The organism is Bacteroides sp. Phil13 (assembly GCF_001940965.1).
Taxonomy (GTDB): domain Bacteria; phylum Bacteroidota; class Bacteroidia; order Bacteroidales; family Bacteroidaceae; genus Bacteroides; species Bacteroides intestinalis.
Genome location: NZ_MSHA01000103.1, coordinates 202,035 through 259,705 on the forward strand (window position 1 = coordinate 202,035; position 57,671 = coordinate 259,705).

The 57,671-nt window shown below is 44.7% G+C and carries 43 protein-coding genes (2 of these 43 cut by a window edge); 35 read left to right on the forward strand and 8 right to left on the reverse strand.

Annotation, left to right across the window (positions count from 1 at the left end; genetic code table 11):
- On the forward strand, positions 1 to 887 hold the 3' portion of the coding sequence (gene galK, locus BWI44_RS20965; protein ID WP_195209144.1) for a galactokinase. 268 nt of this gene lie to the left of the window's left edge; the window shows 887 of its 1,155 coding nt (coding positions 269-1,155); the start codon falls outside the window, past its left edge; it ends in the stop codon at positions 885 to 887.
- 115 nt (positions 888 to 1,002) lie between these two features.
- Here the strand turns inward: galK and BWI44_RS20970 are convergent, their stop codons facing one another.
- Both BWI44_RS20970 and BWI44_RS20975 read right to left on the reverse strand, forming a co-directional pair.
- The gene (locus tag BWI44_RS20970; protein WP_286816328.1) at positions 1,003 to 2,985 is read right to left on the reverse strand and encodes an alpha-L-arabinofuranosidase family protein; all 1,983 of its coding nucleotides are present in this window, start codon (positions 2,983 to 2,985) and stop codon (positions 1,003 to 1,005) included.
- A gap of 25 nt (positions 2,986 to 3,010) precedes the next feature.
- On the reverse strand, positions 3,011 to 4,498 hold the full coding sequence (locus BWI44_RS20975; protein WP_195209142.1) for an arabinan endo-1,5-alpha-L-arabinosidase: 1,488 nt from the start codon (positions 4,496 to 4,498) through the stop codon (positions 3,011 to 3,013).
- A 177-nt stretch (positions 4,499 to 4,675) separates the two neighbouring features.
- Here BWI44_RS20975 and BWI44_RS20980 point away from each other — a divergent pair, with 177 nt between their 5' ends.
- From BWI44_RS20980 to BWI44_RS21100, 25 genes are all read left to right on the forward strand, one after another.
- Positions 4,676 to 8,947, forward strand: a complete 4,272-nt coding sequence (locus BWI44_RS20980; RefSeq protein WP_195209141.1) for a hybrid sensor histidine kinase/response regulator transcription factor — start codon at positions 4,676 to 4,678, stop codon at positions 8,945 to 8,947.
- Positions 8,948 to 9,430: 483 nt separating this feature from the next.
- Positions 9,431 to 12,625 (forward strand): SusC/RagA family TonB-linked outer membrane protein, encoded by a 3,195-nt coding sequence (locus BWI44_RS20985; protein ID WP_195209140.1) that lies wholly within the window; start codon positions 9,431 to 9,433, stop codon positions 12,623 to 12,625.
- 37 nt (positions 12,626 to 12,662) lie between these two features.
- Positions 12,663 to 14,414, forward strand: a complete 1,752-nt coding sequence (locus BWI44_RS20990; RefSeq protein WP_195209139.1) for a RagB/SusD family nutrient uptake outer membrane protein — start codon at positions 12,663 to 12,665, stop codon at positions 14,412 to 14,414.
- 29 nt (positions 14,415 to 14,443) lie between these two features.
- On the forward strand, positions 14,444 to 16,234 hold the full coding sequence (locus tag BWI44_RS20995) for a bacterial Ig-like domain-containing protein (RefSeq protein WP_195209138.1): 1,791 nt from the start codon (positions 14,444 to 14,446) through the stop codon (positions 16,232 to 16,234).
- An 80-nt stretch (positions 16,235 to 16,314) separates the two neighbouring features.
- The gene (locus BWI44_RS21000) at positions 16,315 to 18,216 is read left to right on the forward strand and encodes an arabinan endo-1,5-alpha-L-arabinosidase (protein ID WP_195209137.1); all 1,902 of its coding nucleotides are present in this window, start codon (positions 16,315 to 16,317) and stop codon (positions 18,214 to 18,216) included.
- A gap of 165 nt (positions 18,217 to 18,381) precedes the next feature.
- Positions 18,382 to 19,521 carry an aldose epimerase family protein gene (locus tag BWI44_RS21005; RefSeq protein WP_195209136.1) on the forward strand — a complete coding sequence of 380 codons (1,140 nt, stop codon included), beginning with the start codon at positions 18,382 to 18,384 and terminating at the stop codon, positions 19,519 to 19,521.
- Positions 19,522 to 19,546: 25 nt separating this feature from the next.
- Complete coding sequence (locus BWI44_RS21010) at positions 19,547 to 21,241, forward strand: sodium:solute symporter (RefSeq protein WP_195209135.1); 1,695 nt, start codon at positions 19,547 to 19,549, stop codon at positions 21,239 to 21,241.
- Between the two features lie 85 nt (positions 21,242 to 21,326).
- The gene (locus BWI44_RS21015; RefSeq protein WP_007663861.1) at positions 21,327 to 22,007 is read left to right on the forward strand and encodes an NUDIX hydrolase; all 681 of its coding nucleotides are present in this window, start codon (positions 21,327 to 21,329) and stop codon (positions 22,005 to 22,007) included.
- Positions 22,008 to 22,010: 3 nt separating this feature from the next.
- Positions 22,011 to 22,694 carry an L-ribulose-5-phosphate 4-epimerase gene (locus BWI44_RS21020; RefSeq protein WP_007663863.1) on the forward strand — a complete coding sequence of 228 codons (684 nt, stop codon included), beginning with the start codon at positions 22,011 to 22,013 and terminating at the stop codon, positions 22,692 to 22,694.
- A 42-nt stretch (positions 22,695 to 22,736) separates the two neighbouring features.
- Positions 22,737 to 24,245: an L-arabinose isomerase gene (araA, locus tag BWI44_RS21025; protein WP_007663865.1), complete on the forward strand. Its 1,509-nt coding sequence runs from the start codon at positions 22,737 to 22,739 to the stop codon at positions 24,243 to 24,245.
- Between the two features lie 2 nt (positions 24,246 to 24,247).
- Positions 24,248 to 25,846 carry a xylulokinase gene (locus tag BWI44_RS21030; protein WP_138291105.1) on the forward strand — a complete coding sequence of 533 codons (1,599 nt, stop codon included), beginning with the start codon at positions 24,248 to 24,250 and terminating at the stop codon, positions 25,844 to 25,846.
- 252 nt (positions 25,847 to 26,098) lie between these two features.
- Positions 26,099 to 28,468 carry a beta-L-arabinofuranosidase gene (locus tag BWI44_RS21035; RefSeq protein ID WP_138291106.1) on the forward strand — a complete coding sequence of 790 codons (2,370 nt, stop codon included), beginning with the start codon at positions 26,099 to 26,101 and terminating at the stop codon, positions 28,466 to 28,468.
- Between the two features lie 39 nt (positions 28,469 to 28,507).
- On the forward strand, positions 28,508 to 30,442 hold the full coding sequence (locus BWI44_RS21040; protein ID WP_138291107.1) for a glycoside hydrolase family 97 protein: 1,935 nt from the start codon (positions 28,508 to 28,510) through the stop codon (positions 30,440 to 30,442).
- Positions 30,443 to 30,473: 31 nt separating this feature from the next.
- Positions 30,474 to 32,018, forward strand: a complete 1,545-nt coding sequence (locus BWI44_RS21045) for an alpha-N-arabinofuranosidase (RefSeq protein WP_138291108.1) — start codon at positions 30,474 to 30,476, stop codon at positions 32,016 to 32,018.
- A gap of 175 nt (positions 32,019 to 32,193) precedes the next feature.
- The gene (locus BWI44_RS21050) at positions 32,194 to 34,203 is read left to right on the forward strand and encodes a transketolase family protein (protein WP_007663875.1); all 2,010 of its coding nucleotides are present in this window, start codon (positions 32,194 to 32,196) and stop codon (positions 34,201 to 34,203) included.
- 129 nt (positions 34,204 to 34,332) lie between these two features.
- A complete protein-coding gene (gene rpiB, locus BWI44_RS21055) occupies positions 34,333 to 34,767 on the forward strand; it encodes a ribose 5-phosphate isomerase B (protein ID WP_007663877.1) in 435 nt (144 codons plus the stop codon).
- A gap of 203 nt (positions 34,768 to 34,970) precedes the next feature.
- The gene (locus BWI44_RS21060) at positions 34,971 to 36,374 is read left to right on the forward strand and encodes a glycoside hydrolase family 28 protein (protein ID WP_195209133.1); all 1,404 of its coding nucleotides are present in this window, start codon (positions 34,971 to 34,973) and stop codon (positions 36,372 to 36,374) included.
- A 170-nt stretch (positions 36,375 to 36,544) separates the two neighbouring features.
- Positions 36,545 to 36,820, forward strand: coding sequence for a tetratricopeptide repeat protein (locus BWI44_RS21065; RefSeq protein ID WP_007214998.1), 276 nt, complete (start codon positions 36,545 to 36,547; stop codon positions 36,818 to 36,820).
- A gap of 21 nt (positions 36,821 to 36,841) precedes the next feature.
- Complete coding sequence (locus BWI44_RS21070; protein WP_007663880.1) at positions 36,842 to 37,069, forward strand: ferredoxin family protein; 228 nt, start codon at positions 36,842 to 36,844, stop codon at positions 37,067 to 37,069.
- Positions 37,070 to 37,088: 19 nt separating this feature from the next.
- Positions 37,089 to 38,174 carry a 3-methyl-2-oxobutanoate dehydrogenase subunit VorB gene (locus tag BWI44_RS21075; RefSeq protein WP_022392544.1) on the forward strand — a complete coding sequence of 362 codons (1,086 nt, stop codon included), beginning with the start codon at positions 37,089 to 37,091 and terminating at the stop codon, positions 38,172 to 38,174.
- Complete coding sequence (locus BWI44_RS21080) at positions 38,171 to 38,344, forward strand: hypothetical protein (RefSeq protein WP_007215001.1); 174 nt, start codon at positions 38,171 to 38,173, stop codon at positions 38,342 to 38,344. The genes BWI44_RS21075 and BWI44_RS21080 overlap by 4 nt, the downstream gene beginning before the upstream one ends.
- Positions 38,345 to 38,356: 12 nt before the next feature.
- Entirely contained in the window at positions 38,357 to 39,118 is a 762-nt protein-coding gene (locus BWI44_RS21085) for a thiamine pyrophosphate-dependent enzyme (RefSeq protein ID WP_007663882.1), read from the forward strand.
- Between the two features lie 24 nt (positions 39,119 to 39,142).
- A complete protein-coding gene (locus BWI44_RS21090) occupies positions 39,143 to 39,685 on the forward strand; it encodes a 2-oxoacid:ferredoxin oxidoreductase subunit gamma family protein (RefSeq protein WP_007663883.1) in 543 nt (180 codons plus the stop codon).
- Positions 39,686 to 39,872: 187 nt separating this feature from the next.
- Entirely contained in the window at positions 39,873 to 42,059 is a 2,187-nt protein-coding gene (locus BWI44_RS21095; protein ID WP_195209132.1) for a putative porin, read from the forward strand.
- Between the two features lie 12 nt (positions 42,060 to 42,071).
- Complete coding sequence (locus BWI44_RS21100; RefSeq protein WP_229036161.1) at positions 42,072 to 42,905, forward strand: transporter substrate-binding domain-containing protein; 834 nt, start codon at positions 42,072 to 42,074, stop codon at positions 42,903 to 42,905.
- Between the two features lie 209 nt (positions 42,906 to 43,114).
- Here the strand turns inward: BWI44_RS21100 and BWI44_RS21105 are convergent, their stop codons facing one another.
- The gene (locus BWI44_RS21105) at positions 43,115 to 45,040 is read right to left on the reverse strand and encodes an NAD(+) synthase (protein WP_007663886.1); all 1,926 of its coding nucleotides are present in this window, start codon (positions 45,038 to 45,040) and stop codon (positions 43,115 to 43,117) included.
- Positions 45,041 to 45,177: 137 nt separating this feature from the next.
- Between BWI44_RS21105 and BWI44_RS21110 the strand changes: the two genes are divergently transcribed.
- The 8 genes from BWI44_RS21110 (at position 45,178) to BWI44_RS21145 (ending at position 51,285) form a co-directional block, all read left to right on the forward strand.
- Entirely contained in the window at positions 45,178 to 47,064 is a 1,887-nt protein-coding gene (locus BWI44_RS21110) for a sensor histidine kinase (protein WP_195209131.1), read from the forward strand.
- Between the two features lie 125 nt (positions 47,065 to 47,189).
- Positions 47,190 to 47,600, forward strand: coding sequence for a Fur family transcriptional regulator (locus BWI44_RS21115; protein ID WP_007663890.1), 411 nt, complete (start codon positions 47,190 to 47,192; stop codon positions 47,598 to 47,600).
- Positions 47,601 to 47,652: 52 nt separating this feature from the next.
- Entirely contained in the window at positions 47,653 to 48,210 is a 558-nt protein-coding gene (locus BWI44_RS21120; protein ID WP_007215010.1) for an NADH peroxidase, read from the forward strand.
- Positions 48,211 to 48,309: 99 nt separating this feature from the next.
- Positions 48,310 to 48,831: a GFO_1088 family ECF-type sigma factor gene (locus tag BWI44_RS21125; RefSeq protein WP_007663901.1), complete on the forward strand. Its 522-nt coding sequence runs from the start codon at positions 48,310 to 48,312 to the stop codon at positions 48,829 to 48,831.
- Positions 48,828 to 49,244 (forward strand): PG0215 family putative anti-sigma factor, encoded by a 417-nt coding sequence (locus BWI44_RS21130; protein WP_007663902.1) that lies wholly within the window; start codon positions 48,828 to 48,830, stop codon positions 49,242 to 49,244. The genes BWI44_RS21125 and BWI44_RS21130 overlap by 4 nt, the downstream gene beginning before the upstream one ends.
- Positions 49,245 to 49,265: 21 nt before the next feature.
- Positions 49,266 to 49,709: a DUF6108 family protein gene (locus tag BWI44_RS21135; RefSeq protein ID WP_044155243.1), complete on the forward strand. Its 444-nt coding sequence runs from the start codon at positions 49,266 to 49,268 to the stop codon at positions 49,707 to 49,709.
- A gap of 34 nt (positions 49,710 to 49,743) precedes the next feature.
- Positions 49,744 to 50,619 (forward strand): hypothetical protein, encoded by an 876-nt coding sequence (locus tag BWI44_RS21140; protein WP_195209130.1) that lies wholly within the window; start codon positions 49,744 to 49,746, stop codon positions 50,617 to 50,619.
- A 198-nt stretch (positions 50,620 to 50,817) separates the two neighbouring features.
- Positions 50,818 to 51,285, forward strand: a complete 468-nt coding sequence (locus BWI44_RS21145; RefSeq protein ID WP_021967750.1) for a nucleoside deaminase — start codon at positions 50,818 to 50,820, stop codon at positions 51,283 to 51,285.
- Positions 51,286 to 51,418: 133 nt separating this feature from the next.
- Here BWI44_RS21145 and BWI44_RS21150 read toward each other — a convergent pair whose 3' ends face one another.
- Together BWI44_RS21150 and BWI44_RS21155 are read right to left on the reverse strand one after the other, a co-directional pair.
- Positions 51,419 to 53,008 carry an OmpP1/FadL family transporter gene (locus tag BWI44_RS21150; RefSeq protein WP_286816337.1) on the reverse strand — a complete coding sequence of 530 codons (1,590 nt, stop codon included), beginning with the start codon at positions 53,006 to 53,008 and terminating at the stop codon, positions 51,419 to 51,421.
- Positions 53,009 to 53,043: 35 nt separating this feature from the next.
- Complete coding sequence (locus BWI44_RS21155) at positions 53,044 to 54,444, reverse strand: hypothetical protein (RefSeq protein ID WP_286816339.1); 1,401 nt, start codon at positions 54,442 to 54,444, stop codon at positions 53,044 to 53,046.
- Positions 54,445 to 54,725: 281 nt separating this feature from the next.
- Between BWI44_RS21155 and prmA the strand changes: the two genes are divergently transcribed.
- A complete protein-coding gene (prmA, locus tag BWI44_RS21160) occupies positions 54,726 to 55,568 on the forward strand; it encodes a 50S ribosomal protein L11 methyltransferase (RefSeq protein ID WP_021967747.1) in 843 nt (280 codons plus the stop codon).
- A gap of 643 nt (positions 55,569 to 56,211) precedes the next feature.
- Here the strand turns inward: prmA and BWI44_RS21165 are convergent.
- The 3 genes from BWI44_RS21165 to BWI44_RS21175 form a co-directional block, all read right to left on the reverse strand.
- Positions 56,212 to 56,613, reverse strand: a complete 402-nt coding sequence (locus BWI44_RS21165; protein ID WP_286816341.1) for a HEPN domain-containing protein — start codon at positions 56,611 to 56,613, stop codon at positions 56,212 to 56,214.
- Positions 56,610 to 56,924: a nucleotidyltransferase domain-containing protein gene (locus tag BWI44_RS21170; protein ID WP_021966995.1), complete on the reverse strand. Its 315-nt coding sequence runs from the start codon at positions 56,922 to 56,924 to the stop codon at positions 56,610 to 56,612. Before BWI44_RS21170 ends, BWI44_RS21165 begins: the two co-directional genes overlap by 4 nt.
- A 111-nt stretch (positions 56,925 to 57,035) precedes the next feature.
- Positions 57,036 to 57,671, reverse strand: partial view of a glycoside hydrolase family 25 protein gene (locus tag BWI44_RS21175; RefSeq protein ID WP_229036166.1) — the 3' portion only. The gene runs 123 nt beyond the window's last position; the window shows 636 of its 759 coding nt (coding positions 124-759); the start codon falls outside the window, past its right edge; the stop codon is at positions 57,036 to 57,038.

Here is a 57,671-nt window from a genome sequence, read left to right on the forward strand (position 1 = left end):
GATATATCTTCGGCGTATGTCGTGAGATGATTAAGCGTGGCGTTGATGTAAAGGGCTTCAATACAGCTTTCTCCGGTGATGTGCCTTTGGGTGCAGGTATGTCTTCCTCTGCCGCTTTGGAAAGTACATATGCGTATGCATTAAATGATCTGTTCGGTGACAACAAGATAGACAAGTTTGAACTAGCTAAAGTAGGTCAGGCAACTGAGCATAACTATTGCGGTGTAAACTGTGGTATTATGGACCAGTTCGCTTCCGTATTTGGCAAGCAAGGCAGCCTTATCCGTCTGGACTGCCGTTCACTGGAGTATCAATACTTCCCATTCGATCCGAAAGGCTATCGTCTGGTATTGGTAGACTCTGTAGTTAAACACGAATTGGCTTCTTCTGCATACAACAAGCGTCGTCAAAGCTGCGAAGCTGCTGTTGCCGCTATCCAGAAGAAACATCCGCACGTAGAATTCCTGCGCGACTGTACAATGGAGATGTTGCAAGAGTCAAAAGCTGAAATCAGCGAAGAAGACTTCATGCGTGCAGAGTATGTAATCGAAGAAATCCAACGCGTACTCGATGTTTGTGATGCATTGGAAAGAGGTGATTACGAAACTGTAGGCCAGAAAATGTATGAGACACATCATGGTATGAGCAAACTTTACGAAGTAAGCTGCGAAGAGCTCGACTTCCTGAATGATCTTGCATTTGACTGCGGAGTAACAGGTTCACGTGTGATGGGCGGTGGCTTCGGTGGTTGCACAATCAACCTGGTGAAAGAGGAGTTGTATGATACATTCATCCAGAATGCCAAGGATAAGTTTAAAGAAAAATTCGGCAGAAGCCCTAAAGTTTATGATGTAGTCATCAGCGATGGTGCTCGCAGATTAGTTTAAAAACATCCAACTCAATTTAAAAGGGCGTCTTCCCATCACGGGGAGACGCCCTTCTCTTTTCAGCCTTTTTCAAATAAGCTAATTAACTAGCCTAACCTAACTTTATTCATTAATTTCATCCTTTCTTAAAAATGTAGACAGCAAATGTATTGGGTTCAAGCTCTACCTCCAGTACCTGTCCGTCAATAGAAACCGGAATTTCCTGGGGCTGAATAGCAGATGGCTGTTCAATCGTATTATCTTTATTGGGATTAGCTGAACGCAGCTTTATACAACGACCGTCAGACAATACATCTTGCTTCTTCAATCCTTCAAACTTCAATGATAAGGGCCGAGCTTTATCGGAAGTATTGGCCACTTTCACTATAATCTCTTTTTTATCCTTATCATAAACAGCACTTGCAAACAAGCCATTCTGTCCCTCAGTACCTGCTACAGGCTTTTTATCCATAGTAAGGGAAAGTACATTGGTGCCTTTATGGTGCCCGTAGAGTTGCTGGACATAGTAACTTACAGTACGTACCGAGTTCAGATTATCAAACCAGATCATATCTGGACGCCACTGCCATCCTTCCACATGAGCAAACAGAGGAGCATAAGTAGCCATGTGTACAATATCGGCATTACGTTCCAACCCCGTCATAAAAGCAGCTTCAAGCAAGGCAGCGTTGAAATGGTTCCACTTCTTACCTTTACCATGACAAGCATATTCACCGGCGAATACTTTCGGACCTTTACGGTCATAGTTATCATAACGTGTTCCCTGATTCAGGAACCAGTTCTCAGGACGATAGAAATGTTCATCCACCAGATCCACTTTCAAACGCTTCATTTCCGGCCACAAATATTCAAACTGCTTTCCTTCAGAATCAGGCCCCGAACTTCCGATAATCTTGATATCGGGATAAACTTTACGGATAGCTTTAATAAATGGTTCGAGATGTTCAGGATATTCCGGTCCCCATTGTTCGTTACCAATACCAATGAACTTCAGGTTGAACGGTGCAGGGTGTCCCATATCTGCACGAAGTTTTCCCCACTTTGTTGTCACATCACCATTGGCAAATTCAATCAGATCAAGAGCATCCTGCACATAGCTATCCAAATCGCAAACAGCCACATGTGCCTCTGCATCAGAATTCTGGAACTGGCAAGACAGACCACAACTCAACACAGGAAGCGGCTCTGCTCCTATTTCCTCCGAAAGCTGGAAGAATTCAAAGAATCCCAATCCGTAGCTTTGGAAATAATCGGGATAGAAACGATGCGGGAAAGTATATTCCCAACGGTTCTCATTCAACGGGCGGTTCTCTACCGGACCTACAGACTTCTTCCAGTCATAGCGTGTAGCTAAATCTGTCCCTTCTACAATACATCCACCGGGAAAGCGGAACACACCCGGCTTGATATCAGCCAAAGCTTGCGCAAGGTCTTTACGCAAACCATTCTCATGTCCCTTCCAGGTATCGACCGGGAAAAGAGAGACATGCTCCAAATCAACCGTACCCTTTGATGCAAGGAAAATACGAAGAGTCGCCTTCGGATCAGTTATACCTGGTTTTAGGATAACCTGATACTTTTTCCATTCTTTCGAATCAACCGTCAATGTCTCAGTAGCAAAAGCATGGTGCTCACCCATAGATTTAGTATCTACAAGTTCAATACGGATTTTTTCGGATGTTCCGCCTTGGGGCAAACGTGCCCAAACAGAGAAGCGATACTCCTCTCCTGCTTTTACACCGATACCGAAGAAACCTTCATTATCCAATCCCGTATGCTTATGCGGATGGCCCGGGTCAGCCAAACGGACATAGTGCGGATTCCTTTCAAAAGGACCGTCATCTTGAAGCGTTACATTACCAAAGGTTTTCCATCCCATCAGATGTTGTGGGAACTCAAACGAACGGTTCTTCACTAACTCGGCATAAAGTCCGCCGTCAGCGGCATAGTTGATATCCTCAAAGAACAACCCATACATAGTAGGCTGAATCTCTGCGCCCAGTTTCTTGGTTTGTATCACAAACTCATTGGTTTGTGCCTGAAGCGCCATACCTGTGGTAAGTATCAGCGCCGCTAATAATCCAGTGTATCTTTTCATGATTTTAAAATAAAATTATAATTGGTTATTTAGTTCTTTTTCCCCATACGGAGCGCCCACGGCTATCCAGCCCTGTAAAGAGGACAGTTTCCGTTTCATTCTCCCAGTCGTGCCCTGCAAACACAATCAGGTTCTTCACCACTTCTCCATTGAGTGTCAGTTGTAAGGATTGGTCTTCTTTGGCAAAATCCCAGGTTCCTTGATCTTCTCCTAACTTTCCATCTTTCTCCAGATATAAGAGGTGGGACATGTTCCATTCTTCATCTTGTAGTTCACCTTCACCCCACAATATCTGTCCGGCTTCCAGTTTGCGTTCATACAGAGGTTCCTGTACACGGATAATTTCCCACTCGCCCACTAAATCTACCGCAGAGAACTCCCGGGAATTACTACCAGCATAACGTTCAGGCGATACGACAGGCCATCCGTCTTTAGTAAAAAAGACTTGTCGCACATGGAGATCCATCATCTGGTTTTGCGGTGACAAGCGTCCCTGATGAGCCATGAAATATTGTCCGTCATCTGAAGTGAATACAGCACAATGCGCTGTGCCCGCCCAACCCGGATGGTTCTTGAAACGGTAAGGAGCTGTCAGGATAGGAAAGTTATTCGTCGTATCTTTCAGCTCTTTTCCGAAGTAATCAATGAACGGTCCTTCCGCTTTGTCTGAACGTCCTACACGTACATTGTAGGTTGTCATCAACGGATCATAGGATACAAACAGATAGTATTCTTTCAAATCCGGATTATAGATAATTTCCGGAGCTTCCAGATTATCCTTTTTATAATTGGCGCGACGGGCTACCAGATGTCCTCTGTCACCATCCAGCATAGGAAGACCGGTTTCCGGATTCAGTTCCACACAATACAGACCACCGAAGAATGAACCGTAATGCATCCACCACTTACCATTTGAAGGATCTACAGTAATAGTGGGATCAATAGCATTCATGGCTGTCGTATCATCTGTCTTAGCAGCACACCCGGCCAACGTCCAAGGACCTTCGGGCGAATCTGATTCTGCCAATCCGATATAGGAAGTCTTTCGTCCAAACGCTGAAACACAGTAATACAATCTATACTTATTATTATAAGGAATGATATAAGGCGCCCAGATATTTGTCGCCCCATGCCCTCCTGCATGAGAGCGTACCCACTCTACCGCTTCCTGCGGAATCTCGGGCAATGCCCAACCCAGAAATTCCCAATTCACCAGATCTTTGGAACGGCGCATCTGAATAAAGCCCAAAGGCACACCCTTTTCTTTTGCTTCTTTACGATTTTCCCGGAAGATGGCATCCGTGGAATACATATAATAATAGTCGCCCAGTTTGCGACACGACGGATCGTGTACATTGTAAGTTCCCCATGAGCGGTAATTGTCCATAGAAGACAAAACCGAATAGTCATCCTGCCAAGGATTGGGCGAAACCACAGGAGCAAAAACCGGAGAATCACAACCGATAAACAAAGTTCCCAAGGACAGTGCAACTACGCATAACAATTTTTTCATAATACCAGCTAATTAAAAATTATAATGCAAATGTACGCCACGTCTGAAACTGTAGAGGTGGAGATATGACCTTTTAAGGTGGACAATCCTCCAACTTACAAAAAAGATCGTAAACTTTTTACGACCATCACAAGTAATCTATTAACTTTGCTTGTGCTAATACCAAATGATAAAACAATGCATAAGTTTTTCTATCTTATTTATCTATATATCGCTTTAGTAAGCCCCGCTTTCTTGCAAGCGCAAGAGTCTTTTACCAATCGATATAATGCAATCTATATAACAATGAATGAAGGGCTTCCCAACAACTTTGTCGATGATATATACAAGGATCGCCAAGGCTTCCTTTGGATTTCAATGTCGGGTGGCGGACTATCCAGATATGACGGCTACGAATTCATTAACTTCACCCTAGCCACCCCACATTGCCGACTTAAAAGCAATTTCATACGCAAAGTCCACGAAGATAACTTCCAACGTCTTTGGGTTGTATCGGAAGGAGGTACGGATATTATTGACCTAGCAACCATGCAATCCATACTACCCTATGATCCCAATAAGAAACTGGAAGAACTCATTCGGCAACCAGCTTTTATGGTCACACAAGATGCCAACGGATGCATCTGGCTGTATTGTGGTAGTAACCTGCACCACATTGCTTTCCACGACAACGGAATAATAAAAAGTATCCATTCGATAGAAATTCCCAATCCTCACCGATATGACATCTACTTCAAGGATGTGGAAAACGAGGGGAAAATATGGATAGGTACCAAAGGCCAACTTTACAAAGTGGGAATAACCCCAAAAGGCGAACTGGAAAAGACACCGATTGCAGACTGCCTTAGTTTTGCTCCGGATATCTCTTTCACAGACTTTATTGCCAAAGAAAATGAAATATGGATTACCACCGACAAAGGATTGTTCCGATACAACAAGAACAAAAATATGGTAAAACAATACGTGCATATCCCCGATGACCCGAACTCTCTCTCACAAAACTTCCTGACTTGCCTTGCCGTAACCAACGACAAGCAATTACTGATTGCCAGTCTGAAAGGCATCAACGTCTACAACCCCATCAAAGACAACTTTGAACGTATCAACGACCAGGCATCCAATACCGGAAGCAGACTGCTGAACAGTAATTTCATCAACTGCATCACAGTAGAAGGAAATCATATCTGGGTGGGCACTGAAAGTGGCGGCATCAACAAAATAAGTGTCAAACGCCTGTCAGTACAGAACTACCTGCACGACAACAAAAACCCTCAAACTATCTCTCACAATCCGGTGAACACCATCTATGAAGACCACGATGGCAACCTATGGGTAGGCACAGTGGAAGGAGGATTGAACAAAAAAGTGGCCGGAAGCGACAACTTTATACATTATACGCACGAAAGTGGTTCGCTCACACACAACTCGGTAAGCGCCATCACTGCCGATGAGCAAAGAAGACTATGGGTCGGAACCTGGGGTGGCGGCATTAACCTTATCGACCCACAACACCCACAACACCCAATAGAGGTCATCACAGCCGAAAATCCCGACAACTACCTTATAAACTTTATCGGAGCATTGACCTACGATTCCATAAACAGTGTCATGTGGATTGGCGCCAATCATGGAATCTACTTCTACGACCTGAAACATAAGCAACTACAGTCACCGTTCGCCAACCAAGCCGCTGAAAAGATACGCGGTTGCATCGGTTCTATCATAGACAAAGACGGGCAATTATGGATAGGCTGTCTGGACGGTGTCTATATCATCGACCTCCACTCCCGCTCTACCTCTTCTACCGGTAGTTCATTCCAATACCGCCATCTGAAATACAAGTTGGACAACCCTTCTTCCGGACTGATAGAAAAAATTATTTGCCTCTGCGAAGCCAAAGACGGCACAATATGGTTGGGAAGCAACGGTTACGGTCTCTACAAGCGTATACAGAACGAGTATGGAAAAGAGCAATTCATCTGCTATAGCCCCCAGGACGGACTACCCGGCAACAGCGTCCGCGGCATTCTGGAAGATGAGAAAGGGTACCTTTGGATAGCAACCAACAACGGGCTGTCTCACTTTCATCCCGCAGAAGAGCGTTTCGTCAACTACAACTGGCAGGATGGGCTTGCCGATACCCAATTCTATCTGAATGCCTCTTACCGTTCTCCCGACAACAAGCTCTACTTTGGCACGGTAGCCGGCTTGGTTGCCATAGACAGCAGGCTACCCACTGTTCCCTCCCAGGCCTCGCACGTACGGTTCACCCGTTTGAAAATAGCTAATGAAGAGATCTTCCCCGGCAATGAATACCTGCCACAGGACATCGCTGTAAGCAAGGAAATCTGCATCCACGAACGTGAGAAATCTTTCTCTCTGGAATTTTCCGCACTTAATTACGAAGCCAATCATACTGCCACTTACAGCTACCGGCTACTCGGCTTCGACAACCGCTGGATACACGTGCCCGACAACCGGCGTTTTGCCACCTATACCAACCTGTCTCCGGACAACTATACACTGCAAGTGAAATATACGCCCTACAACCCTGCCGAAAACCAAGAAGAAGAGATAACGGAACTTCAAATTACCATCCTCCCCTACTTCTACAAGACGGCATGGTTCACGCTCCTGGTTATCATTCTTATAACATTTCTCGTCTGGCAATTCTACCAATGGCGCATACGAAACCTGAAAGAGCAAAAAGAAAGGCTGCACCAAAAGGTGGAACAACGTACCCATGAACTGAAAATGCAAAAGCAGCTGCTGGAGGAGAAGACCGAAGAACTGTCGCGCCAAAATCAGATGTTGAAGCAACAGAACGAAAAAATTACGCAGCAAAAGACACAACTCGCCAAAATGACACACAAAATACAAGAGCTTACGTTGGATAAGATTGCATTCTTCACCAATATCACACACGAATTCCGCACTCCGATTACTCTGATTATCGGTCCTATAGAACGTGCATTGAAGCTAAGCTACAATCCGCAAGTCATTGAACAGCTTCATTTTGTGGAACGAAACTCCAAATACCTGCTGTCGCTGGTCAATCAGCTGATGGACTTCCGAAAAGTGGAATCGGGCAAACTGGAGATATCGAAAACGAAAAACAATTTCCTGAAATTCGTCAACGAGCTGATTGTGCCTTTCGAAGTCTTTGCCCAAGAAAGAAACATTACCTTAAAGCGTTATTACCGGATGCCTTTGCCGGAAATACCCTATGACGAAGAAGCGATGCACAAGGTTTTGACCAACCTGCTGAGCAATGCCATCAAATTCACGCCCAATGGCGGAAACGTATCCATCTTCATTGCCTTGCTGCCCACGGACACCAATGAAAAATCCACGCTCTACATTTGTATCAGCGATACCGGAAGCGGTATTCCCGAAGAGGACATCAGCAAGATATTCAACCGTTTCTACCAGTCGCAAGGACAAACCAAATATCCAATGTACGGGCAGGCGGGAAGCGGCATCGGGCTCTACTTGTGCAAACGCATCGTACAGATGCACGGCGGTGAAATCCATGCGCAGAACAACCACGCCTCCGGCTGCTCACTGCGCATCCTCCTGCCGGTAACTCCGGAAAGCAATACAACAGGAACTGCTACCGAAGTCCTTCCGCAACCGGCCGTTGCCAACAAAACAGCACCCATACCCCCAAGCACCGGAAAAGTGCTGACGATTCTGGTCGTAGAAGACAATGCCGATATGCGCGGATACATCCGTTCCATCCTGCGAGACAAATACAATGTGCTCGAAGCGGCACACGGTGAAGAGGCTTTAAGTATATTGAACACCTATGCGGTAGACTTTATCATCAGCGACTTGATGATGCCCGTCATGGACGGCATTGAACTGTCTCGTCAAGTAAAGGAAAACTTTGCCATCTCCCACATTCCTTTCCTGATGCTCACCGCCAAGACCTCACCGGAGTCACGGCTGGAAAGTTACCGCACGGGAGTAGACGAATACCTGCTGAAGCCTTTTAATGAAACGCTGCTGCTGACCCGCATAGAGAACATTTTGGAGAACCGCAAGCGCTATCAGAAGAAATTTGCCATAGCGATGGATGTGGAAACCCTGAATATGGAAGAAGAGTCGGGTGACAAGAAGTTCCTCAACCACATCATGGAAGTTGTCAAAGAGAACTACAAGAATTCCTATTTTGAGGTCGGTGACTTTTGCGAAGCGGCAGGTGTCAGCAAGAGCCTGCTGAACAAAAAACTGCAAAGCCTCATCGGACAATCGGCCGGACAATTCATACGCAACTACCGCCTGAACATCGCCCGCGAACTGCTGCTGAAGAACCGAGAAAGCAAAAGCATGAACATTGCTGAAATTGCCTATGAAGTAGGATTCAACGATCCTAAATACTTCACCCGCTGCTTCACCAAATACTTCAATACGACCCCCAGCGCACTGCTCAATCAAGAAGAATAGAAAATTTCAACAAAAAGAACCTATAAGTATGCTGTTTACAGACCCTTTTAAGAACGGTGCTGAATAGGTTTTATACTTAGGGTATCTTTGTATACGACTGAGATACCCCTTCATAAGACATTCTGAGAGGGGAGTATCCTATCATCATCTGATAGCATGAATCTCACTCATCAAGTTAGAAAAATATTAAAACAAAGCATCTGTCAGAAAACGCAATAAAACGTATATTTTACACTTAAAACGCCGTTTATCCACCTCTAAAACTCATTTGTCCACCCCTACTTTCTGTACAAGCCCTACTTTTGTCGTGCGATTAGTGATAAATCTTTCGGGAAAGAAGCTTTGCATCGAATCTTTAATTTTAAATTCTAATAGTATGAAAAACAATTTCCAAAAAACCTATCTTAGAACGCATGTCATTGCGTCAACCTCAATATGCAATAATCTAATTTTTTTTATAAAACAACCTTAATACTTAGAAAAATGAGGAAACATCTATTCTTTTCTGTAATGCTTAGTTTGTGTTCCTTCGGCAGCATGGCTGTGTATTCCACACCAGCAATGGCTACCGTGGCACAATCTCCGACCATCAAGGTTCGTGGCCAAGTAATCGACGAGCAAGGTGACCCCTTAGCGGGGGCCACCGTCAAAATTAAAGGTGGACAAGGCGGTACCATTACCGACCTAGACGGTAACTTCCAGTTGGAAGTGGCCGGAAACGCTAGCCTTGTAATCAGCTATGTAGGCTATAAGGAACGTGAAGTGGCTGTCCGCAACCGTGCCATCCTCGAACCCGTCCAGCTGAAATCCGATGAACACCTATTGGAACAGGTAGTTGTTGTGGGTTATGGTACACAAAAGAAATCGGACTTGACGGGTTCCGTAGCCGTAGTAGATGCGGAAGCCTTGAAACAGACCTCCAACTCCAACATCTCCACGATGCTTGAAGGTAAGGTGTCTGGTGTACAGATCACTTCCGACGGACAACCCGGTGCCGACCCGACCGTTCGCATCCGTGGTGTCGGCTCCTTTGGCAGCACCGCTCCTCTCTATGTCATTGACGGTGTTCCGATGGGAACTACCATCCGCGATTTCTCTTCCAATGATATTGAGACCATCCAAGTGCTGAAAGATGCTTCAGCTGCCGCCATCTACGGTTCGCGTGCTGCCAACGGTGTAATCATCATCACCACCAAACGCGGACAAAAAGACCAACCGCTGAAGGTAGACTACAACGGATATTTCGGTACAGACTTCATCCCTGAAGGTGTGTACAATGTGATGAATGCCGACCAGTACAGCCACTACCTCAGTCAGGCATGCGCCAACTCCAATACCCCGTTGCCATCGGGATACATATTGGACAGCGCAACCGGAAAATATCATTTCCAGGACGACACCAACACCAACTGGTTTAAGGAAGTATTCAAAACAGGCATCCGCCAGAACCACAATGTAAACCTTGCCGGTGGTGGTGCGCACAATACCTATAATATATCTTTGGACTATTTCAACCAAAAAGGAACGCTCGAAGGTGCCGGTCCTAACTATGAACGCTACACCGCACGTGTCAACAATACGATGGAAACCAAATTCATCAAGTTCAATACCAGTCTTGTCTACTCTCACTCCGACCAAGACAATATGGGATTGTCCAATGCTTCCGAATATGTACAAGGTTTGTATGGCGATGTAACCAACGTGTTGCGCGGTACTTTACTGATGCAGCCCACCATCAAGGCATACGACTCTTCCACCTGGGTACTCGACAACTTGGTGGGAATCGCCAATAACTTCCATTACGATGCCTACGGCTACGGTGTCTACTACGACACCGTGCACGGTGACATCTCGGCCTCCAACCCCTTGTTGGTCAACAACCTGCTGAAACGTAACACCCGTGTAGACCGTTTTGTAGGAACCGCTTCGGCAGATGTGGATCTCTTCAAGATGCTGGGCATCAGCAGCAAGAACCACAAGCTGAACTACAAGCTGAACCTCTCTTACAGCAAGACTTTCTGCAAAGACTTCACTTGGATTCCGGCATGGGTACAGAGCAACCGCGTCTATCTGGCCAAAAGCAACGAACGACTGACCAAGGGTTCACGCAACTATTCGGATGCCCTGATAGAGAACGTGCTTACTTACGATGGTACAATAGGCAAACACCACATCAACGTAGTAGCCGGTCAGACCTATGAAGAAGAAGACACCGAAGAGCTGACCGGATGGGGTATCAACTTTACAGAGCCTTACTTCCTCCAGCTACAGAATGCAGCCAACACGTACTCCAGCAGCTACGACTACAAACATTCGCTCCTGTCCTACATCGGCCGTATCAATTACAACTACGATGACAGATACCTGCTTTCGGCCACCGTACGCCGTGACGGCAGTTCCCGTCTGACCAGAAACATCCGCTGGGGAACATTCCCCTCCATCTCTCTAGGATGGCGTTTCGACAAAGAGAACTTCTTCCCTTTCAACACAGATGTGGTGAATATGTTCAAAGTGCGTGCCAGCTACGGTGAACTCGGTAACGAGAATATCGGTGAATATATGTATCAGGCCGTCATGTCGCGCAACAATATGACTTACAACTTCAACGGTAATGTAGTGACCGGTTCGGCCGTCTCCACTTTCGTGGACAACAATCTGGCTTGGGAGAAAAAGAAGACCTATAACGTAGGTATCGACCTCGCCTTTTTCCGTAACCGCTTGGAATTTACAGCCGAATGGTACAAGAATACCAGTGAAGACCTTCTGTATGCCGTCCCCGTTCCGGAACAAGCCGGTGTATCCAACACAACAGTAACGATGAACGCCGCTTCGATGAACAACTCCGGATTTGAATTCTCGGCCACTTACCGCAACCGTGATCACGATTTCAAATATGAAATCTCAGGTAACCTCAGTACGCTTCGTAACCGAGTGACCTCGTTAGGTTTCGGCACCAACTCTTTCATCTCGGGTGCATACATCACGAAAGTAGGCTCGGAAATCGGACAATTCTACGGATGGGATTATGAAGGCATTGCCCGCACGCAGGAAGACCTTGCCAACCACGCTACGCAGGAAGGTGCTCAAGTGGGTGACTGTCTTTACAGGGATGTGAACAACGATGGCCGAATAGACTCCGAAGACCAAGTAGTATTGGGCAGCGGTATGCCTAAAATTAATTTCGGTCTGAATGCCCGCTTTGAGTACAAGCGTTTCGACCTGAGCATCGCCACTTTCGGTGCCTTGAACTATCACGTAAGCGATGACATCTACAATTCGCTGCACTCTTGCTACGGCTGGATCAACAAAGAGGTGGATATGCTCGATGCCAACCGCTTCAGCGAGGACGGCAGTACTTACCTATCCAACGTACCACGCACCTATGTGACCAACAATGCCAGTCTGGCTTGGAACGATCTCTTCAGTCAACGCAAGATTCAGAACGCAGCCTACTGGAAGATTGCCAATATAGAACTGGGCTACAACTTCCCCAACGAGTGGTTCGGGAAATATGTATCCGATGTACGTTTCTACGTGTCAGCACAGAATCTGCACACATTTACCGGCTATCATGGCTATAATGTAGACTATGCCGGAGGAACTTTCACACCGGGATACAACTTCTGTTCCTATCCTACTGCACGTACTTTCATGTGTGGTGTTCACTTTACATTCTAATTGTCATTATCTGATACCTAAATAAAAAACATATCTTATGAGACTCAATAAATATTCACTTGCTTTCCTTTTGGGACTTGGCACGCTGACCTCCTGCACAGACAGATTGGATCTGTTGAATCCCAACCAGCAAACCTCAAGCACTTTCGGATTCAATGCCGACGATTTGGAAGAATCCGTCATCGCTGGTTATAATCATATCCGTATGGAAGGCTCATACGCCCGCGTAGGCTACACCATTGACGTGTGTCGCGGCGATGAAGCTTGGAACTCTTCACAAGTATGGTACCTGCCTTTCGATGACCTGAATGCAGAAGTCACCTCAGACATAACATGGTGGCCTTGGCGCGAATGGTACTATACCATCAACGTATGCAACTTTGCCATTTCCCGTTGCAACGAAGACAACAACCAACTTTCCGAAAAGATGAAATACATCAAAGGACAGATGCTCTTCCTGCGCGGTTTGTCATACTACAATCTGGTGGGCTATTACCAGAACCCGCCCCTCATCACCGAGTATGAGACCTACTCTTCCTTAGAAGGGCTGTATGGCGGAAACAGCACTTACGATGCAGTACTCGACCAAGTGGAAAAGGATTTCCACGAGGCTATGGAGTTGTTGCCCTCGCGTGACAAAGGTGGTGAATGGGCCGGTGGCCGCGCTACCTGCGGTGCCGCGGCCGGTTACTACGCCCGCACTCTTATGGTACGTCATAAATACAGCGATGCGCTCACGATACTGAAAGACATCATCGCCCAAAAATACGGCACTTACAGACTGATGGACAACTACGGTGACAACTTCCGCGAAGGCCCTGCCTACGAAAATAACGCAGAAAGTCTCTTTGAAGTGCAGTTCCTTGATTACGATTCGCAAGGCACCGATGACGAGTGGACTCCGGTGAATACCAGCCCCAATGCCACACAAGGATCGGCCATTGAAAGCAACTTTGCTCCCGGAAACTATGGTGGCTGGGCGGATATTTCCGCTTCCCCCTGGCTCTACCATCTGTTTAAAGCAGAGCATACTGTAAACGGTACCCTCGATCCCCGTCTCTATTGGACTATCGGAACCTACGAAAACGATTGGGCCGACTTCGAATACGGCAATGTAGCTTATACACAAAAACTGACAGCTACCGACAACATCGTGACCAACAACACTTACGGAGGTCTGCCGATTGCCAAATTCACCAATCTTCGTACCGGTCTGTACAGCACCGTCGTCACAGGTCTGCACGATGGTATCAACCTGCGTCTGATGCGCTATTCCGATGTATTGCTGCGTGCCGCTGAATGCGAAAACGAAGTCAACGGTCCTACTCAACAAGCCATCGACTGGATTAACGAAGTACGCAACCGCGCCAAGTTGGCTAACTTGAAATTGGAAGATTTCAACACTGCCGACAAGCTCTTTGAACAGATAGCCAACGTGGAACGTCCCAAAGAGTTCGGTTGTGAATTCGGTAGAGGTCTTGACCTCATCCGTTGGGGCTTCTTCTATGACAACGGCCGCCTGCAACAACTCAAAGAACATAGTGTAGTGCGCCGTTCCACAGAAGGTACAAAGGAGCCTGTAAGCTACAGCGACATTGCCAGCAATCCAGAACTGAAAAGTTCGTTCGACACCTACTTGCCGGGACACGAATTCCTGCCCATCGTGCAGCAACTGATGAACAACAACCCCAATCTGAAAGGCAACTCCGCCAACTATAGCACGGACAACTCTTCTTATTTTCGTGACAACGGTTGGACTGTGCGTCCGGTGGTAGATTTAAGCAAATAACATCAATCAAACCTTTTAAATTTAAAACAATGAGATTATTGAAAAAAATAACATACGCTTGCTGTTCCGCAGTCTTTGGATTACTGACCTTGGCAAGCTGCACAGATAGAGACCTTTATGACGTAAACGCTCCCGACTGGATTTCCGACAAGATACAGGAAATTGAGGATTCCAAGCAACAACCGAAAGACGAAGAGCTAGAAGGCATGTTGGAAGATGTATACTCCTTCGGAAACACGGATTTCACTTCCGGTTTCTGGAGCGCATTCTCCAAATACTACGTGATACCCGACGGAAAAAAATGGAATGCAGTGCTCAATCTCCACATTAACCCAGCCGACAATACGTATTACAAGAACTTTGCCCTAATCCTCACCAACGATGTAGGCCGTGGCGGTGAAGGCTATGTAGAGTATGGAGCCATCCGCTTTGACGATACAGCCGACCATGATGCCTACAACTCCCAGTGGGGTACTCATATCAATTTCCAGTACATATCAAGCACGCTGCTGCTCAATCCCGACGGCAGCAATGCCGATCCCAATGTACAGAAATTGGGCGGCAAGGTGACACTCACCGTAGACCGTACCAGCGCAGACGCTTTCTCCGTGAAGATAACTAACGGCACAGCTACCAAGATTTATGCACAGCCGTATAAGGAAGAGAATCTGAACGCCGATGCCAACAACACCAATATCCGCTGCTTTCTGGTACCCGAAGGTTCCTACATCGACTTCCAGCAGACCAACATTGAGCCGATTGGCGGCCTGACTTCTGCTTTGGACAAGAATCCGGTATCCATGGAATTACAGAATGTACCCGACCAAGTCATTGCCGGTACTACGCTCGAAACAGCTATGGCCAACATCTCAGCCATCGTTACCTTTGAAGAGGGAGTGACCAAAACGGTATCGGCTTCTGAGCTTCACCTCTCTGCCATTCCCGATATGGAGCAGCCCGGCGTAAAAAGTCTAGTGGCTATATACAACAAGACTTTCAAAGGCGAGAATTGCGACCAACCAATTGTGGCAAATGCCAGGTTTGAAGTCGTAGAGCAGATTGTTGCACTCGAAGTGACCACTCCGCCTTCGCACATACAATACTATTATCATCTCTCGGAAGCTACTCAAGGTTTGGCAGAGCGGACTATGGTTTTCGACCCGACAGATATGGTGGTAACGGCAACTTACACCAACGGAAGTTCAAGAGTCGTTGACAACGGAAAACTCAACTTCTCTCTTGTCCCGGTAAAGACCGGTTCGCAAATCGTAACGATTACGCCCGCTACCGGAGAAAAAGTTTCTACAACGGTAGAGGTTACTGTTGCTGAATCCACAGCTTCCGCAGTGAGTAACAGTACCAGTATGATAGGAGCCGAAGATAATTCAACTGCTTTCTGGGGAGCTTTCTCGGATGATTTCAACGTACCTGCAGGCGAAACAAAGTACATCACTTTCATCAATTACAGCAGCCTGGCTAACAATTGGAACAACTTCGCTGTGGTTCTTCGCAAAACCGATATTACTGCAGAATACGCAGTAGTTCGCGCCGACAACTATGGTTGGGGTAATGGATATGCAGCCTGTGTTCACAACGGAACACAAGGCGAATGGGGTACTTGGCTTATCGGTATGGACGGAGCCAAAGTCACAGTATACATAACGAACTGTGGCAATAGCACCGCCGACATTCAAGCAGTTATGGAAAGTACTACTGGTACAATCTCCACCCAATACTATTTAGGTATCAATACCGTAGATTCCGGTGATCTGAACTTCGCATTGACCGTTGATAATTGTCATCTCGTCTTCAGTGAATAAAAATAACTATTATTTTTTTATCAACCATACCGTCTCTCTTTACCAGAAGACGGTATGGAACTTAAAAACTTACCAACCCAATGAGAAAACTAACTTTTTTCTTACTATCCCTGTTGATGGTTCCCGTTTTCACAGCTTGTTCCGATGGACTGGACAACATCGAATACAATGGAAACAGCGGTATAGTCATAACCACTCCCAAAGTAGCAGAAACGACAAGTAGCTCGCTGACTGTTACTTCATCAATCAGCGGCAATCTGAGTAACATAGTCAAGAAGGGATTCTGCTACAGTCTAAATTCCTCAACTCCCACTATCAAAGACAATGTAGTGGAAGCAGACGAGGACTTCATTGCAACCATCTCCGGTTTGACAAGTAACACCCCCTACTACATACGTGCATACGTATATGGAAACAGCCGTTATACTTACTCGGAAACATTTACAGCAACCTCAGCCGCCTCAAACCTCGATGAACAGCTCAAAAATTACGTGGCACCCGCCTATGCAGACTACTACGTGGATATAGCCGGCTGGGATCAACGCAGTCAATGGAATCTGGCAAACGTGCACGACCCTACTGTGGTATTGGCCGAAGATGGATATTACTATATGTACCAGACAGACGCCTCCTACGGCAACGCACACACAGCCGGCGGGCACTTCCACGGCAGACGATCCAAAGACCTCATCAACTGGGAATACTTAGGCGGAGTAATGCCAACACTGCCCGAATGGGTAATTCCCAAACTAAATGAAATCCGCAAGGAAATGGGGCTGAACGAAGTTTCACCCAAAACCGCAGATTTTGGCTACTGGGCACCTTGTGTACGCAAAGTAAAAAACGGGCTTTACCGTATGTATTACTCCATAGTGTGCCCCGGTACTTTAGACGGAACTAACTCTTGGAGTGAGCGCGCCTTCATCGGTCTATTAGAGAACTCAAACCCCGCCAACAACAACGGATGGGAAGATAAGGGCTATGTCATCACCAATGCCTCGGACAAAGAGCTGAACTTCCACATCAGACCCGACGACTGGAGCAACTGTTACTACAAATGGAACGCTATTGACCCAAGTTACCTGATAGACAACGAAGGGAAGCATTACCTAATTTACGGTTCCTGGCACAGTGGTATAGCCGCCTTGGAGGTAGATGCCGAAACCGGAAAACCGCTGAATACACTATCGGCTCCTTGGGGAACCGACAAAGACATTGCTGCATACGGTTCGTTGATTGCCACCAGACAGATGGGGAACCGCTGGCAAGCCTCGGAAGGACCGGAAATCATTTACAACGCCGCCACCGGTTACTATTACCTGTTTGTAGCTTATGATGCATTAGAAACTCCTTATAACACCCGGGTCTGCCGCTCCCGAAATATCAATGGTCCCTACCTCGGTATAGATGGTGTCAACCTTACTCAAGACGGAGGAGAAATGCTACCCGTTGTCACCCATCCCTACAAATTCAGTAATAGTCATGGATGGGTAGGAATCTCGCATTGCGCTGTATTTGATGACGGCAATGGCAACTGGTATTATGCTTCGCAAGGCAGATTTCCCGAAAATGTGGGAGGGAATGCCTACAGCAACGCTCTTATGATGGGACATGTACGCTCCATACGGTGGAACTCCCAAGGCTGGCCGGTTGTAATGCCCGAACGCTACGGAGCTGTTCCGCAAATAGCCATTACAGAAGACGAACTTATAGGCAACTGGGAACACATCGACCTATCTTATTCTTATGGAAAACAGAAGGAGTCAAGCAATATGACCCTTGCAGCTGACCATACCATTACATCCGGCATCTGGAAAGGGAGTTCCTGGAGCTATGATGCAGAAAAACAAATACTGAATGCCAATGGAGTGGAACTGTGCCTTCAACGCGAAACTGACTGGGAAGCCAATCCACGTACCCACACTATTGTCTATGCTGGATATACCAACAACAAAACATATTGGGGTAAGAAAATAAAATAAGTATCTCATGACATATTGAAACAGCTTTGAAATATACAATTTTCAAAGCTGTTTTTTTACTTTTATGTTACATAACATATACAAGTGTAGCTAACACACTCAAATAAAGTGTTACTTTTACACCCAAAATCGGATAATTATCTCATTTACATTAAAAATAGAACCATGAAAAACAGTTTTCTACTTGCAGGAATTGCCGCATTAATGTTATCTGCGTGCAATAACAAGCCAGCTCAGGAGTTGACTTTGTCCGGTCTCAATCCGGTGAATTTTCAAACAGAAGTGAACAATGCCAAAACAGATCTTTACACCTTAAAGAACAAGTCGGGCATGGAAGTATGCATCACTAACTTCGGAGGACGTATCGTTTCTATTATGGTTCCCGATAAAAACGGGAATATGCAGGACGTTGTTCTGGGCTTCGACAGCATTGCTGATTATGTAAACATCCCGAGCGACTTCGGCGCTTCCATCGGCCGTTATGCAAATCGCATCAACCAGGGAAGAATCATATTGGACGGAGAGACGATCCAATTACCACAAAACAACTTCGGACACTGTTTGCATGGCGGTCCTAAAGGCTGGCAATACCAAGTATATGAAGCCAACCCGATTGACGAAAATACACTGGAACTGACCCGTATTTCACCGGACGGAGATGAAAACTTCCCCGGTAACGTAACAGCTAAAGTTCTTTTCAAACTGACTGATGACAACGCTATAGATATAAAGTATAGCGCTACTACAGATAAAAAGACAGTCATCAACATGACCAACCACTCTTACTTCAACTTATCCGGTAATCCTTCAAAAGCTGCAACAGATCATATCTTATATGTAAATGCAGACAACTACACTCCAGTGGACAGCACTTTCATGACTACCGGAGAAATTGTAACTGTGAAAGATACTCCGATGGACTTCACTACTCCTAAAACGATAGGACAAGACATCACAAACTTCGATTTCGTACAGTTGAAAAACGGAAATGGCTATGACCACAACTGGGTGCTGAACACAAATGGAGACATTGCTCAATTAGCAGCAAAACTGACCTCACCTGAAAGCGGTATCACTCTGGAAGTATATACAAACGAACCGGGTATACAAGTTTATACCGGCAATTTCCTGGACGGAACTGTAACAGGCAAAAAGGGCATCACTTACAATCAACGTGCTTCCGTATGCTTGGAAACACAACACTATCCCGACAGTCCTAATAAGCCGGAATGGCCCAGCGTGGTATTGGAACCGGGACAAACATACAACAGCGAATGTATTTTCAAATTCTCGGTAGAGAAATAATAGTTAACTTTTAAATATTAGAATTGTGGAAGCATTAGATTGGATCGTAATTGGAGCCTTTGCTTTAGCTCTGATTGGTATTATTGTTTGGGTTGTCAAACAGAAACAAAATGACTCAGCGGATTATTTTCTGGGTGGACGTGACGCTACATGGATTGCGATTGGTGCATCTATTTTTGCATCAAACATCGGTTCGGAACACTTGATTGGGCTGGCTGGTGCCGGGGCATCCAGTGGTATGGCTATGGCACACTGGGAAATTCAAGGATGGATGATTCTTATTTTAGGATGGGTATTCGTACCTTTCTATTCAAGAAGTATGGTATATACGATGCCGGAATTCTTGGAACGTCGTTATAACCCGCAATCCCGTACTATATTATCCGTAATCTCCTTGATCAGTTATGTATTGACCAAGGTAGCGGTTACAGTATATGCCGGTGGTTTGGTATTCCAACAGGTATTCGGCATTGAAGAACTTTGGGGAATCGATTTCTTCTGGATTGCAGCTATCGGTCTGGTTTTGATCACTGCATTATATACGATTTTCGGTGGTATGAAGTCAGTACTTTATACTTCTGTATTGCAGACACCGATTTTGTTGTTAGGTTCACTGATTATCCTTGTACTCGGTTTCAAAGAACTGGGTGGATGGGACGAAATGATGAGAATTTGTGGTGCGGTAACAGTTAATGATCAGGGCAACACCATGACGGAATTAATCCGTAGTAACAGTGATCCGAACTTCCCTTGGTTGGGAGCACTAATCGGATCAGCTATCATCGGTTTCTGGTACTGGTGTACTGACCAGTTCATCGTACAACGTGTGCTTTCAGGTAAGAACCAGAAAGAAGCACGCCGCGGTACTATCTTCGGAGCTTATCTGAAATTGTTACCTGTATTCTTGTTTTTGATTCCGGGTATGATTGCTTTTGCACTTCATCAGAAGTACCTCGGTGCAGGTGGTGAAGGTTTCTTGCCGATGTTGGCCAATGGTAGCGCCAATGCCGATGCAGCTTTCCCGACACTGGTAGCTAAGTTGTTGCCGGCTGGTGTGAAAGGTTTGGTGGTTTGCGGTATCCTTGCAGCTTTGATGAGTTCGTTGGCATCTTTGTTCAACTCATCTGCCATGCTGTTTACAATTGACTTCTACAAACGCTTCAAACCTAATACATCAGAAAAGAAGCTGGTAGGTATCGGTCAGGCAGCAACTGTTGTAATTGTGATTCTGGGTATTTTGTGGATACCTATCATGCGTAGCGTAGGTGATGTGCTTTATACTTACTTGCAAGACGTACAGTCTGTATTGGCACCGGGTATCGCCGCAGCCTTCCTGTTGGGTATCTGCTGGAAACGTACTTCTGCACAAGGTGGTATGTGGGGATTGATCGCCGGTATGGTAATCGGTTTGACACGTCTGGGAGCAAAAGTATATTACAGTAATGCAGGAGATGTAGCTGGCGGTACATTCAAATATCTGTTCTATGATATGAACTGGTTGTTCTTCTGCGGATGGATGTTCCTGTTCTGCATCATTGTAGTGATTGTAGTAAGCTTGGCAACAGAAGCACCGACTGAAGAAAAAATACGGGGATTGGTATTCGGTACCTCTACTCCGGCACAATTGGCAGAGACACGCGCCAGCTGGAACCATTGGGATATTATCCATACGGTTATTATCCTGGGTATCACTGCCGCTTTCTATATCTATTTCTGGTAAAATAGTTACAAGCTACGGGCTACGAGTGCCATCCGGCATGATAGCGCAGCCCACTTGTAGCTTGTAGCTCGTAGCTCAAAGATATATGACAAACAACTATTATAGTTCAAATCCGACCTTTTACGTTGGTATCGACTGCATCATCTTCGGTTTCAACGAAGGAGAACTGAACCTGCTGTTACTGAAACGAAACTTTCAGCCGGCAATGGGTGAATGGTCTCTGATGGGTGGATTCGTACAACAAGGTGAAAGTGTGGATGATGCTGCCAAACGTGTACTAGCGGAACTCACCGGCTTGGAAAATGTATATATGGAGCAAGTTGGGTCGTTCGGTGAAGTGGAACGTGACCCGGGAGAACGGGTTATCTCCATTGCTTATTATGCACTGATCAACATCAACGAGTACGACCGCGAACTGGTGCACCAGCATAATGCCTACTGGGTAAACATCAATGAATTACCGCCTTTGATCTTCGACCATCCGCAAATGGTGAAACAGGCACGGGAATTGATGCAACAGAAAGCATCCACAGAGCCTATCGGCTTCAACCTGTTACCGAAGTTATTCACACTGTCTCAACTGCAAAGCCTCTACGAAGCTATTTACGGCGAACAGATAGACAAGCGTAACTTCCGTAAACGGATAGCCGAAATGGACTACATTGAAAAAACAGATAAAATTGATAAAACAGGTTCCAAACGCGGAGCTGCCTTATATAAATTCAATGAGAAGGCATACCGCAAGGCACCGAATTTTAAATTATAAATTATGCTGGAAGAACTGAAAGAAAAGGTATTCCATGCTAACCTTGAACTGGTGAAGCATGGACTGGTTATCTTCACCTGGGGAAATGTATCGGCCATCGACCGTGAAACGGGGCTGGTAGTCATCAAACCCAGTGGTGTAAGTTATGACGATATGAAGGCGGAAGACATGGTGGTGGTTGACCTCGATGGCAAGGTAGTGGAAGGGCGATTGAAACCGTCTTCAGACACTCCGACCCACGTGGTACTCTACAAGGCTTTCCCTGAAATCGGCGGTGTGGTACACACCCACTCTACTTACGCTACTGCCTGGGCGCAAGCCGGATGTGACATTCCGAATATCGGAACGACACACGCAGATTACTTCCACGATGCCATACCTTGCACGGCAGATATGACAAAGGAAGAAGTGGAAGGAGCGTATGAAATGGAAACCGGAAATGTAATCGTGAAGCGCTTTGAAGGGCTAAACCCTGTACACACACCGGGAGTACTGGTAAAGAATCACGGTCCCTTCTCTTGGGGAAAAGATGCGCACGATGCTGTACACAACGCAGTGGTAATGGAACAAGTGGCTAAGATGGCAAGCATTGCTTATGCCGTCAATCCGAAACTGACCATGAATCCGCTGTTGGTAGAAAAGCATTTCAACCGCAAGCATGGGCCTAACGCTTACTATGGACAGTAAACAATCGACAATTAAAAATTAACAACTAAAAATTAAAGAATTATGAACGCATTTGATCAATATGAAGTATGGTTCGTAACCGGAGCACAGCTCCTGTACGGAGGTGACGCAGTTATCGCAGTAGACGCACACAGTAATGAAATGGTAGCCGGATTGAACGCCAGCGGCAAATTGCCGGTAAAGGTGGTTTATAAAGGTACGGTAAACTCTTCTAAAGAAGTAACTGAAGCTTTCAAAGCTGCTAACAATGATGAGAAATGTATCGGTGTTATCACCTGGATGCACACTTTCTCTCCTGCCAAGATGTGGATTCACGGTTTGCAGGAACTGAAGAAGCCGTTGCTGCACTTCCATACTCAGTTCAACAAAGAAATTCCTTGGGATACCATGGATATGGACTTCATGAACTTGAACCAGTCAGCTCACGGTGACCGTGAATTCGGCCACATTGTAACCCGTATGCGTAAAAACCGTAAGGTAGTGGTAGGCCATTGGCAAGATGAAAAAGCACAAGGCCAGATTGCAACATGGATGCGTGTTTGCGCCGGATGGGCTGACGCTCAGGATATGCTGATTATCCGCTTCGGTGACCAGATGAACAACGTTGCTGTTACTGATGGTGACAAGGTATCCGCTGAACAAGTTTTGGGTTACCACGTAGACTACTGTCCGGTAAACGATCTGATGAAGTACTACAATGCAGTGGAAGACAAAGATGTACAGGCAATGGTAGATACTTACTTCAAAGAATACGACCATGCTCCTGAACTGGAAAAGACCGGAACTGAAGCTTATACCAAAGTTTGGAACTCTGCAAAAGCAGAAATCGCTCTCCGTCGTATCCTGAAAGACACAGGTGCAAAAGCATTTACTACCAACTTCAACGACCTTGGTGACTTTGATCAGATTCCGGGATTGGCTTCTCAACGTCTGATGGAAGAAGGGTATGGTTTCGGTGCGGAAGGTGACTGGAAAACTGCCGCTTTGTATCGTACCACTTGGTTTATGAGCCAAGGTATGCCGAAAGGCTGCTCCTTCCTGGAAGATTACACACTGCACTTCGACGGTGAAAAGAGCGCTATCCTCCAGGCACACATGCTGGAAGTTTGTCCGCTGATTGCTGAAGCAAAACCGAAACTGGAAGTACACCGTCTTGCCATTGGTATCGATAGCGAAACTGCACGTCTTGTATTCACCAGCAAACAAGGTGAAGGCGTAGCCGCTACTATCGTTGACCTGGGTAACCGTTTCCGCCTCATCGTGAACAAAGTAGAATGTATCAAGAGCAAACCGCTGCCCAAACTTCCTGTTGCCAGCGCATTGTGGATTCCGATGCCGAACCTCGAAGTAGGTGCTGCTGCATGGATTCTGGCAGGCGGTACTCATCACACCAGTTTCTCTTATGATCTGACCGTAGAATATTGGGAAGATTATGCAGAAATGGCAGGTATCGAAATGGTAGTCATCGATGAAAATACAACTATCAGCGAGTTCAAGAAAGAACTGCGCATGAATGAAGTATATTACATGTTGAACAAAGCGCTTTGTTGATTATGAAACCAGACGCAAAATCAACCATCGAAGCAGGCAAGGCCATTCTTGGCATAGAATTCGGTTCCACTCGAATCAAGGCTGTTTTGATTGACCAGGAAAACAAGCCCATCGCTCAAGGAAGTCACACCTGGGAGAACCAGTTGGTTGACGGACTTTGGACATACAGCGTTGAGGCCATCTGGTATGGACTGCAAGATTGTTACGCCGACCTTCGCTCAAACGTGAAGAGCCTGTATGACATAGAAATAGAAGCTTTGGCGGCAATCGGTGTCAGCGCCATGATGCATGGCTATATGGCATTCAATGATAAAGAAGAGATTCTTGTGCCCTTCCGTACTTGGAGAAACACCAATACGGGTGAGGCTGCGGCGGCTTTATCAGAACTGTTCGTTTATAATATTCCTCTGCGCTGGAGCATTTCTCACTTGTATCAGGCCATTCTGGACAACGAAGAACACGTGAAAGATATCAATTATCTGACAACGCTCGCAGGTTTTATCCATTGGCAGATGACCGGTAAAAAGGTATTAGGCATAGGCGATGCATCTGGTATGCTCCCTATAGACCCGGTTACCAAAAACTACTCCGCTGAAATGGTGGCCAAGTTCGACGAGTTAATCGCTCCGAAGGGATATAACTGGAAATTGCTGGATATTCTTCCCAAGGCATTGCCGGCTGGTGAAAATGCAGGCTTCCTGACACCGGAAGGCGCTAAGATGCTCGACGTATCCGGCCATTTGAAAGCTGGAATACCGGTTTGCCCACCCGAAGGAGATGCAGGTACTGGTATGGTTGCAACCAATGCCGTTAAGCAGCGTACAGGAAACGTATCGGCAGGTACATCTTCATTCTCCATGATTGTATTGGAGAAAGATCTGTCAAAGCCCTACGAAATGATCGATATGGTTACTACTCCCGATGGAAGTCCCGTAGCCATGGTACATTGCAACAACTGTACATCTGACCTCAACGCATGGATCAACCTGTTCAAAGAATACCAGGAACTGCTGGGTATACCTGTAGATATGAACGAAGTATATGGAAAACTCTACAACCATGCCCTGACAGGCAATGCGGATTGTGGCGGCCTCATTTCATTCAATTACATCTCAGGCGAGCCTGTAACAGGATTTGCGGATGGAAGACCGATGTTTGTACGTTCGGCCAATGACAAGTTCAGCCTTGCGAACTTCATGCGGACGCACTTGTATGCTTCTGTCGGTGTCCTCAAGATTGGTAATGACATTCTTTTCAAAGAAGAAAAGGTGAAAGTTGACAGAATCACAGGACACGGAGGCTTGTTCAAGACTAAGAATGTGGGCCAGAGAGTACTTGCGGCAGCACTGAACTCACCCATTTCCGTAATGGAAACGGCCGGTGAAGGTGGTGCATGGGGTATTGCATTGCTGGGCTCATTCCTTGTGAACAATGAGAAGAAGCAACCTCTTGACGCTTTCCTGGACGAGCAGGTGTTTGGAGGGGATGCAGGTGTTGAGATAGCGCCTACAGCCGAAGATGTAGCAGGCTTTAACGCATACATCGAAAACTACAAGGCAGCACTGCCCATCGAAGAAGCGGCGGTAAGATTCAAAAAGTAATTCCTGCTTCAAGGAATAAACGAATGTAATAATAGAGGGAGAAGCTTCGGCTGCCACGTGGGTGCTGTTGGCACCGAAGCAACTCCCCATACATTCGTTCTACAAGCTCGGACAATGCATTGAATCAGGCAAAACACCGTTGCCCGCTCAGGCAAGGCATCGTTGCCCGTCCTAACGAAGCATCGTCGTCAGCTCTGACGAAACACCTTCGTCAGTAAGCAAATAATCCCTATACCTCAAATATAATATAATATGAAATCGATCCTTATTACTTACCTGTTCCTTTTTTGTTTTCTCCTGACCGGGAAAGCTCAAACCCAACAAGAAGTTTCCTATTTCCCTTTGCAAGACGTCAAGCTGTTGGAAAGCCCCTTCCTGCAAGCCCAACAGACCGACCTGCACTACATCATGGCCATGGAGCCCGACCGCCTGATCGCCCCTTTCCTGCGCGAAGCCGGACTGACGCCCAAAGCGCCAAGTTATACCAACTGGGAAAACACCGGACTGGACGGACACATCGGCGGACATTACATTTCCGCACTCTCCATGATGTATGCCGCTACCGGAGACACTGCCATATACAATCGGCTGAACTATATGCTGAACGAACTACATCGTGCACAGCAAGCCGTAGGCACCGGATTTATCGGAGGAACTCCCGGAAGCCTGCAACTTTGGAAAGAAATTAAAGCCGGGAATATCCGTGCCGGAGGTTTCGACCTCAACGGCAAATGGGTACCCCTATACAATATACACAAGACTTATGCCGGACTGCGCGACGCTTACCTCTACGCCGGAAGCGACCTTGCCCGCCAGATGTTAGTGGCCCTCACCGACTGGATGATAGACATCACCGCCGGACTCACCGACCAGCAAATGCAAGACATGCTCCGCAGCGAACACGGAGGACTGAACGAAACTTTCGCTGATGTTGCCGAAATCACAGGTGACAAGAAATACCTGGAACTGGCACGCCGCTTCTCCCATAAAGTGATTCTGGACCCTCTTGTGAAGGATGAAGATCGCCTGACAGGCATGCATGCCAATACACAGATACCAAAGGTTATCGGCTACAAGCGTATCGCCGACCTCGCACAAAATGATAAAGACTGGAATCATGCTTCCGAATGGGATCACGCCGCCCGCTTCTTCTGGAACACCGTGGTAAACCATCGTTCCGTCTGCATCGGCGGCAACAGTGTACGTGAACACTTTCATCCGGCAGACAACTTCACATCCATGCTCAATGATGTGCAAGGTCCGGAGACCTGCAATACCTACAACATGCTTCGCCTGACGAAGATGCTTTACCAGACTTCTCCCGACATTCGTTTTGCCGATTATTACGAACGTGCCTTATATAACCATATTCTTGCCTCGCAACAGCCCGAAAAGGGTGGATTTGTTTACTTCACCCCTATGCGTCCGGGACACTACCGCGTTTATTCGCAGCCGGAAACATCCATGTGGTGTTGCGTCGGTTCCGGTTTGGAGAATCACACCAAATACGGAGAGTTTATTTACGCCCATGCAAAGGATACGCTGTATGTAAACCTCTTCATCCCCTCCCGTCTGACCTGGCAAGAGAAAAAGGTAACCCTGGTACAGGAAACCCGTTTCCCCGACGAAGAGCAAATCCGCTTCCGCGTGGAAAAGAGCAAGAAGAAAGCATTCAGCCTCAAACTCCGTTACCCCTCCTGGGCTAAAGGAGCCAGCGTATCCGTCAATGGTAAAGTACAGGAAACGAATGCCCAACCGGGAGAGTACCTGACCATCCACCGCAAATGGAAAGCCGGAGATGAAATCACCCTGAATATGCCCATGCAGGTTGCCTTGGAGCAAATACCGGATCGGGAAAATTTCTATGCATTCATGTATGGCCCTATCGTACTTGCCAGCCCCACAGGGACAGAGAATATGGACGGGCTTTATGCAGATGACAGCCGTGGCGGACACATTGCCCATGGCAAACAGATTTCCTTGCAAGAAATACCGATGCTGATAGGTTCCGCCACGTCTCTGCCTCAATCACTCCGCAGGATAAACGACGACCTGGTTGCATTTACCTATACCGGTAGTGTCTATCCGGCACAGAAAGAAGCGTTGAAATTGATTCCCTTCTTCCGCCTTCACGATTCCCGTTATGCTGTTTATTTCCATCAGGTAACCGAAGCTGAAGTAGAAAGTATCCGCAAAGAAGTGGCATTGAGCGAGCGTAAAGCAATGGAACTTGCCAACCAGACTGTAGATCTCATTTTCCCTGGTGAACAACAGCCTGAATCGGATCATGGCATTCTATATGAACAGGCAGAAACAGGAATCAATAAAGACCGTCACTTCCGGCGTGCCAAAGGTTGGTTCAGCTATAACCTCAAAGTAAAAGAAGAAGCCACCCAGCTTATGATCACTGTACGGAAAGAGGATTATACCAAGGTAGCCATCCTTCTTAACAATGAAAAACTGACCGTTAGTCCTACGATCAGCAAACCTGATAAAGAGGGTTTTATAACGATCTGTTATTCTTTACCCCAAAAGTTAAGTGCAGGCAGCTATCCGATACGCTTCAGCCCCGACGGAACAGAGTGGACACCTGCCATTTATGAAGTCCGCTTACTCAAATAAAATAAGCTCAGTCAGAAACATATCATAAAGCAAAAGAACATGAAGAAGATTGTTTTACTCTCCGCCCTCCTGGCAATTTCAAGTGCCCTAACAGCACAGGAAGTGCAAGGACCGGACGGTGCATTAAAAGTAAATGTGGAGTTAAAGGACGGAAGTCCCGTTTATTCCGTTCATTATAACAATAAAATATTCTTGGAGCCTTCTCCGCTGGGATTGAAAACCAGCATCGGAGATTTCTCCACAGGACTGAAACAGTTGGGACATCAGGTACGTACGATTGATGAGACTTACACAATGCCGCATGCAAAAGTAAGCCGTGTACACTACCAAGCCAATGAGTTGGTGTGCAACTATCTGAATGAAAAGGGGGATACTTTACAAGTTATCTTCCGGGTAAGCAACAATGATATTGCACAAGCCTATCAGATTTCCTCTCCCAAGCATACACACTGCATCATTGAGAAAGAAACAACCGGATTCGATTTTCCTTCATACACCACAACTTTCATTACTCCCCAAGCTCCTGCGGGAGACGGATGGATGGGTACTAAACCAAGCTATGAAGAAGAATATACACTGGATGAGGCTATTGGTACGCCTTCACGTTACAAACTGGGCTATACATTCCCGGCTCTCTTTCATGTAGGTAATGATGGATGGGTGTTAGTTTCCGAGACTGGTGTAAGCAGCCATTATGCAGGAACAAAGCTCAGCGAAGGAACTCAAGACGGTTTGTACACCATTGCTTTTCCGGAAAAAGCAGAGAATGGCAGTGTAGGTGATGCAACCATTGCAGCATCTATCCCCTCCCTGACATCCTGGAAAACCATTACCGTAGGTGAGACCCTGAAACCAATTGTTGAGACGACCTCTGCCTACGACAATGTACGCCCACTCTACGAACCGACACAGGTTTATCAACCCGGTCGCTCTACCTGGAGCTGGATACTCTGGCAAGATGCCAGTTGTAATTATAAGGATCAGCAGACTTTTATTGATCTTGCAGCTGCCATGGGATACGAATATATCCTTATCGATGCGTTATGGGACAAACAAATCGGTTATGAGAATATGCCCTCGCTCATTGCCTACGCCCAGTCAAAGGGAGTGGATGTTCTTCTCTGGTACAACTCCAACGGAAACTGGAATGACGCTCCGCAAGGTCCAAAACATCGTTTAGACAGTGCACCAGCCCGCCAGAAAGAAATGGCCTGGATGAAAACCCTGGGTGTAAAAGGCATTAAGGTAGATTTCTTTGGCGGTGATAAACAAACCACCATGAAACTCTACGAAGACATACTGACCGATGCCAACCAATATGGAATCGCTGTTGTATTCCACGGTTGTACCTTGCCGCGCGGCTGGGAACGCATGTATCCGAATCATATGAGCAGTGAAGCGGCATTAGTATCTGAGAATCTGGTATTCGGGCAATATCATGCCGACAAAGAAGCTCAACGAAGCACATTGTACCCTTTCATCCGCAATGCAGTTTCAGCTATGGACTTCGGCGGTGTATTTTTCAACAAACATTTCTCCAAAGATGGAGTCAGCGGTACACTTCGTAAAACAACCGATGCCTTCCAGATTGCTACATCTGTTCTCTACCAGTCAGGTATCCAGCACTTCGGCATCACTCCCAATAACCTGACGGAGCAACCGGAGTTTATTCTCGATTTCATGAAGAAAGTACCTACCGTGTGGGATGAAACGCGCTTCATTGACGGCTATCCCGGCAAATATTGCGTTGTAGCTCGTCGATACGGTAATCAATGGTACATTGCCGCCACCAATGCCACTAAGCAACCCATGAAACTGAATTTATCTTTACCGTGGCTAACGAATCAGCAAGTTTCCATCATCCATGATAACGAAGCCCGCACTGCCGGTCTTTCACAAGGAGCCGTCAACAAAAAAGGTATCCTTACCATCGAAATGCAACCGATGGGTGGAGCCATGATTTATACTAACTAACATTACAAACATCATATAACTAATAACCATTATGAGAAACAAATTATTATTCAGCAGCGTTCTTTTAGCTGCATCCGTATCGCTGTCCGCACAAAAGAGTGCAACGATCACGCTTCATGCCGACCAAGGCACACAAGTTATTCCCAAAGAAATCTACGGCCAGTTTGCCGAACATCTCGGTACTTGCATCTATGGTGGACTTTGGGTAGGAGAAAATTCGGATATCCCCAATATCAAAGGTTATCGTACCGATGTATTCAATGCACTGAAAGAACTTCAGGTTCCCGTACTTCGTTGGCCGGGTGGCTGTTTTGCCGATGAATATCACTGGATGGACGGTATCGGTCCGAAAGAGAACCGACCCAAAATGGTAAACAATAACTGGGGAGGCACAATTGAAGACAACAGTTTCGGTACACATGAGTTCCTCAACCTCTGCGAAATGCTGGGTACTGAACCTTATATCAGTGGAAACGTGGGTAGTGGCACTGTAGAAGAACTGGCAAAATGGGTAGAATACATGACTTCCGAAGGAGACTCTCCGATGGCAAGACTTCGCCGCCAGAACGGTCGTGACAAAGCATGGAAAGTGAAATACCTCGGTGTAGGTAACGAAAGCTGGGGCTGCGGCGGAAGCATGCGTCCTGAATATTATGCTGATTTATATCGCCGCTACTCCACTTACTGCCGCAACTACGACGGCAACCATCTATTTAAGATTGCCAGTGGTGCCAGCGATTACGATTATAACTGGACTAAAGTCCTGATGGACCGCGTAGGTGGACGTATGAACGGACTCTCTCTCCATTATTACACCGTAACCGGCTGGAGCGGAAGTAAGGGAGCAGCCACTAAGTTCGACAAAGACGATTATTACTGGACAATGGGTAAATGCCGTGAGATAGAAGACGTTATCAAAAAGCACTGCGCCATCATGGACGAATATGATCCTAAAAAGCACGTAGCCCTCATGCTCGATGAGTGGGGTACCTGGTGGGATGAAGAACCCGGCACTATCCCAGGACACCTTTACCAGCAAAATACATTGCGTGACGCTTTCGTTGCCTCTCTTAGTTTCGACATCTTCCACAAATACACCGACCGTCTGAAAATGGCAAATATTGCCCAGATAGTAAATGTATTGCAATCCATGATCCTAACCAAAGGTAAAGATATGGTGCTGACTCCCACTTATTATGTATTCAAGATGTACAATGTACACCAGGATGCCACTTACCTCCCACTCGACCTGAACTGCGAAGTCATGGATGTACGCGATAATCGCAAAGTGCCTATGATAAGTGCCACAGCTTCTAAAGACAAGGACGGCAAGATTCACATCTCAATGTCTAATATCGATGCCGACAATGCACAGGAAATTACTATCAACCTGCCGGATGTAAAGGCTAAGAAAGCCGTTGGTGAAATCTTAACTTCTGCCAACCTGACGGATTACAACTCTTTTGAGAACCCTAATAATATAAAATTAGCTCCGTTCAAAGAGGTAAAAATCAATAAAGGCGTACTGAAGATAAAACTACCAGCCAAGTCTATTGTTACTATAGAGTTACAGTAAATCAGTCGAAAAGACTTATTGTATTTTAAACAAGAAGCAGGTGGAAGTACCGCAAAAAAAGAGGCTCTTTCTATGTTGCGAATTACGCATAAAGAGTTATCTTTGTCGCTGTTAAAATTAACAAGTGACACTTCAACCTGCTTTATTATAGTATTCAAATCAAATAAATATCAATATGAACGACAACAAACTTATGAACCGTGCAGCGGATAACATCCGTATCCTCGCTGCTTCTATGGTTGAGAAAGCTAATTCCGGTCACCCAGGCGGTGCCATGGGTGGTGCCGATTTTGTGAATGTACTCTTCTCTGAGTTTCTGGTGTATGATCCCGAAAATCCAGCATGGGAAGGTCGTGACCGCTTCTTCCTGGACCCGGGCCACATGTCACCGATGCTCTACTCTCAGTTGGCATTGGCAGGCAAATTCACACTGGATGAACTGAAGGAATTCCGCCAATGGGACAGCCCCACTCCGGGACACCCTGAACGCGACATCATGCGTGGTATTGAAAACACTTCCGGCCCGCTCGGTCAAGGTCATACTTTTGCAGTGGGTGCAGCTATCGCAGCTAAATTCATGAAAGCCCGTTTCGAAGAAGTGATGCAGCAAACCATCTACGCTTATATTTCGGACGGTGGTGTACAGGAAGAAATTTCTCAAGGTGCAGGCCGTATCGCAGGTGCACTGGGACTGGATAACCTCATCATGTTCTATGATGCCAACGACATCCAGCTTTCTACTGAAACCAAAGACGTAACCATCGAAGATACTGCCAAGAAATACGAAGCTTGGGGCTGGAAGGTGATCAAGATCAACGGTAATGATCCCGACGCTATCCGTGGCGCTTTGAACGAAGCGAAAGCAGAAAACGAACGTCCGACCCTGATTATCGGTCATACTGTAATGGGTAAGGGTGCACGCAAGGCAGATGGTAGCAGTTACGAAGCTAACTGTGCGACTCACGGTGCTCCTCTAGGTGGTGATGCTTATGTAAATACCATCAAGAACCTGGGTGGTGATCCGACGAATCCATTCGTAATCTTCCCCGAAGTGAAGGAACTGTACGCAAAGCGTGCTGCCGAACTGAAGGAAATTATGGCTAAGAAATATGCTGCTAAATCAGAATGGGCAAAGGCTAATCCTGAAAAGGCTGCAAAACTTGACCTGTTCTTCTCTGGTAAGGCTCCTGAAGTAAACTGGGCAGCTATCGAGCAAAAAGCAGGTGCTGCTACACGTGCTGCATCAGCTACCGTATTGGGTGCTCTTGCTACTCAAGTAGAAAACATGATCGTTGCTTCCGCTGACCTTTCAAACTCAGATAAGACAGACGGCTTTCTGAAAAAGACCCATGCTTTCAAGAAAGGTGATTTCAGCGGTGCATTCTTCCAGGCTGGCGTTGCCGAGTTGACAATGGCTTGCTGTTGTATCGGTATGGCACTGCATGGTGGTGTGATTCCGGCTTGTGGAACGTTCTTCGTATTCTCTGACTACATGAAACCTGCCGTACGTATGGCTGCACTGATGGAAGTTCCCGTGAAGTTCATCTGGACACACGATGCATTCCGTGTAGGTGAAGACGGTCCTACTCATGAACCGGTAGAACAGGAAGCTCAGATCCGCCTGATGGAAAAACTGAAAAACCATAAAGGACACAATTCTATGTTGGTTCTCCGTCCGGCAGATGCAGAAGAAACAACGGTTGCATGGAAACTGGCTATGGAGAATACTACTACTCCGACCGGCTTGATCTTCTCTCGTCAGGACATCGCTATGTTGCCTGCTGGAAACGACTATTCTCAGGCTGCTAAGGGTGCTTACATCGTAGCAGGTTCTGATGAAAACCCGGATGTAGTATTGGTAGCTTCAGGTTCAGAAGTATCTACACTGGTGGCAGGAACCGAATTATTGCGCAAAGACGGTGTAAAAGTACGTATCGTATCTGCTCCTTCCGAAGGTCTGTTCCGCAGCCAGGCTCCGGGATATCAGGAAGGTGTCATCCCTGCTGACGCAAAAGTCTTCGGTCTGACAGCCGGTCTGCCTGTAAACCTGCAAGGTTTGGTAGGTGCTCACGGTAAAGTTTGGGGATTGGAATCTTTCGGTTTCTCAGCTCCTTACAAAGTACTGGATCAGAAGTTAGGTTTTACTGCTGAGAATGTTTATAAGCAAGTAAAAGCAATGTTATAAAAAGCCCTGGGTGCATACCGGGCGAATGACTATTCGCCCCTACAGGTTGTAACAGGCTTGTAGGGGCGAAATATTTTTCACCTGATATCCCATTATAGAGCCTCTAAATCAATCATACTACAACAGAAAATGAAAACAATTGGAATTTGTTCCGACCACGCCGGATTTGAATTGAAACAATACGTCAAGGGGTGGTTGGAAACTAAAGGATGGGAATACAAAGACTTCGGAACCTATACAACGGAGAGCTGCGACTATGCAGATTTTGCTCATCCCCTGGCATTGGCCGTTGAAGCCGGAGAGTGTTACCCGGGTATTGCTATCTGCGGAAGTGGTGAAGGTATCAGCATGACACTGAACAAACATCAGGGCATCCGTGCCGCACTTTGCTGGACAGCGGAAATAGCTCATCTGGCTCGCCAGCATAATGATGCCAACGTACTCGTCATGCCGGGACGCTTCATCAGCACCGAAGAAGCTGATATGATTATGAGAGAATTCTTCAGCACACAGTTTGAGGGGGGACGTCATCAGAAACGTATTGAGAAGATACCGGTTAGATAATCATCCCAATTTGAAATTACACTTGCAGGTGCGGGAACCGATACTTGCAAGTGTTTTTAGTTTATACACCTTCCTCAGAGCTGAGAAGCATAAACACATCAAATTTTACACATTTTATGCCAAAAACTCTTCCCTCTAATAGAGTCACTTTCCGTACTTTTGCCCACATATCTAATAACCATTAAAAGTAAAACTGGAAACGCATGAAAAAAGTACTCGGAATTATTTCCCTGCTTCTCTCGACCACATTGGCAACAGCCAACTCGATAGATTTCGATAAGGCTTTCAAGGAGAGTGCAAAGATTGAAAAACAAATCAAGAAAACATCTTTCCCAAAACAGACGTATCTCATTACGGACTTCGGTGCCAAACCCGACACCCCGGATGCTCCCTGCCATGAGGCAATCAACCAGGCTATCGTAACATGTTGCCTGAATGGCGGTGGCACGGTTGTAGTTCCCAAAGGTACATTCTACACAGGTCCCATCACACTGAAAAGTAACGTCAACTTTCATGTAGAAGAAGGAGCCGTATTGAGATTTTCAACCGATCAAAGCCTCTACTTCCCCGGAGTTATCACCCGCTGGGAAGGAATAGACTGCTATAATGCCCGCCCGTTGATTTATGCATACGGTGAGACAAATATCGCCATCACCGGCAAAGGAACTATCGACGGACAAGGCTCCAACGAAACCTGGTGGCCTATGTGTGGCGCTCCCCGCTATGGCTGGAAAGAGGGCATGGTGGCACAACGCAACGGAGGACGGGAACGCCTGTTGATGTACGGTGAAACCTCCACTCCTATTTATAAACGCGTAATGACACCTGAAGACGGATTACGTCCGCAACTCATCAACCTATACTCATGTAATACAGTGCTGATAGAAGATGTAACTTTATTGAATTCTCCTTTCTGGGTTATTCACCCGTTATTCTGCGAAAGTCTCACTGTACGCGGTGTATACGTTTATAATCGCGGTCCCAATGGCGATGGCTGCGACCCTGAATCCTGCAAAAATGTATTGATAGAGAACTGTACTTTCGATACCGGAGATGACTGTATTGCTATCAAGTCCGGACGTAACCAGGATGGACGCAAATGGGGTATCCCCAGCGAAAACATCATTGTACGCGGTTGCTATATGAAGAAAGGACATGGGGGTGTAGTCATCGGTAGCGAAATCTCCGGCGGATACCGCAACCTGTATGTAGAAAACTGTAAGATGGATAGCCCAGACCTCGACCGGGTGATCCGTATCAAGACCAGCACCTGCCGTGGTGGACTGATTGAAAATGTGTTCGTGCGTAACGTCACCGTAGGACAGTGTCGCGAAGCCGTGCTGCGCATCAACCTGCAATACGAAAACCGTGAGAACTGCAACCGCGGTTTTACTCCTACTGTCCGCAACGTTCACCTAAAGAATGTAACCTGCGAAAAGAGCAAACTTGGTGTCCTCATTATCGGTCTCGACGACAATGATCATGTGTACAATATCAGTGTTGAAGACTCCCACTTTAATAATGTTGCCAAAGATGGAAATGACATAAAAGGAGCTAAAGACGTTACGTTCAAAAATCTCTATATAAATGGAAAACTTGTAAAGTAGCAAAACCATATTTTATATCATACAAGCCCAAAGTTGTGACATTCTGACAGAATTTCATTCAACTTCGGGCTTTTTATTTCCCCATTTTTCTTATTTTTCACAGAATACTTATTCGTTGTCTCTAAATAAAAACTATCTTTGTATTCCAATAATCCGGAACTCAATACGATATGGAGCAACTGAAAACTATCAAAGAGCTTATCAATCAAGGAGATGTAGCAGAAGCTATCCGGCAGCTCGATGAATATCTGATCACCGACTCTACCGACCGGGACGAAGCTTTTTATCTCCTGGGAAATGCCTATCGCAAACAAGGTAACTGGCAGCTGGCTTTGAACAACTACCAGTATGCTATCGACCTTAATCCCGACAGCCCTGCCCGCGAAGCCTATCGTATGGCAATGGATATCCTGAATTTCTTCAATAAGGATATGTACAATCAATAACATATAAAAGTAACGTAAATTATGGCAAAGATTAAAGGAGCAATCGTAGTGGACACCGAACGGTGCAAAGGCTGCAATCTATGCGTGGTAGCCTGTCCTCTGCATGTAATAGCCCTCACCAAAGAGGTGAACGTAAAAGGGTATAACTATGCCCACCAAATACTGGAAGATACCTGCAACGGCTGTGCGTCGTGCGCCCAGGTTTGCCCGGACGGATGTATCTCTGTTTATAAAGTAAAAGTTGAATAAATCTGTAAATCAGTAGAATATGGCAGAAGAAGTTGTATTAATGAAAGGAAACGAAGCCATCGCCCACGCAGCTATCCGTTGCGGAGCGGACGGATACTTCGGTTATCCTATTACTCCGCAATCGGAAGTATTGGAAACTCTTGCCGAACTGAAACCCTGGGAAACTACCGGTATGGTGGTGCTACAGGCAGAAAGTGAAGTGGCAGCTATTAATATGGTGTACGGCGGTGCCGGAAGTGGGAAAATGGTGTTGACATCATCTTCCAGCCCCGGTGTCAGTCTGAAACAGGAAGGTATATCCTACTTGGCAGGTGCCGAATTACCCTGTTTGATTGTAAATGTAATGCGTGGCGGTCCCGGATTGGGAACCATCCAACCCAGTCAGGCAGACTACTTCCAGACTGTTAAGGGTGGAGGTCACGGTGACTACCGTCTGATTACTTTGGCTCCCGCTTCCGTACAGGAAATGGCTGACTTCGTTGGGTTGGCCTTTGATCTTGCCTTCAAATATCGCAACCCGGCTATTATTCTTGCCGACGGTGTTATCGGTCAGATGATGGAAAAGGTTGTATTGCCTCCGCAAAAGCCCCGCCGCACAGATGCAGAAGTTATCGAGCAATGCCCGTGGGCTACTACCGGTAGAGTAAACGGACGCAAGCCCAATATCATTACTTCTCTGGAATTGAAACCGGAAGAGATGGAAAAGAATAACATCCGCTTCCAGGCTAAATACAAACTGATTGAAGAAAACGAAGTACGTTTCGAAGAAATCAATTGTGAAGATGCCGATTACCTGATTATCGCCTTCGGTTCTATGGCCCGTATCGGACAGAAAGCAATGGAACTTGCACGCGAAGAAGGTATCAAAGTCGGTATACTGCGCCCCATTACCCTTTGGCCTTTCCCCACAAAAGCTATTGCAGCATACGCTGAAAAAGTGAAAGGCATGCTGGTTACCGAATTGAATGCGGGACAGATGGTTGAAGATGTACGCCTCGCTGTGAATGGTAAAGTAAAAGTAGAACACTTCGGACGTCTCGGCGGTATCGTACCCGATCCGGAAGAGATTGTAAGTGCACTGAAAGAAAAATTAATCGAGAAATGAACCCTGATAAGATAAGAAGCGTATTGAATATACTCTTTATGATACTTGCCTTGGCAGCTATCATCGTATATTTCGTTGCAAAGGATGACTTCAAACTGTTCATCTACGTTTGTGGCGCAGCAATATTCGTTAAGCTGATGGAGTTTTTTATACGGTTCACCAACAGATAAGGAGAAGTGATTATGACAAAAGAAGATATTATCAAGCCTGAGAATCTGGTTTATAAAAAACCGACTCTGATGAACGATAATCCCATGCACTACTGTCCGGGATGCAGCCACGGTGTGGTACACAAGCTGATAGCCGAAGTAATCGAAGAAATGGGCATGGAAGACAAAGCAGTAGGTATCTCCCCCGTGGGATGTGCCGTGTTCATCTATAACTATCTGGATATTGACTGGCAGGAAGCTGCACACGGACGTGCACCCGCTCTTGCCACTGCTATCAAGCGCCTGTGGCCGGACAGACTGGTATTCACTTACCAGGGAGACGGTGACCTGGCATGTATCGGTACGGCAGAAACAATCCATGCACTGAACCGCGGTGAGAACATCACCATAATCTTCATCAACAACGCCATTTATGGTATGACAGGGGGACAGATGGCTCCTACTACCCTAGTCGGCATGAAGACTTCTACCAGCCCTTACGGACGTGATGTTCATTTGCACGGTTATCCGCTGAAAATGGCAGATATCGCCGCACAACTGGAAGGAACCGCTTACGTTACCCGCCAAAGTGTACAAACAGTCGGTGCTATCCGCAAAGCAAAGAAAGCCATCCGCAAAGCATTTGAGAACTCCCTGGCAGGCAAAGGCTCCAACCTGGTAGAAATCGTTTCTACTTGTAACTCCGGCTGGAAACAGACACCTGCGCAATCTAACAAATGGATGGAAGAGCACATGTTCCCGTTCTATCCGCTGGGTGACTTGAAAGATAAATAATCACATGCTAAAAGACTAAGAACAATGAAAGAAGAAATCATTATAGCAGGCTTCGGTGGACAAGGTGTATTGTCCATGGGAAAGATTTTGGCATACTCGGGACTGATGGAAAATAAGGAAGTGAGCTGGATGCCCGCTTACGGACCGGAACAACGTGGCGGTACAGCTAACGTTACGGTGATCGTAAGCGATGAGAAAATCTCCTCTCCTATCCTGAGCAAGTACGATGCTGCCATCATTCTGAACCAGCCCTCACTGGAGAAATTCGAAAGTAAGGTAAAGACGGGCGGTATCCTGATTTACGACGGATATGGTATCATCAACCCGCCGACGCGTAAGGATATCAAAGTGTATCGTATCGACGCAATGGATGCAGCCAATGAAATGAATAATGCCAAAGCATTCAACATGATCGTACTGGGGGGATTGCTGAAATTGAAACCGATGGTTACACTGGATAGTGTACTCAGAGGCTTGAAGAAGACCTTGCCCGAACGCCATCATCACTTGATACCGATGAACGAAGAAGCGATTAAAAAAGGTATGGAATTGATTAAAGAGGTATAATTCCATTGACCCTTATAATAAAAGTCAGCCCTTGCAATCATTTTTTGCAAGGGCTTATTTTATACAATCAAAGACATAAGACTCCTCACAATTAGATTCGCTTATAAGACGGTATGTTTGTAAAAATAGGCAAAAAAGGCTGAATTCCGCAAGCGAATAATTTTTTATTGTATCTTTGCGCCTAATTATGAGACGAATTCTACTAACATACATACTTCTATTCGTATTGGGATTGCTGGCAGTACAGGCACAGCAGCCATTCAATACGCTGGACAACCGTGACCGCTATGGAAACCAGGTCGACCCATCAACACAGCCGGACAGTCTGGATACCGGCACTGATGTTCAAAGCATTCCGCCTAAGCTTTATATGTGGCAATTAAGCGAAACTTTAGGAAACCGGACCATTGTTCCTGCAGATACGCTTGCTCTGAATTTCCAAAATACGAATCTGGTAGGCGGTATGACTGGAGAATATAACTTCCTGGGTAATCTGGGTTCACCTCGTCTCTCCCGTATTTTCTTTAATCGCCAAGACGATGAACCGACCCTCTTCATGGCACCATACTCTAGTTTCTTTGTTCGTCCCGATCAAGTGTTTTTCACTAATAGTAATGTACCCTATACCAATCTGACTTACTATAAAGCCGGTAATAAGATTAATGGTGAAGAACGGTTTAAGTCTTATTTCTCTGTCAATGTAAACAAACGGTTAGCATTCGGCTTTAATTTTGATTATTTATACGGACGTGGTTATTATGCCAATCAATCCACTTCACATTTCAATGCCGGCTTATTCGGAAGTTACATTGGTGAACGCTATCAAATACAGGCAGTTTATAACAACTTCTTCATGAAAATGAACGAAAACGGTGGTATAGCAAATGACGGTTACATCACCCGGCCTGATACAATGGCAGAAGGTAAGAAAGAATATAGTTCCACCACCATTCCTGTGAAGATGGAACAGACCTCAAACCGTAATAAAGATTTCTATGTCTACCTTACGCAACGTTACCGATTAGGTTTCAAACGAAGAGTATTGAAAGAAGAAGCCCAGAATAACAGTGTCCAACAGCGTTTTTCCCCTGCAGCACCAACGACATCTATTGCTTCCAGTATTGCACCTGCCGACAGCTTAGCTACCGACAGCCTCCCGGCTAATAATCTCGCAATAGGAGATAATCTCAGTTTGGACAGTCTCAATAGCAACCATGCTCTTCCGGAAGATACTAACTTTGTCGAAGAATTTGTTCCGGTCACAAGTTTCATTCATACCTTCAAGATAGAACGGGCGCGTCACAAATATCAATCTGTGTCTACACCAGACGAAAACGCTTATTATAACAAACAAGGAGTCAGTCGTGACTCTACCACAGCATTTAGCGTAAAGAATGTCTTTGGCATAGCCTTGCTGGAAGGTTTCAATCGATATGCTAAAGCCGGACTTACCGGCTATATATCCCATAAATTCAGTCGCTACGACCTGATGAATGCAGACTCTATGACAGTAGACCGTTTCACCGAACAAGAAATCTATGTGGGTGGTGAATTGGCTAAACGACAAGGTAAAACTCTACACTATTCTATAGACGGCGAAGTTGGTATTATGGACAAAGCAATGGGACAATTCCGCGTAAATGGAAATATGGATTTGAATTTCCGTCTTTGGAAAGATACGGTAAACCTGATAGTACGAGGCTTCGTAAAAAACACATTGCCCTCTTTCTATATGCGCCATTATCACTCCAACCTGCACGTTTGGGATAATGACAACATGGAGAAAGAATTCCGTACCCGCGTAGAGGGTGAACTAAACATTGACCGTTGGGGAACTAATCTTCGTGCCGGAGTAGAAAATGTGAAGAATTACACCTATCTCAACCAAAAGGCCGTACCTGAACAGAATAGCGGCAACATACAAATACTTTCGGCCACGCTGAAACAAAATTTCCGTGCAGGTATTTTCCATTTAGATAATGAAGTAACCTGGCAGAAGTCAAGTAATGAAACGGTTCTACCTCTGCCACAATTTTCAGTATATTCTAATTTGTACCTCCTGACCAAATTAGCTAAAAAGGTACTTACCGTGCAGCTGGGTGCTGATGTGCGATACTTTACCAAATACAATGCACCGGCTTACACGCCATCCATTCAGCAGTTCCATTTGCAACCGGAAAATGACCAGGTAGAAATCGGTGGCTATCCGATAGTGAATGTCTATGCCAACCTGCATCTGAAGCGTACACGCCTCTTCGCTATGTATTCTCACGTAAATCAGGGTATGGGTACACGTAATTCTTTCCTTGTACCACATTACCCCATTAATCCGAGCCTCCTCAGAATTGGTGTTTCGTGGAACTTCTACGATTAAAACTCTTTCCTTATGAAAATATCGAAAGCCAATATTCTGAAATATGTAGCAATGGGGATCATAGCTGCTTGTATTACTACTTTCTTTTTAAAGAAAGAGAAGAAGCATGGACATCCTCGTGATTATGCAGAAATAGCTGCTGAAAAAACTATCCGCGCTGCTACGGAGTATAATTCCATCAGCTTTTACGTAGATGGAGATACCTTATCCGGTTTTCACTATGAATTAATAGAAGCTTTTGCACGTGATCATGGCTGGAAAGCTGCTATCACTCCGGAAATGAGTTTCGATAAACGGCTCGAAGGACTGGCAGATGGAGTGTTTGATGTCATTGCTTACGGCATTCTGGCTACCAGTGAATTGAAAGATTCCTTATTACTCACGACTCCGATTGTGCTGAACAAACAGATTCTCGTACAAAGAAAAGCTACTTCCCCCACTGATTCCATATTCGTTAAAAGTCAATTGGACTTGGCTGGAAAAACCTTGCACGTAGTGAAAGGATCACCATCCATCCTGCGTATCCATAATCTGGGAAACGAGATTGGAGATACCATATATATTAAGGAAATAGACAAATACGGTTCGGAACAATTGATAGCTCTTGTAGCCCATGGTGACATTGACTATGCCGTATGCGATGAAAGTATTGCCCGTATCGTTTCAGATAGTTTTCCGCAAATAGATATCAATACAGATATCAGTTTCACACAATTCTATTCTTGGGGAGTCAGCAAACAGTCGCCTGTTTTATTAGACAGTCTTAATTCATGGTTACAAACCTTCTGCAACAGCAAGGAATTTCAATCGATCTACCGTAAATATTACCAGCCTTCCAGCAGATAATAACTCCTTTATCGTATACTTCTTTATAGTTCACCAAAACTCCACATGGTAACTCCATTTACAGGCTGAGGTAAAGATCGTTACATACCGATGTAAAGGCCGTTACAATAGGCGGTAAAGGTCGTTACATCCTACGGTAAATGCTTTTACATTATGGGGTAAATTACATGTAAATGCTATTTATTGATAATCAACAAATTATATCATCGTTACAAACTCTCCACTTCCCTCAACCACATTTCTGATGAAGCATCACTCGGCATACGCCAGTCACCACGTGGACTGATAGAAATACTACCTACCTTAGGTCCATCCGGCAAACAAGAGCGTTTGAATTGCTGATTGAAGAAACGGCGGAAGAATACTTGCAACCACTTCTTAATGGTCTCTTCATCATACATGTCCTTAAACGTACGCGCTGCAAGGAAAAATATCTTGGAAGGACGGAAGCCACAACGCAGGAAGTAGTACAAAAAGAAGTCATGCAATTCATACGGGCCAACCAAGTCTTCCGTAATTTGTTTGATATTCCCGTTTTCATCTGCCGGAATAAGTTCCGGACTTATCGGAGTATCGACAATGTCCAGTAACGTTGCACGAGAAGCTGCATCCATATCATTCTCAGCCACCCACTTCACCAAATGCTTGACCAATGTCTTAGGAACACTTCCATTCACACCATACATGGACATATGGTCGCCATTATAAGTTGCCCATCCCAGCGCTAATTCTGAAAGATCACCCGTACCTATCACCATTCCCCAAGTCTGGTTGGCAATATCCATTAATATCTGTGTGCGCTCGCGAGCCTGGGCATTTTCATAGACCACATCGTGTACATTGATGTCGTGATCTATATCTTTGAAATGCTGAATACAAGCTTCTTTGATGCTGACCTCACGCACGGTAATCCCCAAAGAGTTCATTAAATCCACCGCATTCGTATGCGTACGGTCAGTGGTGCCAAAGCCCGGCATCGTCACACCGATAATGTCTTTGCGGGACCATCCCAATTTATCAAAGGTCTTTACACATACCAGCAGTGCCAAGGTAGAATCCAATCCACCGGAAATACCAACCACCGCACTTTTAGCGCGCGTATGCACCAGACGTTGTGCCAGGCCGGAAACCTGTATCGAGAATATTTCTTCACAACGCTCATTCAATGCAGTTCCTTGCGGTACAAACGGATGCGGATCGAAACGTCGCGTCAGGTTCAGTTCTTTACTATTCACATATTCCGTAGAAACACGTACTGCTTCCTCCGGTGCACAATGTGCCCGACAGGCAGCAAACGTTGTGTTTACACGCCTTTCTATACGCAAATGTTCCACATCAATCTCACCGATAACAACTTGCCCCTCAAAAGAGAAGCGTTTACTATATTCTATTAAGCTGCCATTTTCATAAATCAAACCGTTTCCGGCAAACACTACGTCAGTAGTGGATTCTCCGAAGCCACACGAACAGAATACATAACCGGCAATACAACGTGCCGATTGCTGACTAATCAGAGAGCGCAAATAATTATGCTTTCCAATTCCTTCATTATCAGCAGAAAGATTAAACAGAATCTCCGCACCTTGCAATGCCAGTGAGGAACTGGGCGGAATAGGTGCCCACAGATCTTCACAGATTTCAATGCCGAATGTCGTATCTGCCATCTCAAACAGTAAATTGGCTCCCATGGGAACCAGTTGACCACAAAGGCGTACACTAGTCTCACTTACATCAACAGCAGATGTAAACCAGCGTTTCTCGTAAAATTCCTTGTAATTAGGAAGATAAGTCTTAGGTACCACACCCAGCACTTTTCCTTTCTGAATTACGACTGCTGCATTCAGCAATACACCATTCATCGCTATCGGCATACCCAGTATAGCTATTATGTCCAGTTGTCGTGTATTACTTATAATATGTATCAGCCCCATTTCTGCTTCTTCAAGCAAAAGTTGCTGCGCAAACAAATCGCCGCATGTATATCCTGTGACACACAGTTCCGGAAAGGCTATGATTTGCACACCTTTTCCTTCAGCTATGATTATCTCCTTTTCTATTTCTCCGGCATTGAACTTACAGTCCGCCACCTTCACACGGGGCACAGCCGCCGCTACCTTTACATATCCGTAATTCATAAGGATGTCATTTATAAAATTTGACGGCAAAAATACAGTTATTTATCCACAAACACAAAATAATCATTTCTTTCACTTCGTATATCCCGGATTATTTGTACTTTTAGCCACATTTTAAAGCACGTTATACAAAACTCATGAGGCTCCATAGTACACTCCATAAATGGCTACTCTCACTAATATTATTAGTCGGATGTCTTTCTGTTTCTGCTAAAGAAAAAGAATACGTGTTATTTCTTAGCTCCGTCAATGCCGAAGAAGCTTGGATACATGGTTTTCTGAATGAAATCCAAAAACGTTTTCCCTATAATAAAAACATAGAACTACACAATTATTTTCTCACGGTCCCGGTATTAAAAAGCGAAGAAGAGGTCAGACAAGCTCAAGCTAATATATTACAGACATATCCTACTCCACCAAAAGCAGTCATAATTGTTGGCGACCCGGGATGGTTGGTCAGCGCACCTATTTTCGATGGCCCCTGGAAAGACATTCCTGTTATTCTTTGTTATTCACGCAAAAGGGTTCCAGCCGACCTGCAAACATTATTAAGTAAGATTCCTCTCACAGAAGAAAACAGTATTCCCATTGAGGAATTCAATAAAAACTACAATATCACTGTACTGGAACAGCCATATTACATCAAGCAAACCCTTGAACTCATCCGGCAACTTCAACCGGAAGTCAAACAAATCGCTTTCATTTCCGATGATCGCTATATCAGCGTTGTTACTCGTCAGGCAATAAAAGAGGTGATGCAAAAAGATTTTCCCAATCTGCAACTGGAGCTTTTATCCTCCGAACAAATAAGCACTGAAGAATTACTGGACACACTTACCAGCTACAAAAAAACGACCGGGGTCATCTATTATTCCTGGCTCCGACAATATGGAAGCAATAAGAATTATTATCTATCGGACCACCTTAAAAAAATACTTCCCAGCTTCCTGGAAGTTCCGGTATTCACATTAGCCGATTTAAACCTTCAAGAAAACTTATATGTAGGCGGGCATTATATCTCCATCCATGATTTCACGAACACAGTAATGTCTTTAATCGGGCGTATTTTATCAGGCGAAGCCGCCTCTTCCATTCCTTATCAAAATGGTGGAATTCCACAAACTTATATCAATTTCGCCGATCTGAAGTGGTGTAAAATTCCCGAAAACTTATATCCGAGAGATGCAGTTTATTTCTTTCAGCCTCCTACTTTCTACCAACAATATAAAACTTATATCTGGATGACAGGCTTATTCATAGCCCTACTCATCGCTCTGTATATTTTCTACTATATCCATTCCCAAAGACATAAAAAGGAACTCATTCAAGCTAAGGAACGTGCCGAAGAATCCGACCGGTTAAAGTCTGCTTTTCTTGCCAACATGAGTCATGAGATACGTACTCCGCTCAATGCAATTGTTGGTTTTTCCAGCATTCTTGCTGAGACAACAGACACACCGGAAAATCATGAATACATCAGAATTATAGAAGATAACAATTACCTGTTATTACAACTCATAAACGACATCCTCGATTTGTCAAGAATAGAAGCCGGTTTACTGGACTTCTGCTACACCGATGTAGACGTAAACAGCTGTATCCGTAAACTTGAGGATACTTTCCGTTTCAGGATGCCGGCAAACGTGAAATGTGTAACAGAATTCAGTATGAAAAAATGCTATATCCATACTGAAAAGAACCGTCTGATGCAAGTACTTGGAAATTACTTCTCCAATGCTATCAAATACACCAATCAAGGAAGCATTACCATTGGTTATTATCCTCCCAAAAACGAAAAAATCCGTTTCTATGTACGGGATACAGGTTGTGGTATTTCCCCCGATAAACAACAAACCATTTTTCAGCGTTTTGTAAAGCTGGACAACTTCAAGCAAGGCACAGGACTCGGCTTGTCTATCTGCCAAATGATAGCAGAAAAGATGAATGCCACTGTCGGAATACATTCTGAAGTGAATAAAGGTTCCGAGTTCTGGATAGAGCTCCCTTACCAACCCATTAATTAAAAATAGAACTACTATTAACAACAAGACAACAAAAAAGATTAGAAATCTTTTGGAAAATTCAAAGAAGTCTTTATCTTTGCAAGCGAAATAAAAATGTAATTATTACAAGTTTGAATTAAGAAAATATGGAAATAGTAGTAGAACGATTGCAAGGGCATAATATCAAACCTTCGGTGCAGCGCATTGCCATCATGAAATATCTTATGGAGCACCGCACGCATCCAACGGTAGACGAGATTTATACAGCACTGTCTCCTACTATACCAACGCTTTCAAAAACGACAGTTTACAACACGCTGAAAATTTTGAGCGAGCAAGGAGCTGCACAGACGCTGACCATTGATGAGCGTAACACATGTTATGATGCCGACACTACTCCACATGCACATTTCCTGTGCAAACGCTGTGGTAAAGTTTATGATCTGGCGTGTAATGACACTGTAAGACAAGTGGTAGATACAAATATGGATGGACACGAAGTGCAGGAAATCCACTATTATTACAAAGGAATCTGTAAACAATGTAAAGAAGACTAACGTTTTATTATAAGAACAAACGAATAACTAATTCAATTAAATCAAAAAGAAAATGAAAAAATTTAGATGTACTGTATGCGGTTACGTATATGAAGGTGATGCCGCTCCTGAGAAATGCCCGTTGTGTAAAGCTCCTGCAAGCAAATTCGTAGAAGTTGTAGAAACTACAGAAGATGGTCCTCTTTCTTTTGCTGACGAACATGTAATCGGTGTAGCTAAAGGTTGTGATGACGAAATGATCAAAGACCTGAACAATCACTTCATGGGCGAATGTACAGAAGTTGGTATGTACTTGGCTATGAGCCGTCAGGCTGACCGCGAAGGTTACCCCGAAGTAGCTGAAGCTTTCAAACGTTATGCTTGGGAAGAAGCAGAACACGCTTCTAAATTCGCAGAACTGTTGGGCGACTGTGTATGGGATACCAAAACTAACCTTGAAAAGAGAATGAATGCCGAATCTGGTGCTTGCGAAGACAAGAAGCGTATTGCTACTCGCGCAAAAGCTTTGAATCTGGATGCTATCCATGACACTGTTCATGAAATGGCTAAAGATGAAGCTCGCCACGGTAAAGGTTTCGAAGGACTTTACAACCGTTACTTCAAGAAATAATGTGGATTTAATCCAATCCTTAAAGGGCTGTGCGAAAGTGCAGCCCTTTTTTTATATTTGATGTCACGTTCTCCTTTCCCGTTCGTCTTAGTTATGTAAATGGAACTCAAACAATTTAAAATATCCGTTCTACCCCTCCGCAATAAACTATTGAATTATGCGCGGAAGCTGACCGAAAGTCCGGACGATGCAGAAGATGCCGTACAGGAAGTCCTGCTCAAGCTATGGAATAAAAGGCTTGAACTGGAACAGTACCGAAGTATCGAAGCATTCGCCATGACCATGACACATAATCTCTGTATGGATATGTGGCGTACTAAACATACAACCAACGTACCATTGGAATATGTGCAAGATGCCACCCCCAGCGGAACACCGGAACGGTTGCTTGAAATAAAAGACGAAATTCGCCTGATGCATGAGATTATCAATTCACTGCCCGACTTGCAGCGCACCATCATGCGGATGAAGGATATCGAAGAGTACGAAACAGAAGAAATTGCCGACATCACAGGTTGTAATCCGGAGGCTATCCGAAGTAACCTGTCGAGAGCACGAAAGAAAGTGAGGGAAATTTACATGCAAACCATACAAGAAAAAATAAGGAGGAAACAAGCATGAAGATAGAAGAATTAATAGATCGCTATTTCGAGGGACAGACCTCATGTGACGAAGAACGCGAATTGCGCCGTTTCTTCACACAAGAGAATATACCAGAATCCCTACAAGTATACCGTCCCCTGTTTGCCTGTCTGGATCAAGAAGCAAAAGCATTCCAGAAAGAAAGCATCCCTGCTAAAAAACTCTCTTTCCGTCGACGCTTCATTTATATGACCGGGGGAATAGCTGCCGGACTATTATTACTTATCGGTATTGCAGGTACACAACGTTATCTTCATGCCACTCCGGATAACTATGTCATCATCGACGGTAAACAATACACCGACGAGAACCTCGTACGTGAACAAGCTCTTGCCGCTTTCCGTGATATGCGGACTACGGAAGATGAAGTACTTGACCTGATGTTTGAATAATAAAAATCAATAGATATGATTATGAAAAAGCTCATTCGTACCCTGCTATGCTGCCTGCTGTTTCTACTCAGCACCGGTATGTACGCCCAAAAGGGGCTACAAATAGCTTCCGTATTTCAGAAATACGGTAATGAGAAAGGGGCCACTTATGTGGAATTATCGAAGATGTTATCCAAAACATGGGACATAACCCATTACCAAAGCCTAAAGCTGTCGAAAGCCGAAAAAGCATTACCTGACATTTACCGTTGTCTGGAAGCCGATCGGGAATATGCCAAAAAGATCAAAGAGGTAGTCACAGATGGACGCATTCAATCGGGATACTATCAGCTGCCTCCGGTAAAAGACCAAACCAATCGATTCATATTGTTCCGACTCGGGAAGAAAGGCGAAGCTACGCTTATCTATATCGAAGGAGAAATAGACAGCGATGACCTTGTTACACTGATATTCAGCAAAGACTAAGATTGAAAATTATAAATCACAAATAATAAAACTTATGAAACGAATACTCTTTTTATTTCTGATCATGACTTCAATGACAGTCATGGCACAAGAAAGCATCCCGCAAGACACAACCCTCTACCTCAACGGACGGAAGGTGGTTATTAAAGAACGTGACGGTAAAATCAAAGTAAAAATGTATGAATCGAAAGCTGAAAATGACACCATAGAAAATACTCAGGTATTTGAAGGTGTGTATCTGGACGGGCGCAGCATTGAGCGAACCACCACAGTTTCCGTACCTTTCGTGAAGAAAAAGAAAGGCTACTACCGCTTTGATCCGCATTACCCTGCTATTTACTTCGGTTTCAACAAACTGGCAAACAGCACGTTCCAATATTCTGCCAAAGTACCACAACTTGGCTCTAAGTCTTGGGAATGGGGAATTAATCTGTTCAATACCGGCGTAGCTATTACACGAGACAATCATTGGGGATTAACTACGACTCTCGGACTTGCACGCATCGTCTACAAATTAGATGATAACTATGGTTTCGAAAAAATCGATGGTATCACTGTTTGCCGACAAGCCGACGATGTAGATTATCAAAAAAGTTGGCTGCGCTATTGGGCTTTCCGCCTACCTGTCAGCCTGGAGTGGCAAACCAAATTTGGCAGCCGCCGTGCTTTCATTGCAGCCGGTCCGGAAATAGAATGGCGCGTGGGGGTTAAATCCAGAGCTAAATATGATAATAAAAAACACACTTTGAGCGATAAACTGAACACCCATCCACTTGGAATGAATCTGTTGTTGCAAGCCGGTTACGGTTGCCTAGGATTCAATGCCCGTTTTGCACTAACTTCCTTGTTTGAAAAGAACAAAGGCCCGGAACTCTACCCGGCTTCTATAGGTATAGGTTGGTACTGGTAAATCGTCCCGTAAGATAAGAAAATCTGTCCCACGAGATAAAATAATCCGTCCCCTGAGATGAAAAAATTCATTTCAGGGGACGTTCTTTTTCATTTCAAGAGATGATTTTAGTTGTCTCCTGTAATCAGGTTCACAATCTTGGAGAATATAAAAAACATTGTTATCTTTGTCAGTAACACTAAAAATAATCATTTCATTATGACCAAAGAAGAATTAATGAGAAAAGCGATCGAACTCTCTACGGAGAATGTCGCTAATGGTGGCGGCCCTTTTGGTGCTGTCATTGCCAAAGATGGAGAAATTATAGCTACCGGAACGAACCGCGTAACAGCCTCATGTGACCCTACGGCACATGCTGAAGTCAGTGCTATTCGTGCAGCAGCCACAAAGTTGGGTACTTTCAACCTCAGCGGATGCGAAATTTATACTTCCTGCGAACCCTGTCCCATGTGTCTCGGCGCTATTTACTGGGCACGACTGGAGAGAATGTATTACGGAAACAATAAGACTGATGCCAAAAACATAGGTTTTGATGACTCTTTCATTTATGATGAGATCGCTCTAAAACCTGCCGATCGCAAACTACCCTCGGAAGTATTGCTACACAACGAAGCCATCAAAGCTTTTGAAGCATGGGCTGATAAGGAAGATAAAATAGCCTATTAATTCCTTGCAAAGCACTATTATTCAAGCATTTTTTAAAAGAAGTCCCCGGAGCGCTGCAATCGTTTCCGGGGACTTGGGTTTAATACACAAGGTATTTGCAATGAAAGGTTATTTGCTTTATATTGTTGTTCGTTTAGAAACGCATACCTAAAGTAAATAGCACCTGACTACGAGAGTTTGTTACTTTCGTTACTGCCGGTACATCATAATTACCATTATTACCGGGCAAAGCAAACGGATAAAAATCAGCTTTCTGAGTAGAATACTTATAAGCCAAATCAGCATAGAATGAAGAACCTCTATAACCGATACCTAATGTATAATTACTCAGTGATTTCGTATTTGCAAAGTCAGTATCTACATTCAATGAATTATAAGGAAGTGTCTTAACCGCATCATTCTTAAATGCAGCAGAGCTATAGTTGTAGCCCAAACGAAGAGCAAATTCCGGGATTACCTTATATTCAGCACCAATACGGAAAGTACTCACTCCTTTATTATTAATTTTTGCTTCTTCACTCTCATACTCCATTTTATCACCTTCCGGATAATAGAAAGCCATTTTCGAATAATCCTGATACTCATATTCGGCACCTAAAGCCAAATTACTTCCCACAGTATAACCTATACTTAAATTATATGTCCACGGAGTACGCAATTCAAACTCGCTCTTCATATCCTTATTATTCAATTCATAATAAGTATCATAAGAGAGATGTTCCTGAAACTCTTCACCTGTTTCATTATTCACATACCAAATATTCGATTGTATAGCTGCTCTGGTAGTATAAGTCAGTTTGTAAAAGGTTGGCGTATGGATGGCTAATCCAAGGCGCAAAGGCGAGTCTTCCATAGGACGAAGAATAAAACCGAACTTAGCATCCCAACCTGCACCATTGATACGGTTTTCACTGCTAATACTATAGTCATTACCTCCTCCCATATCTTCGCCATAGAAATAAGACTTACGATAATTTACATCGTATGCTCCGATGGTAACGCCAAAATAAAAGCGATCATTAAAGTTAAAAGCAATATTAAAATCATATTGATCCACTCCACCTCTTTCTACAGACTTATAAGTAGCATAAGGGCTAATACCTAAGCTATAATAAGGATTATTAGGATCGTCATCTGTTTCAAATAAACGGGCATCCCATCCTAAAGCACCTAACCAGCCAACTCTATCTTGATCATACGGAAGAATGTTTTTTTCTGTCAACTGTTGAAGATCCATTCCTGCACCATACATCTGATTTGCCTGGCTTGCCATCAAGTCTGTCTGCGACAAACTATATTGCCCTCCCATCGTCATTGTCCGATTGAATGATTTTGCTTTATGATAGTTAAATCCAAAGTTGACATAACGCAAGGTCGTTACATTCCCGAGCTTCGTAGAGAACACAAAACCTGCATTGTCAAAATTCCAACGGTTTTTATCACTATTGAATGTATTACTTCCGAGTTTACTCTCGACTCCCATACTGGAAAAGCCGAATGAAACCATTGCATCATTACTGCGATAGATACCAATACCGGCAGGATTTGTTCCAATAGTAGAAATATCACCACCCAAAGCTCCCATCGCACCACCCATACCCACAAAGCGGGCGGTTCCGTTCAAATCTTTACTTATTATATTTGCTGCATCATATACAGTCTGTGCGCTCACACTTGTCGCTACGAGCACAGCCAAAGCTATTATCGTTGATTTCTTTTTCATACTCATTTCTCTTTTATGGTAAACACTCCATACGGTTATCTTCTTCTAGTGGAACCACCACCGCCACCACTGGAGCGACTGGAAGAACCTCCACCACTACTACCGGATGAATAGCTGCTCGAACGTGAGCTACTACCGGAAGAGTAACTACTGTTTGAAGAAGAACGACTACTGTTATAAGAACGAGTAGTACTACTATTGTTATTAGAACGTCTGCTATAATCATTAGAGTAGCTTCTGGTAGGATTAGTCGAACTACCTCTATTATAAGTCGATGTAGAAGTGCTGCTACGACGTGTAGTTCCTACAGAAGAAGAACGGGTAGAAGTTCCTCCACTATTACGAACACTTTCCACATTACTACTATTATATGAATTATTGCGCGTACTGCTGGGACGAGTATAAGTCGATCTCCGTGAAGAAGCAGCATCTCTTCGGGTATTCATTCCCGGACGTTCACTTCCTGAGCGGGTACCTACCACCCTGCGAGTTGTACTGCCTGAAGTACCAGTACTGCGTCTTACGGAAGTAGCATCTGAAGAGCGACGTACGGTTTGTCCACCATTCGTTACAGAACTCCGGCGTGTAGTTCCTTGTGCAGTAGAAACACGATTTCCGTTGGAATAACGTGTTCCATCATGGCGTCTGTTCGTATATATGCTACCGCTATTCCAATGGCCACCTCCCCAGTGTCCACCACCACCGGGATACCAGCCGCCTCCAGGATAGTAATGATGGTGATGGTGTCCCCATCCCCAACTCCAGCCGCCGTAGAAGCCGCCCCAACCATAGGACCAGCCGCCGTAACTATAATAAGGTGAGTAACCTCCCCAACCATAATAAGGATAGCCTCCCCATCCATAGGAGTTATAACGCCAATCCCACCACAAACGGTTAGAGAAAGTTGGGAAAGCATAAGCATACATTCCATCGGTATATACGTTCCAGTTCCATGTATCCAGACCGTAAACGACATCCCAATAGTATGGACTACTGATACTTATTGCATAACGAGGATTACGGAAACGTACGATACGCATAGCATATTCATAATCATCTTCCGAACCATCGAAGCCGTTTACCCATTCCCCTTCCGGATCGGGCACAGCTTTTTCTTTGATATATAAGGTATCGTCCTCCATTACGAAGTCATTCTCACGTGAATCATAGCGGCGATTATACTCATCTACATCACGTGTATTTCCTTTACGATCCTGAACTACAACCGTAGTATTCCCCGGCGACGTATAAACCGTAGTCGGTGCATTCGACTTTACTACAATCTCTTCAGCCGGAGCAGATGTTCTTTTCTTCTCCTGTTTCTTTTCCTTCTTACTCTTAGAAGGAGTGTAGTAAAGGTCGTCATCTATGCTCTGCGCCGAAACCATCCAAGGGAGGCACAAGGCAAAAAGCGATAAAAAAACAATCTTTTTCATATGGGTGTGGTTTATTGGTTTACATTTATCTATTTTATCACGTCACAAAGATAGCGATGGGAATTACCGTCTGCAGGAGAATTTCCCCAAATGATTATAGGGATTTCCCTAAATACCCTATCTTTAAAGAAGATAAGCTGCACCTCAACATAACTTTTTCATGCAAGCATGAAAGTTCTGCATTCGATTTGCATTATCTTTGCAACTAATAAACAAATATACAAAGAAACCGGTTCACCTCATCGGAACCCTCTTTGTATTTAACAATATATTGTATTCCAATGAAATATTTAGAATTTACTTTCCGCACTTCCCCTTGCACTGAAACAGTGAACGATGTGCTTGCCGCCATTCTGGGTGATGCAGGTTTTGAGAGTTTTGTAGAACAAGAAGACGGTATTGCTGCCTACATACAAAAGGATTTGTATGATGAGACAACTGTAAAAACAGCTATTGCTGAATTCCCCCTACCGGATACAAAAATTGAATATACTTTTACAGAAGCTGAAGACAAAGATTGGAACGAGGAATGGGAAAAGAATTTCTTTCAACCGATTGTTATTGGTGACCGTTGCGTCATTCACAGCACTTTCCATCACGATGTTCCCCAAACTGAATATGACATCGTAATCAATCCGCAAATGGCTTTCGGTACGGGTCACCACGAAACTACCAGTCTCATCATCGGTGAACTGCTGGACAGTGACCTGCAAGGAAAGTCTTTACTCGATATGGGGTGCGGTACTTCTATCCTTGCCATTCTTGCCCGCATGCGTGGTGCTGCACCTTGCACCGCTATCGATATTGATGAATGGTGTGTACGCAATTCCCTTGAAAATATTGAACTGAACCATGTAGACAATATCGCCGTGTCACAAGGGGATGCATCTTCCTTGAAAGATTTAGGTCCGTTTGATGTGATTATTGCCAACATCAACCGTAATATTCTGCTAAATGACATGAAACAATATGTGCGCTGCATGCATCCGGGCTCAGAACTGTATATGAGCGGCTTTTATGTAGATGACATTCCATTGATTCAGGCAGAAGCTGAACGTAATGGATTGCAATTTGTACACCATCAGGAGAAAAATCGTTGGGCAGCAGTAAAGTTCAAACTTTAGCACTTACTCATCCAGTAGCGCAGCCCTTTATTTGTGTAATTTGCGTAATTTGTGTTCTACTATGAAGCACCGTCTGATTCATATCTACACAATCAAATAACAGACAAGGAAGCATTTGACTTTGCCCTACTCTTTTTACAACTTCATAGTAAGTCCTATTGGGTGTTAACCTTGGTCAACAGGCCTGTCAACCTTGCTTGATCGGGCTGTCAACCGAGGTTAACAGGCCGTTCAAGCAAGGTTGACATCCAATTATTCCTAAGAGTGAACAGGATGTTCCTTAAGAGAAAACAGAATCATACCTTATGTAAAACCCGTTAATACCTAATGATTAAAACAATCAACTATGGCAATCTTATCGTTTACACGGGGAAAAAAGGCTAAAAAACATCAGATTACGGGTTCATCCGATATATGCACCATACGTAGGATACTACAGTATAACAGAATAAGTTACGATATATAAATTAAGATTTTCGGGTGAGAGTAAGCCCTGAGTTCAAGTTATAAATGCGACAGTTCGGTCAGATAGTGGTGTTGGGTATAAAATAAAAAAGAGAAGTTGATGAAAAAGTTCTCATCTTTCTTCTCTCCCGGAACAAAGTTACTGAAAAGAATATATCAAGAAAACAAAAATTAGCACTTACATAGTTTCATCAAACAGGCTATCAACTGCTGTAATCAGAAACAGAACTTGGGGATATAGATTTTCAACTTCTTCTCTTGTAAATTCTCTAAAATCATCATAGTCACTTGATTGTCTCTTATCATATATCTTTGAAAAGATTCGCCCACATTCCGGCTGCAATATACCCGATCTCACAAAATGAAGTCCAAAAGCTTGCCTAACACCCATATGAGTTTTTACCTCTATTTCATGCATAATCAATAATGCCGAGATAATATGAAAACATGCGTAATACATTCTGTTGACTGTAGAGTTCCATAATTCATTTTCTATTAGAATATCAACATCATGCATCAAGTCATGAGCTTTTTGACGCCTATAGTTAACTATATCACGTTTTATAGTACCATCCATCATAATAACACCCCGTCTTTCATCACATTATAATAAAACATAGTCTGTCTCTTTGCAGCCTCCCAAGCTTTACGAGTCATTACAATAGGACTAATAATGATTCCGGATTCGATTTCCAAATCATAGATAGGAGTAGTTATAGTGTCTTCTTCCTGAGGAGATACCTTCTCCTTATCTATCAAAATCAAAAGATCAATATCACTGCCAAGTTTTGCATCTCCACGTGCCTCCGAGCCATAAAGAATAGCTTGGGCATCAGGAGCAATACCCTTTATTAGTTTTTTTAAATGATGTACTAATTCCGTCCGGTTCATAAGCAAATGATTAAGTTACATTTCCACCTCTTTTAGTAAATACAAAAGAACACATTTCTTCTCTTTTTTCCTAATCTTATACCAGTAATTTAATTATTTAAAAGAGTATAATCAGCGTATCGTCATATCAACAAGCTCTTCCAATGAGCCATTAAATACATTCAAGTCAACTTCTTCCTTAATGCCCGGAACATTGCCTACATCAGTATGTTGCCAGAAGTGCCAGGGACCTTCGTACTTGACGGAATCTACGTAATAATGAGCAATCCAGTAGGGATACGTATTGAATACCGAATCATTAAGATAGCGGCTTTTAAATTTATAGGAAGTATAAAGAATAGGTTTCACACCATAATGCGACTCTACACGGTCGAGCCAGGTTTTAACGGCAATCTTCAGATCATGGGGCGTACTTTTACCAATAGTTTCGACATCAAGTACAGGGGGGAGATCACCGGGAATAAGCTGAACCGTACGGATAAAGAAATCAGCTTGCTTATGCGGATCTGTTTTGGGAGAAAAGAAATGGTAAGCCCCACGGATAAAACCATAACGATGTGCCTGATCAAAATTGAACGGGAAAGTATCGTCAGCATGGTCACCACCCTCAGTGGCTTTCATAAAGACAAAATGGATAGGAAATTTGGTTGTTTTATTAGATGTCAGTTGTACCCAATCTATACTACCTTGATAATGGGAGATATCAATGCCATGCACTTCATAGTCACAGGGCATACAGACACCATA

Bases quoted from the DNA above. Each gene is read 5' to 3' on its own strand.
- BWI44_RS20970 (WP_286816328.1), bottom strand. From the start codon at position 2,985: ATGAAAAGATACACTGGATTATTAGCGGCGCTGATACTTACCACAGGT.
- BWI44_RS20975 (WP_195209142.1), bottom strand. From the start codon at position 4,498: ATGAAAAAATTGTTATGCGTAGTTGCACTGTCCTTGGGAACTTTGTTT.
- BWI44_RS20980 (WP_195209141.1), top strand. From the start codon at position 4,676: ATGCATAAGTTTTTCTATCTTATTTATCTATATATCGCTTTAGTAAGC.
- BWI44_RS20985 (WP_195209140.1), top strand. From the start codon at position 9,431: ATGAGGAAACATCTATTCTTTTCTGTAATGCTTAGTTTGTGTTCCTTC.
- BWI44_RS20990 (WP_195209139.1), top strand. From the start codon at position 12,663: ATGAGACTCAATAAATATTCACTTGCTTTCCTTTTGGGACTTGGCACG.
- BWI44_RS20995 (WP_195209138.1), top strand. From the start codon at position 14,444: ATGAGATTATTGAAAAAAATAACATACGCTTGCTGTTCCGCAGTCTTT.
- BWI44_RS21000 (WP_195209137.1), top strand. From the start codon at position 16,315: ATGAGAAAACTAACTTTTTTCTTACTATCCCTGTTGATGGTTCCCGTT.
- BWI44_RS21005 (WP_195209136.1), top strand. From the start codon at position 18,382: ATGAAAAACAGTTTTCTACTTGCAGGAATTGCCGCATTAATGTTATCT.
- BWI44_RS21015 (WP_007663861.1), top strand. From the start codon at position 21,327: ATGACAAACAACTATTATAGTTCAAATCCGACCTTTTACGTTGGTATC.
- BWI44_RS21020 (WP_007663863.1), top strand. From the start codon at position 22,011: ATGCTGGAAGAACTGAAAGAAAAGGTATTCCATGCTAACCTTGAACTG.
- araA (WP_007663865.1), top strand. From the start codon at position 22,737: ATGAACGCATTTGATCAATATGAAGTATGGTTCGTAACCGGAGCACAG.
- BWI44_RS21030 (WP_138291105.1), top strand. From the start codon at position 24,248: ATGAAACCAGACGCAAAATCAACCATCGAAGCAGGCAAGGCCATTCTT.
- BWI44_RS21035 (WP_138291106.1), top strand. From the start codon at position 26,099: ATGAAATCGATCCTTATTACTTACCTGTTCCTTTTTTGTTTTCTCCTG.
- BWI44_RS21040 (WP_138291107.1), top strand. From the start codon at position 28,508: ATGAAGAAGATTGTTTTACTCTCCGCCCTCCTGGCAATTTCAAGTGCC.
- BWI44_RS21045 (WP_138291108.1), top strand. From the start codon at position 30,474: ATGAGAAACAAATTATTATTCAGCAGCGTTCTTTTAGCTGCATCCGTA.
- BWI44_RS21050 (WP_007663875.1), top strand. From the start codon at position 32,194: ATGAACGACAACAAACTTATGAACCGTGCAGCGGATAACATCCGTATC.
- rpiB (WP_007663877.1), top strand. From the start codon at position 34,333: ATGAAAACAATTGGAATTTGTTCCGACCACGCCGGATTTGAATTGAAA.
- BWI44_RS21060 (WP_195209133.1), top strand. From the start codon at position 34,971: ATGAAAAAAGTACTCGGAATTATTTCCCTGCTTCTCTCGACCACATTG.
- BWI44_RS21065 (WP_007214998.1), top strand. From the start codon at position 36,545: ATGGAGCAACTGAAAACTATCAAAGAGCTTATCAATCAAGGAGATGTA.
- BWI44_RS21070 (WP_007663880.1), top strand. From the start codon at position 36,842: ATGGCAAAGATTAAAGGAGCAATCGTAGTGGACACCGAACGGTGCAAA.
- BWI44_RS21075 (WP_022392544.1), top strand. From the start codon at position 37,089: ATGGCAGAAGAAGTTGTATTAATGAAAGGAAACGAAGCCATCGCCCAC.
- BWI44_RS21080 (WP_007215001.1), top strand. From the start codon at position 38,171: ATGAACCCTGATAAGATAAGAAGCGTATTGAATATACTCTTTATGATA.
- BWI44_RS21085 (WP_007663882.1), top strand. From the start codon at position 38,357: ATGACAAAAGAAGATATTATCAAGCCTGAGAATCTGGTTTATAAAAAA.
- BWI44_RS21090 (WP_007663883.1), top strand. From the start codon at position 39,143: ATGAAAGAAGAAATCATTATAGCAGGCTTCGGTGGACAAGGTGTATTG.
- BWI44_RS21095 (WP_195209132.1), top strand. From the start codon at position 39,873: ATGAGACGAATTCTACTAACATACATACTTCTATTCGTATTGGGATTG.
- BWI44_RS21100 (WP_229036161.1), top strand. From the start codon at position 42,072: ATGAAAATATCGAAAGCCAATATTCTGAAATATGTAGCAATGGGGATC.
- BWI44_RS21105 (WP_007663886.1), bottom strand. From the start codon at position 45,040: ATGAATTACGGATATGTAAAGGTAGCGGCGGCTGTGCCCCGTGTGAAG.
- BWI44_RS21110 (WP_195209131.1), top strand. From the start codon at position 45,178: ATGAGGCTCCATAGTACACTCCATAAATGGCTACTCTCACTAATATTA.
- BWI44_RS21115 (WP_007663890.1), top strand. From the start codon at position 47,190: ATGGAAATAGTAGTAGAACGATTGCAAGGGCATAATATCAAACCTTCG.
- BWI44_RS21120 (WP_007215010.1), top strand. From the start codon at position 47,653: ATGAAAAAATTTAGATGTACTGTATGCGGTTACGTATATGAAGGTGAT.
- BWI44_RS21125 (WP_007663901.1), top strand. From the start codon at position 48,310: ATGGAACTCAAACAATTTAAAATATCCGTTCTACCCCTCCGCAATAAA.
- BWI44_RS21130 (WP_007663902.1), top strand. From the start codon at position 48,828: ATGAAGATAGAAGAATTAATAGATCGCTATTTCGAGGGACAGACCTCA.
- BWI44_RS21135 (WP_044155243.1), top strand. From the start codon at position 49,266: ATGAAAAAGCTCATTCGTACCCTGCTATGCTGCCTGCTGTTTCTACTC.
- BWI44_RS21140 (WP_195209130.1), top strand. From the start codon at position 49,744: ATGAAACGAATACTCTTTTTATTTCTGATCATGACTTCAATGACAGTC.
- BWI44_RS21145 (WP_021967750.1), top strand. From the start codon at position 50,818: ATGACCAAAGAAGAATTAATGAGAAAAGCGATCGAACTCTCTACGGAG.
- BWI44_RS21150 (WP_286816337.1), bottom strand. From the start codon at position 53,008: ATGAAAAAGAAATCAACGATAATAGCTTTGGCTGTGCTCGTAGCGACA.
- BWI44_RS21155 (WP_286816339.1), bottom strand. From the start codon at position 54,444: ATGAAAAAGATTGTTTTTTTATCGCTTTTTGCCTTGTGCCTCCCTTGG.
- prmA (WP_021967747.1), top strand. From the start codon at position 54,726: ATGAAATATTTAGAATTTACTTTCCGCACTTCCCCTTGCACTGAAACA.
- BWI44_RS21165 (WP_286816341.1), bottom strand. From the start codon at position 56,613: ATGATGGATGGTACTATAAAACGTGATATAGTTAACTATAGGCGTCAA.
- BWI44_RS21170 (WP_021966995.1), bottom strand. From the start codon at position 56,924: ATGAACCGGACGGAATTAGTACATCATTTAAAAAAACTAATAAAGGGT.